This window comes from Mesorhizobium sp. GbtcB19 (assembly GCF_019091085.1).
Classification (GTDB): domain Bacteria; phylum Pseudomonadota; class Alphaproteobacteria; order Rhizobiales; family Rhizobiaceae; genus Mesorhizobium.
Genome location: NZ_JAGXJY010000024.1, coordinates 1 through 57,671 on the forward strand (window position 1 = coordinate 1; position 57,671 = coordinate 57,671).

50 protein-coding genes and 2 pseudogenes (1 of these 52 running past the window's edge) are annotated in these 57,671 nt (G+C 64.9%); 24 read left to right on the plus strand and 28 right to left on the minus strand.

Translation table 11 applies throughout. The features are described 5' to 3' along the window. From KVT37_RS27795 to KVT37_RS27805, 3 genes and pseudogenes are all read left to right on the plus strand, one after another. Positions 1–744: pseudogene (locus tag KVT37_RS27795) on the plus strand (MmgE/PrpD family protein); the annotation flags it as partial. Between the two features lie 53 nt (positions 745–797). After that, positions 798–1,418, plus strand: coding sequence for an alpha-ketoglutarate-dependent dioxygenase AlkB (locus KVT37_RS27800; protein ID WP_217578269.1), 621 nt, complete (start codon positions 798–800; stop codon positions 1,416–1,418). A gap of 79 nt (positions 1,419–1,497) precedes the next feature. After that, positions 1,498–1,908 (plus strand): hypothetical protein, encoded by a 411-nt coding sequence (locus KVT37_RS27805; protein WP_217578221.1) that lies wholly within the window; start codon positions 1,498–1,500, stop codon positions 1,906–1,908. Between the two features lie 241 nt (positions 1,909–2,149). Here the strand turns inward: KVT37_RS27805 and KVT37_RS27810 are convergent, their stop codons facing one another. The 8 genes from KVT37_RS27810 to KVT37_RS27845 all read right to left on the minus strand — a co-directional run bounded on the left by KVT37_RS27810 (position 2,150) and on the right by KVT37_RS27845 (position 9,424). Beyond that, on the minus strand, positions 2,150–2,584 hold the full coding sequence (locus KVT37_RS27810) for a hypothetical protein (RefSeq protein WP_217578222.1): 435 nt from the start codon (positions 2,582–2,584) through the stop codon (positions 2,150–2,152). A gap of 571 nt (positions 2,585–3,155) precedes the next feature. Continuing rightward, complete coding sequence (locus tag KVT37_RS27815; protein ID WP_217578223.1) at positions 3,156–3,947, minus strand: sugar isomerase domain-containing protein; 792 nt, start codon at positions 3,945–3,947, stop codon at positions 3,156–3,158. A 22-nt stretch (positions 3,948–3,969) separates the two neighbouring features. Further along, positions 3,970–4,734: a GntR family transcriptional regulator gene (locus KVT37_RS27820; protein WP_217578224.1), complete on the minus strand. Its 765-nt coding sequence runs from the start codon at positions 4,732–4,734 to the stop codon at positions 3,970–3,972. Further along, positions 4,731–5,603, minus strand: a complete 873-nt coding sequence (locus KVT37_RS27825) for an ROK family protein (RefSeq protein WP_217578225.1) — start codon at positions 5,601–5,603, stop codon at positions 4,731–4,733. Before KVT37_RS27825 ends, KVT37_RS27820 begins: the two co-directional genes overlap by 4 nt. After that, positions 5,600–6,343, minus strand: coding sequence for a PIG-L deacetylase family protein (locus KVT37_RS27830; protein WP_217578226.1), 744 nt, complete (start codon positions 6,341–6,343; stop codon positions 5,600–5,602). The genes KVT37_RS27825 and KVT37_RS27830 overlap by 4 nt, the downstream gene beginning before the upstream one ends. Then, on the minus strand, positions 6,340–7,179 hold the full coding sequence (locus KVT37_RS27835) for a carbohydrate ABC transporter permease (protein WP_217578227.1): 840 nt from the start codon (positions 7,177–7,179) through the stop codon (positions 6,340–6,342). Before KVT37_RS27835 ends, KVT37_RS27830 begins: the two co-directional genes overlap by 4 nt. Continuing rightward, on the minus strand, positions 7,176–8,108 hold the full coding sequence (locus tag KVT37_RS27840; protein WP_217578228.1) for a carbohydrate ABC transporter permease: 933 nt from the start codon (positions 8,106–8,108) through the stop codon (positions 7,176–7,178). Before KVT37_RS27840 ends, KVT37_RS27835 begins: the two co-directional genes overlap by 4 nt. A gap of 44 nt (positions 8,109–8,152) precedes the next feature. Beyond that, on the minus strand, positions 8,153–9,424 hold the full coding sequence (locus tag KVT37_RS27845; protein ID WP_217578229.1) for an extracellular solute-binding protein: 1,272 nt from the start codon (positions 9,422–9,424) through the stop codon (positions 8,153–8,155). 322 nt (positions 9,425–9,746) lie between these two features. On the opposite strand from KVT37_RS27845, the gene KVT37_RS27850 reads away from it, so the two are divergent. From KVT37_RS27850 to KVT37_RS27870, 5 genes are all read left to right on the plus strand, one after another. Next, entirely contained in the window at positions 9,747–11,039 is a 1,293-nt protein-coding gene (locus KVT37_RS27850) for an ABC transporter substrate-binding protein (protein WP_217578230.1), read from the plus strand. Between the two features lie 38 nt (positions 11,040–11,077). Next, entirely contained in the window at positions 11,078–11,968 is an 891-nt protein-coding gene (locus tag KVT37_RS27855) for a carbohydrate ABC transporter permease (RefSeq protein WP_217578231.1), read from the plus strand. Further along, positions 11,965–12,822, plus strand: coding sequence for a carbohydrate ABC transporter permease (locus KVT37_RS27860; protein WP_217578232.1), 858 nt, complete (start codon positions 11,965–11,967; stop codon positions 12,820–12,822). The genes KVT37_RS27855 and KVT37_RS27860 overlap by 4 nt, the downstream gene beginning before the upstream one ends. 119 nt (positions 12,823–12,941) lie before the next feature. After that, positions 12,942–13,802, plus strand: coding sequence for a bifunctional 2-polyprenyl-6-hydroxyphenol methylase/3-demethylubiquinol 3-O-methyltransferase UbiG (locus KVT37_RS27865; protein WP_217578233.1), 861 nt, complete (start codon positions 12,942–12,944; stop codon positions 13,800–13,802). Positions 13,803–13,993: 191 nt separating this feature from the next. Then, entirely contained in the window at positions 13,994–16,618 is a 2,625-nt protein-coding gene (locus KVT37_RS27870) for an EAL domain-containing protein (RefSeq protein ID WP_217578270.1), read from the plus strand. 48 nt (positions 16,619–16,666) lie between these two features. On the opposite strand, the gene KVT37_RS27875 is transcribed toward KVT37_RS27870, so the two are convergent. Further along, a complete protein-coding gene (locus KVT37_RS27875) occupies positions 16,667–17,851 on the minus strand; it encodes a Gfo/Idh/MocA family protein (protein WP_217578234.1) in 1,185 nt (394 codons plus the stop codon). Positions 17,852–18,035: 184 nt separating this feature from the next. On the opposite strand from KVT37_RS27875, the gene KVT37_RS27880 reads away from it, so the two are divergent. The 8 genes from KVT37_RS27880 (at position 18,036) to KVT37_RS27915 (ending at position 27,224) form a co-directional block, all read left to right on the plus strand. Next, on the plus strand, positions 18,036–18,935 hold the full coding sequence (locus KVT37_RS27880) for a MurR/RpiR family transcriptional regulator (protein WP_217578235.1): 900 nt from the start codon (positions 18,036–18,038) through the stop codon (positions 18,933–18,935). A gap of 173 nt (positions 18,936–19,108) precedes the next feature. Next, on the plus strand, positions 19,109–19,891 hold the full coding sequence (locus KVT37_RS27885; RefSeq protein ID WP_217578236.1) for an SDR family oxidoreductase: 783 nt from the start codon (positions 19,109–19,111) through the stop codon (positions 19,889–19,891). Further along, positions 19,888–21,417, plus strand: coding sequence for a mannitol dehydrogenase family protein (locus tag KVT37_RS27890; RefSeq protein ID WP_308642786.1), 1,530 nt, complete (start codon positions 19,888–19,890; stop codon positions 21,415–21,417). Before KVT37_RS27885 ends, KVT37_RS27890 begins: the two co-directional genes overlap by 4 nt. A gap of 19 nt (positions 21,418–21,436) precedes the next feature. Continuing rightward, the gene (locus KVT37_RS27895) at positions 21,437–22,348 is read left to right on the plus strand and encodes a sugar phosphate isomerase/epimerase (RefSeq protein ID WP_217578237.1); all 912 of its coding nucleotides are present in this window, start codon (positions 21,437–21,439) and stop codon (positions 22,346–22,348) included. A 91-nt stretch (positions 22,349–22,439) separates the two neighbouring features. After that, positions 22,440–23,474 carry an ABC transporter substrate-binding protein gene (locus KVT37_RS27900; protein WP_112126413.1) on the plus strand — a complete coding sequence of 345 codons (1,035 nt, stop codon included), beginning with the start codon at positions 22,440–22,442 and terminating at the stop codon, positions 23,472–23,474. Positions 23,475–23,713: 239 nt separating this feature from the next. Next, on the plus strand, positions 23,714–25,258 hold the full coding sequence (locus tag KVT37_RS27905) for a sugar ABC transporter ATP-binding protein (RefSeq protein ID WP_217578272.1): 1,545 nt from the start codon (positions 23,714–23,716) through the stop codon (positions 25,256–25,258). Next, a complete protein-coding gene (locus KVT37_RS27910; RefSeq protein ID WP_217578238.1) occupies positions 25,255–26,241 on the plus strand; it encodes an ABC transporter permease in 987 nt (328 codons plus the stop codon). Before KVT37_RS27905 ends, KVT37_RS27910 begins: the two co-directional genes overlap by 4 nt. Continuing rightward, positions 26,238–27,224 (plus strand): ABC transporter permease, encoded by a 987-nt coding sequence (locus KVT37_RS27915; RefSeq protein WP_217578239.1) that lies wholly within the window; start codon positions 26,238–26,240, stop codon positions 27,222–27,224. Before KVT37_RS27910 ends, KVT37_RS27915 begins: the two co-directional genes overlap by 4 nt. Before the next feature lie 12 nt (positions 27,225–27,236). On the opposite strand, the gene KVT37_RS27920 is transcribed toward KVT37_RS27915, so the two are convergent. The 11 genes from KVT37_RS27920 to KVT37_RS27970 all read right to left on the minus strand — a co-directional run bounded on the left by KVT37_RS27920 (position 27,237) and on the right by KVT37_RS27970 (position 41,260). Next, positions 27,237–29,906, minus strand: coding sequence for a nitrate reductase (locus tag KVT37_RS27920; protein WP_217578240.1), 2,670 nt, complete (start codon positions 29,904–29,906; stop codon positions 27,237–27,239). Between the two features lie 3 nt (positions 29,907–29,909). Continuing rightward, positions 29,910–30,239, minus strand: a complete 330-nt coding sequence (nirD, locus tag KVT37_RS27925) for a nitrite reductase small subunit NirD (RefSeq protein WP_217578241.1) — start codon at positions 30,237–30,239, stop codon at positions 29,910–29,912. Positions 30,240–30,259: 20 nt separating this feature from the next. After that, entirely contained in the window at positions 30,260–32,710 is a 2,451-nt protein-coding gene (nirB, locus tag KVT37_RS27930; protein WP_217578242.1) for a nitrite reductase large subunit NirB, read from the minus strand. 13 nt (positions 32,711–32,723) lie between these two features. Further along, on the minus strand, positions 32,724–34,025 hold the full coding sequence (locus KVT37_RS27935; RefSeq protein WP_217578243.1) for a nitrate/nitrite transporter: 1,302 nt from the start codon (positions 34,023–34,025) through the stop codon (positions 32,724–32,726). 52 nt (positions 34,026–34,077) lie between these two features. Continuing rightward, positions 34,078–34,245, minus strand: coding sequence for a twin-arginine translocation signal domain-containing protein (locus KVT37_RS27940; protein ID WP_217578244.1), 168 nt, complete (start codon positions 34,243–34,245; stop codon positions 34,078–34,080). A 321-nt stretch (positions 34,246–34,566) separates the two neighbouring features. Further along, positions 34,567–35,793 (minus strand): CmpA/NrtA family ABC transporter substrate-binding protein, encoded by a 1,227-nt coding sequence (locus KVT37_RS27945; RefSeq protein ID WP_217578245.1) that lies wholly within the window; start codon positions 35,791–35,793, stop codon positions 34,567–34,569. After that, a complete protein-coding gene (locus tag KVT37_RS27950) occupies positions 35,790–36,386 on the minus strand; it encodes an ANTAR domain-containing response regulator (RefSeq protein ID WP_217578246.1) in 597 nt (198 codons plus the stop codon). The genes KVT37_RS27945 and KVT37_RS27950 overlap by 4 nt, the downstream gene beginning before the upstream one ends. 102 nt (positions 36,387–36,488) lie before the next feature. After that, on the minus strand, positions 36,489–37,307 hold the full coding sequence (locus KVT37_RS27955) for a sulfotransferase domain-containing protein (protein ID WP_217578247.1): 819 nt from the start codon (positions 37,305–37,307) through the stop codon (positions 36,489–36,491). A gap of 5 nt (positions 37,308–37,312) precedes the next feature. Beyond that, a complete protein-coding gene (locus KVT37_RS27960; protein ID WP_217578248.1) occupies positions 37,313–38,989 on the minus strand; it encodes a glycosyltransferase in 1,677 nt (558 codons plus the stop codon). A 343-nt stretch (positions 38,990–39,332) separates the two neighbouring features. Beyond that, positions 39,333–40,388 (minus strand): hypothetical protein, encoded by a 1,056-nt coding sequence (locus KVT37_RS27965; protein ID WP_217578249.1) that lies wholly within the window; start codon positions 40,386–40,388, stop codon positions 39,333–39,335. A gap of 11 nt (positions 40,389–40,399) precedes the next feature. After that, positions 40,400–41,260, minus strand: coding sequence for a DUF6502 family protein (locus KVT37_RS27970; RefSeq protein WP_217578250.1), 861 nt, complete (start codon positions 41,258–41,260; stop codon positions 40,400–40,402). 411 nt (positions 41,261–41,671) lie between these two features. On the opposite strand from KVT37_RS27970, the gene KVT37_RS27975 reads away from it, so the two are divergent. Both KVT37_RS27975 and KVT37_RS27980 read left to right on the plus strand, forming a co-directional pair. Beyond that, positions 41,672–42,082: a MucR family transcriptional regulator gene (locus KVT37_RS27975; protein WP_308642788.1), complete on the plus strand. Its 411-nt coding sequence runs from the start codon at positions 41,672–41,674 to the stop codon at positions 42,080–42,082. A 70-nt stretch (positions 42,083–42,152) separates the two neighbouring features. After that, positions 42,153–42,875, plus strand: a complete 723-nt coding sequence (locus KVT37_RS27980) for a Crp/Fnr family transcriptional regulator (RefSeq protein WP_308642787.1) — start codon at positions 42,153–42,155, stop codon at positions 42,873–42,875. A 12-nt stretch (positions 42,876–42,887) separates the two neighbouring features. On the opposite strand, the gene KVT37_RS27985 is transcribed toward KVT37_RS27980, so the two are convergent. From KVT37_RS27985 to KVT37_RS28000, 4 genes are read right to left on the minus strand one after another with little or no spacing between them, the layout of a single operon-like run. Continuing rightward, a complete protein-coding gene (locus KVT37_RS27985) occupies positions 42,888–43,331 on the minus strand; it encodes a hemerythrin domain-containing protein (protein WP_254634310.1) in 444 nt (147 codons plus the stop codon). A gap of 25 nt (positions 43,332–43,356) precedes the next feature. Continuing rightward, on the minus strand, positions 43,357–43,488 hold the full coding sequence (gene cydX / locus KVT37_RS27990) for a cytochrome bd-I oxidase subunit CydX (RefSeq protein WP_112096546.1): 132 nt from the start codon (positions 43,486–43,488) through the stop codon (positions 43,357–43,359). Between the two features lie 20 nt (positions 43,489–43,508). Next, positions 43,509–44,663: a cytochrome d ubiquinol oxidase subunit II gene (gene cydB, locus KVT37_RS27995; RefSeq protein ID WP_217578252.1), complete on the minus strand. Its 1,155-nt coding sequence runs from the start codon at positions 44,661–44,663 to the stop codon at positions 43,509–43,511. Between the two features lie 12 nt (positions 44,664–44,675). Beyond that, the gene (locus KVT37_RS28000; protein WP_217578253.1) at positions 44,676–46,247 is read right to left on the minus strand and encodes a cytochrome ubiquinol oxidase subunit I; all 1,572 of its coding nucleotides are present in this window, start codon (positions 46,245–46,247) and stop codon (positions 44,676–44,678) included. Between the two features lie 100 nt (positions 46,248–46,347). Here KVT37_RS28000 and KVT37_RS28005 point away from each other — a divergent pair, with 100 nt between their 5' ends. The 3 genes and pseudogenes from KVT37_RS28005 to hemN all read left to right on the plus strand — a co-directional run bounded on the left by KVT37_RS28005 (position 46,348) and on the right by hemN (position 50,904). Beyond that, positions 46,348–47,964, plus strand: coding sequence for an ATP-binding cassette domain-containing protein (locus KVT37_RS28005; RefSeq protein WP_217578254.1), 1,617 nt, complete (start codon positions 46,348–46,350; stop codon positions 47,962–47,964). Beyond that, the gene (locus KVT37_RS28010) at positions 47,961–49,562 is read left to right on the plus strand and encodes an ATP-binding cassette domain-containing protein (RefSeq protein ID WP_217578255.1); all 1,602 of its coding nucleotides are present in this window, start codon (positions 47,961–47,963) and stop codon (positions 49,560–49,562) included. The genes KVT37_RS28005 and KVT37_RS28010 overlap by 4 nt, the downstream gene beginning before the upstream one ends. Then, a pseudogene (gene hemN, locus KVT37_RS28015) lies at positions 49,559–50,904 on the plus strand (oxygen-independent coproporphyrinogen III oxidase). Before KVT37_RS28010 ends, hemN begins: the two are co-directional and overlap by 4 nt. A gap of 33 nt (positions 50,905–50,937) precedes the next feature. On the opposite strand, the gene KVT37_RS28020 reads toward hemN, so the two are convergent. Continuing rightward, the gene (locus KVT37_RS28020) at positions 50,938–52,431 is read right to left on the minus strand and encodes an ATP-binding protein (RefSeq protein ID WP_217578256.1); all 1,494 of its coding nucleotides are present in this window, start codon (positions 52,429–52,431) and stop codon (positions 50,938–50,940) included. Between the two features lie 217 nt (positions 52,432–52,648). Between KVT37_RS28020 and KVT37_RS28025 the strand changes: the two genes are divergently transcribed. After that, complete coding sequence (locus tag KVT37_RS28025) at positions 52,649–52,921, plus strand: hypothetical protein (protein WP_217578257.1); 273 nt, start codon at positions 52,649–52,651, stop codon at positions 52,919–52,921. 66 nt (positions 52,922–52,987) lie between these two features. On the opposite strand, the gene KVT37_RS28030 is transcribed toward KVT37_RS28025, so the two are convergent. Next, a complete protein-coding gene (locus KVT37_RS28030) occupies positions 52,988–53,470 on the minus strand; it encodes a hypothetical protein (protein WP_217578258.1) in 483 nt (160 codons plus the stop codon). Positions 53,471–53,668: 198 nt separating this feature from the next. Here KVT37_RS28030 and KVT37_RS28035 point away from each other — a divergent pair, with 198 nt between their 5' ends. Next, on the plus strand, positions 53,669–54,034 hold the full coding sequence (locus tag KVT37_RS28035) for a RidA family protein (RefSeq protein ID WP_112096553.1): 366 nt from the start codon (positions 53,669–53,671) through the stop codon (positions 54,032–54,034). An 83-nt stretch (positions 54,035–54,117) separates the two neighbouring features. After that, positions 54,118–55,341: an amidohydrolase/deacetylase family metallohydrolase gene (locus KVT37_RS28040; protein WP_217578259.1), complete on the plus strand. Its 1,224-nt coding sequence runs from the start codon at positions 54,118–54,120 to the stop codon at positions 55,339–55,341. Positions 55,342–55,631: 290 nt separating this feature from the next. Here the strand turns inward: KVT37_RS28040 and KVT37_RS28045 are convergent, their stop codons facing one another. Beyond that, a complete protein-coding gene (locus tag KVT37_RS28045) occupies positions 55,632–57,422 on the minus strand; it encodes an NAD(P)/FAD-dependent oxidoreductase (RefSeq protein ID WP_217578260.1) in 1,791 nt (596 codons plus the stop codon). Between the two features lie 203 nt (positions 57,423–57,625). Next, positions 57,626–57,671, minus strand: the final stretch of a protein-coding gene (locus KVT37_RS28050) for a MurR/RpiR family transcriptional regulator (protein ID WP_217578261.1). It continues 902 nt past the right edge of the window; the window shows 46 of its 948 coding nt (coding positions 903–948); its start codon lies off the right edge, out of view; the stop codon is at positions 57,626–57,628.

The window sequence follows — 57,671 nt, forward strand, 5'->3', positions numbered from 1 at the left end:
TCGGCCCACAATGCCCTGACCGCGGCCTGTCTGGCCAGCAACGGCTCCAGGGGCGCAGAACGGATACTCGAGGGAAGGAAGGGCATGGCCGCCGGCATGTCCAGCGATGCTGATCCCGCCCGCCTGACTGACGGCCTCGGCAGCCGCTGGGCAACGGAAGAGACATCGTTCAAATGGCATGCCTCCTGTCGGCACACGCACCCCGCCGCCGATGCCCTCCAGCTTCTCATGCGCCGTGAAGGGCTTGGGCCTGACGACATCGCGGAAGTCGTCGCCAACGTCCACCAGGGAGCCATCGACGTGCTGGGCGCGGTCGACGTTCCGCAAACGGTCCATCAGGCCAAGTTTTCGATGGGCACGGTTCTGGGGCTGATCGTCGTCCACGGCGTCGCCGACCTCGACGCCTTCGAACACCAGGCGCTTGCCGATGCGCGGATCGCGGCTTTCCGCTCGAAGGTGCGTATGGAATTCGACATCGAGGTCGACACGCTCTATCCGAAACAATGGATCGGAAAAGTGGCCGTCGCGACCGTCGATGGCCGCAAGCTCTTCGCCCGCGTCGACGAACCCAAGGGCGACCCCGGCAACACGCTTGCCAGGCAGGAACTGGAAGCCAAGGCCATGCGCCTCGCTGAATTCCGAGGAGGCGCCACCGCGGATGAGATGCGCGCCTGTATCGCCCGGATCTGGGATCTCGATCGGCCAGGCAGTTTTGCGGACATACTCCGCATCGCGCCGGCCTAAGCGCTTTATTGACGACCGCTTGCGCAATTGCTCCGATTGCCTATTTGAGCCGCATGCCGTCAGTCAAAAACCGAACCGCCAAGGGCGCCTTCCAGGGCGATCTCTTCGGCGCGCCCGCAAGCCTGCCGCCCGCAAGTCTGCCGGAAGGCTTCTCCTACCGGCCGGACTTGATCGCCCATGACGAGGAGCAGAATCTGGTCCAACACATCCAGAGCCTGCCCTTCAAACCGTTCGATTTTCACGGTCATCTAGCCAACAGGCAGGTCGTGGGCTTCGGTCTGCGCTACGACTACGAGCGCCGCCAGGTCGTCGAGGCGCCGGCGATACCCGAATTCCTGCTGCCGCTTCGCGCCAAGGTCGCCGATTTCGCGGGCGTCCAAGCCGCCGCGTTCGCGCAGGTGCTGATCAACGAGTATCGCCCGGGCGCCGGCATAGGCTGGCACCGGGACAAGCCGCATTTCGAACTTGTTGCCGGCGTCTCCCTGCTGGCGCCGTGCGGCTTCCGGCTGCGCCGCAGGAACGGCGCCGCATGGGACCGTGCAACGATCGAGGTCGAGCCCAGGTCCGCCTATCTCATGGCGGGTCCGTCGCGAAACGAGTGGGAACACTCCATCCCGCCTGTCGACCGACACCGTTATTCAGTGACCTTCCGGACAATACGCGACTCTGGCTAGCCGCACCGGCGACTGTCCGGGAACCATCGTCCCGCCCAGGGGGTTGTGTCGTCAGATTTCGAGATCGAAAGGAAAGACGATGCGCATGTTGACGATGGTCCTGACGCTGTCGGCCATGACGCTGGCGCAGCCCGCTTCTGCTCAACGCGCCGATCCGCAGCCGCCACAAGCACCGCCTCCGGCCCAGGAGCCCATCCCCGGCCAGCCTGTCCCCGACCAGGCTCAGCCTGATCAAGGCGACGCCGCCCAGAACGTCACCAACATCGTCGTGGTGGCGATCGAGGACCTGCCTTCGGAAGTGAAGACGCAGGCCGAAGCCATAGTCACCAGGACGACGGCCAAGGAACTGGCAAAGCTGCAGAACTCCGTCGACGCCTCGCCCGAGGCGACGTCGGTCCTGCGCGCCAATGGCCTCAACTCTTCACAGGTCGTTGCCGCCAACATCGATGGCGACGGCACGCTGACGCTGATCATCCAGACGACGGCATGACCGGTCGGACCCGACGGGTGGCCGCGCAAGCTGAAGAGGGAGCGCGGAGCAACGCGCCCAAGTCTTCATCGCTCTCCCGCCGAGGTTTCTGGACCGGCGCGATTGCCGGCGTCGAGGCCATCGCCGGAGCAATTCCGGGAAACGTGCGCAGCGGTTTCTGTCCGGAATTGCGTCAAACAAACCGGAATTGCATCAAGCAAAAAGGTAGAGCGGGTGCCGTCTCGATGCACGGCGAACCGTTCTAATGCATGAACACCGCTCTCAGCCAGGCGAGAATGCCTGCGCCCGGCGAGACCGCCGCGCGCACGCGCGACGCAGCCCAGCGTGCCGGCATGTTTGCGCCGACATGGCAATGGCATACGACCTCATGCAGCTGCCAGTCGCTCATTTCGAAGAAGCGCCTGGCTTCGCCGTAGCTGTCGTCCCGCAGGCCTTGCGCGCGAAAGATCGGATCCGCGAAGGCGACTGCGATCGCCGATCCGTCGGTGCGCATTCTTTCGCGCACGTCGGGCGAGGCATATTCGGTGCCCGACAGCGCCGTCAGGCGAAGGTCGGGATTTTGTTCGAGTAGCTGCGCCCAGCGTTCGAGGCGCTGGCCGCGATTGGCGATGAGAGCCGGTGCTTCGGCTTGAACGTCGGCAACGGCGTTGATTTGGTCAAGGGTTTGGTGCTTCACGGCCGTCTCCTGTATCGACAGATGATCACCCGCCCGCAATGGGAATTAAGGCGCCGCCCGACGCCGGCAAGAGCCGCACAGGCGCGATAGAATCATTTGATCATTACCCGCCGCCGGCGCGCGGCGATATCATGTTGGAACCATCCGCGAGCGCGACCGTTCTGCCAGCTTGCGCCGCCGATCGCTGCCCGACAAAGCGCCGGGGCTGCGGCGATCACTTCCACCATTTCAGGTCGCATCCCGCTTGTTGGGATCGCAACAGAGCTTGCCTAGAGCAGTTCCAGGAAAAGTGTAATCGGTTTTCCGTCAGGAACTGCGTAAAGACAAAGGCACCGAGCGGAAGGAAAACGATGGCTATTCTCCCCAATCCGGACCCGACGCCCACGCCGGTGCCCACGCCGCCTATCCCGGAACCCAAGCCGATGCGCGAGCCGGATCCGGACCGGCTTCCCGATGAGGAGCCGATCCCCAATCCCGATGAGAATGACGCGCCGCCCAGGCATTCGGAAGCGGGTGCGGCGCTGGCTTTTGAGGGAGGGAGGCGCCGGACACGCCTCCCGTCGCCCGCTGCTCACTCCCCGCGCATCGTCGCCTGGAAGGTCGGCAGGTGCTTCTTCTGCGCCTCGATCATGCGCTCGCGGTAGACGCCGTAAATGACGTCGGTGTCGTGCAGCGTCACGCCGGCAATGGTCGGCGAGGCGAAGACCGGCAGCTCGATGCCGCGCTTCGACAATTGCTCGGCCGTGCGCGCCAAAAGCTCATGCGCCATGACCATCGCCAGCACCGTCGAGGAGCCCGACACCGGCCGGCTCCAGCCTTCGATCGGCACCACCGCGTCTTCGATCGGTGAGCAGGTGTCGATGACGACGTCCGCCGCGTCCGCCAGCCGCTTGCCGGAAGAGTGCGTGGCCGGCTTGTCGAGATTGTTCTTGCTGGTGACGGCGACGACGAAGATGCCGCGCTTCCTGGCATAGAGCGCGGTGTCGATGCCCGACGAGTTGCGGCCGCTATGGCCGAAGATGATGATGGAATCGCCCTTGTTCAGCGGCTGATGATCCAGGAACTTTTCGGCGTATTTCTCCGTCCGCTCCAGCCAGAGCAGCTCGCGCACGCCGCCGGCGCCGAGCACGTTGTGCCACATCACGCGCGGGTCGGTCAGCGGGTTGAAACCGACGAAGCTGCCATAGCGCGGGAACATCTCCTGCGCCGGCAGCACCGAATGGCCCGAACCATAGAGATGGACCAGCCCGCCATTTTCGAGCGTGTCGGCGAAACGGCTCGCCGCCTGACTGAAGGCTTCTTCATTGGCCTTCGATGCCTGTTCGAGCAGAGCGGTGAGGCGTGGGATATAGAGATCGGACACTTCGGTACTCCTGTTAATCGTGTCAGCTTCTGGTGTTCGGGCGGCCGGCGCGCAGCGTCGAGCGGATTTCGTAGCGGTCGCCGCGCATGACCGAGACGGTGAATTCGAACGGCCCGCGCTCGTCGATGGTGATGCGCTCGACGACGAAGGCGGGACTGCCCTCCGGCAGCTCCAGCAGTTCGGCGTCCGCCGCGCTGACGGCGCCGACGCGGTAGTTCTCGCGCGCCTCGACGGGCACGATGCCGTATTGCCGCTCCAGCGCTTCGTAGAGCGAGCCCTTCAGCAGACCGGCATCGAGGAAGCCCGGCACGCGCGCTGCCGAAAGCTGCGCGGTCTGGATGCCGATCGGTTCGTTGTTGCCGAGCCGCAATCGGCGGATGCGCACGATCGGGTCGCCCTCCTCGATCTCCAGCGCGCCGGCGGCCGCGGTATTTGCGGTGGTCAGGCTGCAGTCGAGCAGGCGTGAACCGGCGACCACGCCGATATTGCCCATCTCCTGCGTGAACGAGGTAAGCTCGCGCGTGCCGGCGACCAGCGTGGTGGAGCGCACAAAGGTGCCCCTGCCGTGCTCGCGCCTGAGCAACCCGCTTTCCTCCAGATTGCGCAACGCGTGGCGCAAGGTGATGCGGCTGACGCCGAACAGCGCGCAGAGCCGGTCCTCGGCCGGGATCTGGTCGCCGGTCGCCCATTCGCCGCTCTTGACGATGGCGCGGATCGCCTCCTCGACCTGGTACCAGAGCGGCTCCGGCCGCCTGCGGTCCGGCTGCTGAAAACTTGCTTCGCTCATCGGATCTGCCTCCACCCGTTTCCAGCCTGGCCGGCAAGCGCGGCGCCCACCAGGCCGGCGCGGGAGCCGAATTCTCCAGGCTTGAGTTCGATGCCGCGCAGATGCGGCGGCAATTGGCGCCGAAGCGCCACGAGCAACGGCGGCGCGATCACTTCGAGCGCATCGGCAAGACCACCGGACACCAGGATGACGCCTGGATCGAGCAGCCCGACGGCGCCGGCAAGCGCGGTGCCGAGCTGGCGCGCCGGCACCTCGAGCAAGGTCTGCGCCGCAAGGTCGCCTGCCTTGGCGGCCGCGATCAGCTGGCGGCTGTCGGCGAGCCCGATCTGGCCGGCAAGGGCGTCGAGCGCCCGGCCGGAGGCAACGCGCTCCAGCCAGCCGCTGCGCTCCTCGCCATGGTCCTTGATGTCGGCGCAGGCCCAGCCGAACGAGCAGGCGCCGCCATGCGCGCCGGCGACGATGCGGCCATTGGCCAGCACCGCCGAGCCGATGCCTGTGCCGATCGCGAGCAGGATCGCGTCGGAGACATCCTTGGCCGCGCCCTCGGCTGCTTCAGCAAGCAGCGCGATCTGCGCATCGTTGCCGACCGCGACGCTCATGTCGGGAAACAGCGCCGCGATGTCGACGCCGTCGAGCCAGGGCAGGTTCGGGATCCAGCGGCAGACGGACCCTTCGACCAGACCCGGCACGGCAAGCCCGAGCGCTTTGGCGTTGCCCATGGCCGCAAGCGCGCCGACACGCGCGACGAAAGCGGGGAGATTGTCCGGCGCTAGCTCGCGAACCTGCTGTGCGAGTGCAGCGACATTGCCTATATGGATAGCGGCGCGCAAATTGGTGCCGCCGAGATCGATGGCTAGAACCCGCGTCATGTCTCGCGGCTCCGATCCGCGGCCGGCGGCGCAAACAGTCCGCTGCCGGCATTCCAGGAATGCGAGGCGGCAGCGAAAGCTTGCGCATGGCGTGTGCCGCGCAGGCAGCCGCGCAGCCGGTAGAGCGCGCTGTAATAATCGACATAGGGAAAGCTGCTTAAGCCCCGCGCCAGCTCGTATTCCATCACCGCTTCCTGCCAGGCATCGAAGCCGGCGCTGACATCGACAAGATGCTCGGGCCGAAAACCTTCGTCGTCCTCCCAGTTCTCCCCGAACAGCAACAGCTGCGGCGTATGCGCCGGATGGGCGCGCTTCAGCGTCGGCAGCGCCGAAAAGAAGATACCGTTCTGGGTGAGATGCGCCGCCGTGCGATGGTCCTTGTGCCAGCTGCCGTGCCAGTGGGTGATGACGACCTCCGGCCGCACCTCGCGGATCACGTCGCAAACCTGCAGGGCGGTGGCGTTGTCGTTGGGCAGGAAGGCGTCGCGCAGCTTCATGGTGCGCATTTCCACACCGAGCCGCGCGGCGGCCTTCGCCGCCTCGTCCTCCTTCTGCGCCGAATAATGGTCCGGGATCAGGCAGGGATGGCCCTGCTCGCCCATCGTCAGATGCAGGAAGGTGACCTGGGCTCCATTCCTGGCGGCGGCCGCCGCCAGCGGTCCGGCGATGACCTCGGCGTCGAAGGCATGCGCCCCGACGACCAGGATCGAGCGCGCGGCATAGACCTTGTCCTCGATCATTTCATGCCTCCCCCGGCGCCGACGCCCTCGCGAATCTGGCGCGCCAGCAAACAATACATGATCAGGATCGGCGCCATGGAGATCGCCAGCGAAGCGAACACCAGGCCCCAATCGGTGCGGAACTGGCCGACGAACACGCTGATCGCCAGCGGCACGGTCTTATAGCGATCGTCGAAGATGAAGATCAGCGGGAAGAAGAAGTCGTTCCACACCGCGATCGCCGTGAAGATGGCGACGATCGACACCGCCGGCTTCACCATCGGCAGCACGATCTGGAACAGGATGCGCGCCTCGCCGGCGCCGTCCATGCGCGCCGCCTCGTCGAGTTCGGACGGCAGCACGCGCATGAAATTGGCGAAGATGAAGACGGCGAAGGGGATGCGGATCGCCGAATAGACCAGGATCAGCCCGGTGAGAGAATCGAGCAGGCCGAGATTGCGCATCAGCGTGAACAGCTCCACCGAGGCAAGTCGGATCGGCAGCATGATGCCGGACAGGAATAGGCCGAGCATGATGCCGTTCCAGCCGAGCCTGTAGCGGCTGAGCGGATAGGCGGCCATCGCCGAGACGACGATGGTGAGGATCACCGCGCCGCCGGTGACGATCAGGCTGTTGATGAAATTGTGGCCGAGATCGGCCCGCGTCCAGGCGCGTACGAAATTGTCGAAGGCAAAGCTTTGCGGCAGGCCGAGCCGGTTGTCGTAGATCTCGGCCGTCGTCTTGAAACAGGAGACGACGAGGATGTAGAGCGGCAGCAGCACCGCCGCGGTCCACACAGCCAAGATGATCCAGCCAGGCAGCCGCGCCAATCTCTGCGGGAAAATGACGGCGCTCATAGCTCGACCGTCCGCTTGTCGAAGAAGCGCAACATCAGCAGCGTGCCGATGCTGAGGACCAGGAACAGCATGGTGCCGAGCGCCAGCGCCAGCCCGATATCGGTGATGCCGACGGCGCCCTCGGCGCCGAAGGCGAGCCGGTAGAAATAGGTCACCAGCGTATCGGTCGAATAGCTCGGATTGCCCTGCACGCCCTGCATCACATAGACGATGTCGAACTGGTTGAAGGTGTTGATGAAGGAGAGCGTCGTCAGCGTGCCGAGCGCCGGCATCAGCAGCGGCAGAGCGACGGAATAGAGCATGCGCGCATTGCCGGCGCCGTCGAGCTTCGCCGCCTCGAACACCTGCGGCGAGATCTGCCTGAGACCCGCCGTGTAGATCAGCACCGGCAGGCCCATCCAGTTCCAGGCGTCGACGGCAATCAGCATGCCGAGCGCGGTATGGCTGTTGCCGAGCACGGTCAGGCTGCCCTGGTGCAGGCCGAGCCCGTTCAGCGCCCATTCGACGATGCCGCCCGGCGCGAGCAGCAGCCGCCACAGCGCGCCGACGATGACCGGGCTTAACACCGCCGGAAAGAAGAACACCGACTGGAAGAAGGCGGAGCCCCTGTTGCGCAGGAAGAGCAGCCAGGCGAACAAAAGGCCGAGGCCGTTCTGCAGCAGCATGATGCCGAAGAACCACGCGACATTGTGCCAGAGCGCGCCGTAGAGCCGCGCGCCGCTCGGAAAGACGAACAGGCGCGAGAAGTTCGCGAGGCCCGCGAACTCCTGCGTGCGCATCCCCTTCCAGGCGAAGAAGCTGCCCCACAGCGACATGAGCAGCGGATAGAGCACGAACAGCCCGTAGACGGCCAAGGCCGGCAGGATGAACAGCACCGCCATGCGCTGCTGCGTGCGCTGGAGGCTGGTCATGCGGCGGAGCTTGGTCATGCGCTGCTCTGTAGGCTGAGATACCGGCAGATGGCCGGCACTCTTCACTGCTTGGGCTTGAACCAGGTGGCGACGGCGGCCTGCATGTCGGCCGCCAGCTTCTCCGGCGCGACATTGCCTTCGACCATATCGATGATCTCGGACTGCAGCACCGACGACGCGGTCGGCGCCTGCCAGCGAAAGCCGACCAGCGTCAGGTAAGGCGTCGAGTTCTTCGCCATCTCCATCATCTTGGCAAGCACCGGATCCTTGACGGTGACGTCAGTGCGGGCCGGCGGCCAGCCGAGCTCGTCGGCGAAGGCCTGCGCGAATTCGGCCGAGGCCATGTAGTTCAGCACCTTGGTCGCCGCTTCCTTGTTCTGGCTTTCCGACACGAGGCCATAAGAGCCGTCCGAGAAGGCGGAGGTGTAGAGCTTGGTCGAGGCGTCGTCGGCCGGGAACGGGAAGAGCGAGAATTTCAGCTTCGGGTTCTGCGATTTGAAGCTGCCGTTCTCGAACGAGCCGCCGAAGAACATCGCCGCCTTGCCGCCGATGAACTGCTGCGTGGCGGTGGTGTAATCGATGCCGGCGAAACCGTCGGAATAATAGGGCTTGAGCTCGGCGAAGCGCTTCAGCGCCGCGACATAGCGCGGATCCTCGAACGTCGCCTTGCCGCTCATCATCTCGTCATAGAAGCCGGGACCGTAAAGGGTCGGCCCGATGACGCCGACGCCGATCTCCAGCTCCCAGGCCGAGCCGTTGGCGCCGCCATTGGCGATCGGCGTGACGCCCGCTGCCTTGAGCTTCTCGCAGGCGGCGACGAAATCCTTGTAGCTTTTCGGGATCTCGATGCCTTGCACGGCAAAAATGTCCTCATTGTAGAAGACGCCCATCATCGGCACCGAATAGGGCACGCCGTAGAGCTTGCCGTCGGCGCGGCCGCGCGCGCCGCCAAGGGCTGCGTCCGGCATGTTCTTCAGTTCCGCCACGCTGTCGTCGAGCGCGTCGAGATAGCCGCCTTCGATGAAGGGCTGCAATTCGCCATAGGCCTTGAGCTGCGCGATGTCGGGTCCGCGGCCACCGCGCAACGCGGTGCTCAGGCGGTTCTGATAGTCGGCGTCGGGCGTGAACTGGATGTCGACCTTGATGCCGGGATTCTTCTTCTCGAACGCCTCGAAGATGCGGTTCATGGCGGCCTGGTCCTCGGTGCGCCAGCTCCACAGCGTCACCGTCGAGTCGGCGCGCGCCGGCAGCGTCGAAAGCGAGCCGGCGCAAGCGGCGGCGAGGCCGCCGATCAGGCCGAGCGCGGCGCGCCGGTGGATTGAAAGCATGCTCATTGCCGGTTCTCCCATTTTTTCGGTTTGAGGCACTCAGGCGGCGGTGACTCCGCAAGAGAGTCATACGCTTTTCGGCAAAGTCATTATAACGACATGACGGCATCCGCAAGAGACCTTAACGCCATGGACTGTTTCGCGGAGGCCGCCAACCTTATTGGGTGATAAAATGCAATAGATTGATTTATATGGATAATTTTAAAGCCGTCGCGAACGATTTTTGGCTTATAAAACGTAACCGAACATCCGCACGTAAGGGCTTGCGCGCGAGATCAAACTTGTCATAACGTCATCGCTCTTATCACGACTTGTGTGGAGGATGCCGATGTCGCTTGCCTGGCTCTCGAAGCTGACTGTCGCCGCGGGGCTCGTCGCCCTTCCCGCGACCGGCTGGGCGCAATCGGTCAACATCTCCTATCTGACGCATTGGTCGCCGGAGACGGTGGCGCTGCTCGAGGCGGCGGCCAAGGATTTTTCCAAGCAGAATCCCGATGTCGCCATCACAGTCCGCGCGGTCCCCTTCGGCGATCTCCTGACCACGCTGCGCTCGCAGGGCGGCTCGTCCGACGGTCCGACGATCGGCGGCATCTACGATCTGTGGCTGCCGGAACTGGCCAAGGACAAGCTTGTCGCCCCTGCCCCGGAAGCGGTTGCCGGTGAGGTGAAGAGCGCCTGGCCGGCGGGCGTCGTCAGCGCCGCCTCGGTCGGCGGCACGCTCTACGGCATCCCGAACGAGATCGACGTCTATGCGCTGAACTACAACAAGGAACTGTTCAAGGCGGCAGGCATCTCCGCCCCGCCCAGGACCTGGGCCGAATTCAAGGATGCCGCCGCCAAGCTGACCGACAAGGACAAGGGCCAGCAGGGCTTCGGCATGATCAACTCATGGGCGGCGGGCGTGGTCCATCCCTTCGCCTCGCTGCTCGTCTCCAATGGTGGCAACCTGGTCAAGGACGGCAAGCCGGCGCTGGACAGTTCCCAGGCCGGCGAGACCTTCGCGCTCTATGAAGACTTGATAAAGTCCGGCGCGAGCAATCCGGCGATGGCGACGGCCGACGCCAACACCACCGGTCCGTTCCTCGACAATTTCGTCTCCGGCAAGACCGGCATGATCATCATGGCGAACTGGTGGGAAAGCGCGCTCAAGACCGGCATGGGCGACAAGTTCGCCAACGTCGCCACGGCGCCCATCCCCGTCGGCCCGAGCGGCGACAAGCCGCATTCGATCTCCTACTCCTGGATGACCGTCGTCAACGCCAAGGCCGGCGCGGCCGAGCAGAAGGCAGCCTGGCAGTTTCTCGCCTGGCTGAACAGCCCGAAATCCGGCAGGAACGGCGCCTCGGCCATGTCCGACATATTGATGTCGATGGGCATCCTGCCGTCGCGGACTTCCGACATCGAGGCGCACAAGGACAAGCTCGGCTCGGAGTTCCTCTCCGGCTACGTCTCCGTGCTTGCCGATGCACGGCCCTTCCCGGTCGTGCTCGGCGGTCAGGAATTCTCCGAATCCCTGCAGCAGACGCTCGAGGCGTTGCAGTACGGCCAGGTCTCGGCCAAGGATGCGCAGGCGAACGCCGAGGCCGACGCCACGTCGATCCTGGAGCGCGCGGCGAAATAGGCTCGAGTCTTCGACCCGTAGCCATCGGAAGCAGGTGAATGGCCAAAGCTTTTCGTGCCTCGGCGGGCATCATGCTTGCGCCCGCCGTGACATTGATCGGCGTCTTCGTGCTCGTACCGATGCTGCTGACTGTCTGGCTGTCCTTCCAGGACTGGTCCACGCAGACGCCGTTTTCCGAGGCGAACTTCGTCGGCCTCGGCAATTTCCAGGAGATCTTCGGCGCGACCTCGGTCGGGCGCGATTTCAAGGCAGCACTTTTCAACACCGCGATCTACACCGCGTTGTCCGTCATCCTCATCCTGCCGCTGTCGGTCGTCCTCGGCCTGATGGTCTATCAGCGCGACGTCGCCGGCGGCACGGCGCTGCGCACCGTGCTGTTTTCGACCTACATGGTGCCGATGATCGCGGTGGCGCTGGTCTGGTCGAAACTCTATTCACCGAGCGAAGGCCCGTTCAACCAGTTGCTTGGCCTGATCGGCATCAGCCCGCAGCCCTGGCTCTCCTCGCCGCGCTCGGCCCTGGTCTCGATCGTGCTGCTCAATGTCTGGCAGCAGGTCGGCTATTTCACGGTGCTGGCGATTGCCGGGCTGACGCAGATCCCCGGCAGCCTCTATGAGGCGGCGACGCTCGACGGCGCCAACCGGCGTGAGCAATTCCGCTTCATCACGTTGCCGCTGCTGCGCCGCACGCTGCTGTTCAGCGCCGTCATCGCCATCATCAACGCCGTGCAGGTGTTCGAGCCGGTGGCGCTGATCACGCAAGGCGGGCCGGTCGGCTCGACCAATGTGCTCACCTATCATATCCGCCGCGTCGGCATCGAACGCGCGCAGGGCGGGCTGGGCTCGGCCATGGCCGTGATGCTGATGCTGTCGCTGATCGTCTGCGTTTCGGCGCTGTTTGCCTTCGTCAACCGCAAGGACAGCGAATGAGCACGGCAAGATCGCTTTCCCGCAAGCGCCCTTCGGGCCGCAAGGCGCTGCTTGCGACCGCCATGTTGCTGGTCGCCGTCGCCTCCGCCTTCCCGTTGGCCTGGATGGTGCTTTCCAGCCTGAAGACGCCGGCCGAGACCATGCAGGTGCCGCCGGTCTGGATCCCGCATACGCCGAGCTTCGAGGCCTACGAAAAAGTTGCCGGCGTCATCAATGTCGGCCGGTCAATGTGGAACTCGCTTGTCATCGCCTCGGTCACCACCGCAGGCATCCTGGTCACCAGCATGATGGCCGGCTATGCCTTCGCCAAATATTCCTTCCCTGGCCGTTCGCTGCTCTTTTCTGTGCTGATCGCCACCATGTTCCTGCCGCCGATCGTGACGCTCATTCCGCTCTACCGCATGGTCGGTTCGATGGGCTTGAGCGCCAGCCTGGCCGGCATCATCGTGCCCAACCTCGCCAACGCCTTCGGCATCTTCCTGATGCGCCAGTTCATCGCCGGCGTGCCGGACGAACTGATCGACGCCGCGCGCATGGATGGCGCCTCCGAACTGCTCATCCTTTACAAGATCGTGGCGCCGAGCGTCGCGCCGGCGATCGCCGCACTGGCGCTCTTCGCCTTCGTCTATCACTGGAACAGCTATCTGTGGCCGCTCACCGTGCTGCAGGGCAATGCCGACGCGTATCCGATCGTCATCAGCCTCAGCCGGCTGCTGAGCTACAACCGCGGCGCCGTCAACACCGGCCTGGTGATGGCCGGCGCGACGCTCGCCGTGCTGCCGCCACTGATCCTGTTCGTCTTCCTGCAGCGCTTCTTCGTCGATTCGATCGTGGGGTCGGCGATCAAGGGGTAGTTTTGTCGAGCCACCTCGCGCCGCGTCCCCTGCCATGCAGCGGATTGACGCGCCTGGCCTCTCACGGCATTGTTTATTAACCAGCTGTTAACCTTGCGGCTGAGATCGAGGGGGGCGACTTGGAACCGTTTTTGGACGCGAACCTCCTGAATTGGGATGATCGGGCCGAACTGCACGCGACCGACAAAACGGGCAGTTACCGCATCGAGAACGTGCTGGCTGGTGGGTCCAATCTCTATGAGCTGGAAACGCGCGAGGTCGGGGACATTTTCGGCAAGGACATCGTCCATCTGCAATGCCACATCGGTCTTGACACGATCAGCCTGAAGAACCTCGGCGCGGGCAGCGTGACCGGGCTGGACTTTTCACCAAGGGCGATCGCCGCAGCGCGGGATTTCGCATCCAAGGCAGGCAGCGACGTTCGCTTCGTCGAAGCGCCGCTTTATGAGGCGGTCGAAGCGCTCGACCGGACCTTTGATATCGTCTACGTCACCTGGGGATCGGTGAACTGGCTTGACGATGTCTTCCGTTGGGCGCGGGTGGTCGCCGATCTTCTGCGGCCTGGCGGCCGGCTCTACATGGCCGAGGGCCATCCCTTGATGTTCCAGTGCAATCGCAAGGCTGCCGCCCTCGAATTGAAGGACGACTGGCGAACCCCGGTGACGCGACCGCTCGTCTGGAACGAGCAGCGGACCTATACCGGCGATGAGCGGACCTTGAAGCATCCTCGGTATTATGAATGGATTCATCCAATCAGCGACGTGGTGAACGCGCTGATCGCCGCGGGGCTGACGCTCGATTTTCTCAATGAGCACGACACGGTTTCCTGGAAGCATTTTTCATTCGCGGTGAGGGCCGGCAAGGACATGTATGGCCTGCCCGAAAACGCTCCCAAGATTCCGATGGCCTATTCGATTGGCGCGACCAAGCGCGGCGTTGGGACGTATCGGATCGTCCAGAAGAAGATCGATAGTCACTAGCTCCGCTACGTGCCGGTTCTGGTGCCATTGTCCTATGCGCCCGTGTCCGAAGGCGCAAAAATTTTAAAGACTGTGAAGGCCAAAATTAAGTTATTGCGAACTAATATTCCCTTGATGAGGCTCATCTGGAGAGCCTGACATGCACAGGGAACATCGCTTTATTGGCTCTTGTCGCCAGCATGTTCGGCCGCATGAAACGGGCCGTCTTTTCACCGGCTAGGATTCCGGCGGCGATCGCGATTGTGGTTATTGCCGTATGCGCGATATTTGCGGATCATCAGAACAAGATCGTCTCGGATCAGGCTGTCCGCGCGGATGTCCTGGCCAAGGTCAATGTCATTCGCGCCAAGCTCGAAGGCAAGGTCAACGGCAACCTCCAGCTGGCGCGAGGACTGGTCGCTGCGGTCACGACCGAACCCTATATGGGACAGCAGCGATTTGCTGAGCTTGCCAGCAGGCTGTTCAACGAAGAGTCCCAGCTTCGCAACATTGCCGGCGCGCCTGACCTGGTCATTTCCCTGATGTACCCGATGGCCGGCAATGAGAAGGCCATCGGCCTCGACTACCGCAAGAACGACCAGCAACGCGCGGCCGCGCTGCGCGCGCGCGACGAGCGCAGGACCATTCTCGCTGGCCCGGTCGATCTGGCGCAGGGTGGACAGGCCTTCGTCGGCCGATTTCCGGTATTCGTCAAAAGCGCGGGCAATACCGACCGGTTCTGGGGCATCGTCTCCGCCGTCGTTGACGTCCAGCGCCTTTACCAAGCGAGCGGCCTCCTCGACAAGGATCTCGGGATTGACGTCGCACTCATCGGCTATGACGCCCTTGGCGCGAACGGCGCTCAGTTCTTCGGCGACGAACGCGTTGTCAAAAGCAATCCTGTGACTGCAGATGTTCTTTTTCCGTCGGGCTCCTGGCGGATCGCCGCCATTCCCAAGAACGGTTGGCCCGCCACTCCCGCCAACGCGTGGTTGCTGAGGGCGATCATGGCGGCGGCGGCCGCTCTGATCTTGATCCCTTTCCTGGCGGCGGGCCGCCTGATCAACGAGAGGCACCGAAACTATTGGGAACTGCATCGGCTGTCGCGACGGCTGGAACTTGCTCTGGAGGCGTCGGCCATCGGAGTATGGGAGCACGACCTCGAAACCAACGATCTCACCTGGGATGACCGCGTCAACGAAATATACGGCCGGGAGGCCGACGGCGGGCCGCGCGGATATTCGGATTGGGCCGGTGCCATTCATCCTGCCGATCTGCCTGGCGCGCTTGCGGACTTCGACAAAGCCGCGGCCGATCGCAGCACATATTCATCCGAATACCGGGTCGTTCGTCCGGACGGCGAAATTCGCCACGTCCGCTCCAGGGCGATCTTCTACCAGACCGCCAACAACTCGCCTCGAATGGTCGGCGCGGAGTGGGACGTGACGGCGGATGTTTTGCTGAACACCGATCTGGTTCGAGCAAAGCAACTGACCGAGTCGAAAAATACCGAACTTGAATCGGCCAAGGCGCGCATAGAACACGTCGCGCTGCACGATGCGCTGACGGATCTGCCCAATCGCCGCTATCTGGATCAGGTGCTGGAAGACTACGCGGGAAGGGCCAGGCTAAATGGTGGCCACGCGGCGCTGCTTCACATCGATCTGGACCGCTTCAAGCACATCAACGATACGCTCGGCCATGCGGCAGGCGACGCTATGCTGGTGCATGCTTCGTCCGTTCTCAAGTCCAACGTCGGCGACAGCGGTTTTGTCGCCCGGATTGGAGGAGACGAATTCATCGTGCTTTGCACAGTGCATGGCGACGTTGGCCAGGCCGCGACGCTGGCGGACAACATTATCGAGCAGATGCGCAGACCTGTTTATTACCACGGCCATCAATGTCGGTTTGGCGTCAGCGTTGGAATTGCGATCGACAATGACAGAGATACCGATGCCAGGCAGTTGCTGGTGAACGCCGATATTGCCCTCTACCGGGCAAAGCGACGGGGCCGCAACCGCCATGAATTCTTCACTGGAGAGCTGCAAAGCGAAATCGTCAACACGAAGAGAATTGCCGACGAGATTCTGGCAGGTCTCGAGCGAGACGAATTCATCGTGTTCTACCAGCCCCAGTTTGATGCAAAGACGCTGGAGATCGTCGGCGTTGAGGCGCTGGCGCGATGGAGGCATCCAGAGAAAGGGATTCTGGCACCTGAAGTTTTCCTGAAGACCGCCGAAGAACTGAATGTCGTGTCGGTAATAGACCGGAAAATCCTCCAGCAATCGCTTCTGGATTTTGAAGCGTGGTCCGCCGACAAGATCGGCATCCCGCGCGTATCAGTCAACGTTTCGGCCCGGCGCCTCCGGGATGAGGAACTCCTGAAAAGTTTGCGCGACCTCAATATCAGGAAGGGGACATTTTCCTTTGAACTCGTCGAGTCGATCTTCCTCGACAACAACGATGATCTGGTCACGTGGAACGTCGAGCAGATCAAGCAACTCGGCATCGACATCGAAATCGACGATTTCGGCACCGGCTATGCCTCCATTGTCAGCCTGCTCAAATTGCAGCCTCGCCGCCTGAAGATAGATCGCCAGCTGGTGGACCCCATCGTGAACTCACCCCAGCAAAGGCAGGTCGTTTCGTCGATCATCGAAATCGGCAAATCCCTGGGCATCGAAATCATTGCCGAAGGCGTCGAGACGATGAAGCACGCACGTGTGCTCAAAGGGCTTGGCTGTGACATATTGCAAGGCTATGCATTCGGGCGCGCAATGGATTCCGACGCGCTGAGGAGCTTCGTTCGAGCTCGTCGACTGCGCGCTGCAAGCTGATCCTGTTCGAAACCTCCGGTATCTCGTGGCGGCAAGATTTTGCGTGCCTCAGCGAAACCGCGCCGCCGTCCAGGCCCCACCCGTCGCGTTCGACTCCACCGCCGCCGCCACGAACTTCACGCCGCGCGCGCCGTCGACGACATCGGGTACCTGCGCCGCCCGCGCGGCATCGACCGTTCCGCCCGACCGATGCGCGCGAATGATGTCGGCAGCGTCGCGGTAGAAATTGGCGAAGGCCTCGATATAGCCCTCGGGATGCGCCGCAGGCATGCGCGACACGCGCCGGGCTTCCGCCGTCGAGCCATGGCCGCCGCGCAGCAGTGTGCGGGTTTCCTCGCCATAGGGCGAGAAGCGCAGTTCCTCCGGCCGCGAACCCGACCATTCGAGCCCGGCCTTCTCGCCATAGATGCGCACCAAAAGATCGTTGTAATGGCCGGGTGAGGTCTGGCTGGCAAGGATAGTGCCGCGCGCGCCGCCCGTCCAGCGTAAGAGCACATGCGCGTTGTCGTCGAGCCGCCGTCCGGGCACGGCGGTGAACAGGTCGGCGGAAACCGCTTCGGCCTCGAAACCGGAGATGAAGCTCGCCAGATTGAAGGCGTGCACGCCGATATCGGCGAGCACCGCGGATTGCCCTGCCCGCGCCGGATCGGTGCGCCATTCCGCCTGCTTCTGGCCGTCGGCGTCGATCGGCTTGGTCAGCCAGTCCTGGATATAGGCGCCATGCACCGACACGATGCGGCCGAGCTCGCCCGCCGCCACCATTTCGCGCGCCTGGCGCACCATGGCGTAGCCGGTGTTGTTGAGCGTGACGACGAAGCGGCGCTTCCTCGCCTTGGTCAGCGCCACCAGCGCTTCGGCCTCGCCAAGCGTCGTCGAAAGTGGTTTGTCGCAGATCACGTCGATGCCGGCCTCGAGGAAGGCCGTCGCGATCGGCGCATGCAAATGGTTGGGCGTGACGATGACCACCGCCTCGATGCCGTCCGGCCGCGCCGCCTCGGCCTTCGCCATGGCATGATAGTCGGCATAGCTGCGCTCGGGCGCGATGCCGATCTCGGCGGCTGAGGCGGCGGCGTTTTTCGGATCGGAGGACAGCGCGCCGGCGACCAGCGCGATCTGGTCGTCGAGCCGCATGGCAAGGCGATGCACGGCGCCGATGAAGGCATTGCGGCCGCCTCCGACCATGCCGACCCGCAGGCGTTGGCGCGAGATTCCGTCAGCGGTTGCATAGACCATGATTGCGATTATCCTCCCTGATTGGCGACCCGTTGCCGATGCCGCCTGCCATAATTTTTCGAATGATATTTCTATTTTTAATTTTGTAAAACTCTTGTGCCGCGATAGCGTTCTCGTGGTCCGGCCGATGGGCCGCATCCGGAGGGAGGTTCGGGGTGTTTCAAACCGTCTTTGGGTACGACGCATGAGCGGCCGGCGTGAAGTGGCCGACGAAGCGTCTGCACGCAGCCTGGAGACGGCGGCAAGAAAGCGGAGCCGATCGCTGGCGGCGCTTGGCTATACCAAGCCACAAACCTACGAAGAACTGCGCGCCGTGCTTTCCTCCGGCACCGTGCATTTCCCGAAGCGGCTTCGCCAGGTCGCGATCTTCCTCTGGCAGCATCCGAGCGAAGTGGCGCTGGGCACGATCGCGCAGGTGGCGGACCAGGCCGGTGTGCAACCCTCGACCCTGGTGCGTTTCGCGCAGATCTTCGGCTATTCCGGCTTTTCCGATTTCCAGGCCCTGTTCAAGGATCGCATGAAAGGCTCCTGGCCCGAAACCCAGGGAAGTCCGGAAAAAGCGGTGGAGCCCAACGCGCACCTGCATTTCCTCAACGGCCTGGTCGGCGCCTCGCAGGCCTCGCTCGGCCGCATCGGCAATACATTCGACATCGGCAGCTTCGAGACGATGATCGATCATCTGGCGGCGGCGGAGCTGATCTATGTCATCGGCAGCAAGCGCGCCTTCCCGGTCACCACCTATCTGTCGCTGACGCTGTCACAGCAGGGCGTGCGCAACGTGCTGGTCGACAATGTCGGCTCGACCGCGCTCGACCAGGTCGGCTGCATCACGCCGCGCGACGCCGTGCTCGCCGTCTCCTTCAGCCCCTATAATTCGATCACGCCGGACCTCGTCGCCGTCGCGCATGAGCGCAAGGCACGCATCCTCACCATCACCGACAGCACCTTTTCGCCGCTGGTGAAACTCTCCGACACCTGGCTGGAAGTGGTCGAGCAGGACTTTGGCGGTTTCCGCTCGCTTGCCGCCTCGCTGGCCGTCGGCATGGCCTTGGTCCACGGCGTCGTTGCACAGCGGACAGGCTGACAAGAGCAATTCCAGGAAAAGTGTGGAGCGGTTTTTCGTCCGGAATTGCGCAAGACAAGGAGATAGAGCGGTTCACCGGTTCCATGAAAACGGTGAACCGCTCTAGCGAGGTTGACTATCGGGAACTCTCGTTCCATATTTGAAAAAATGGAAACTTTGTTCCGGGAGGAGGAATGGAGGTTCGTCTCGACGGCAAGGTGGTGCTGGTTACCGGCGCGACGCAAGGCATCGGCCGGGCGATTGCCGAGATGCTTGCGCGCTCGGGTGCTGCCGGACTGCTGATCACCGGCCGGGACCAGAAGCGCGGCGATGCGGTTGCCGCCGAGCTGTCGGCCATGGGCACCGCCACAATCTTCGCTGCCGCCGATCTCGGCGATCCCAAAGCCCCGGCGCGACTGGCTGGGGCCTGTATCGAACGCTTCGGCCGCATCGACGGCCTGGTCAACGCCGCCGGCCTGACCGACCGTGCCTCCTTCGTCGACGCCACGCTCGACGATTGGGCATCGCTGTTTGCCGTCAACGCCCGCGCGCCGTTCTTCCTGATGCAGGCGGCGATTGCCGATATGAAGAAGCGCGGCCAGGGCGGCGCCATCGTCAATATCCTGTCGATCAACGCGCATTGCGGCGCGCCGGAGCTTGCCGTCTATTCCGCCACCAAGGGCGCGCTGGCGACGCTGACCAAGAACGCCGCCAATGCCCACCGCTTCGACCGCATCCGCGTGAACGGCATCAATGTCGGCTGGACCGACACCCCGGCCGAACGCGTCATGCAGGCCGAGACGCTGGGTCACGGTCCGGGCTGGCTCGACGCCGCCAACGCTGCCCAGCCTTTTGGCCGGTTGCTTTCAGTCAACGACATCGCCAACCTTGCCGTCTTCCTGCTTTCCGATGCTGCCGGCCCGATGACCGGTGCCGTGATCGACCAGGAACAGGCTGTGATCGGAGCCAACCGGTGAGGCGGTCCGAAAGCCTCGCACCTGCCCTGCTCGGCCGCCTTCCGTCGGCAGTTCGAAAGCCGGCTTACGATCGCGCGGCGCTCAAGCCCGGCATCGCGCATATCGGCGTCGGCGCCTTCCATCGCTGCCATCAGGCCGAATACACCGACGACCTGCTGGAGAACAGTTTCGACCGCTGGGGGCTGATCGGTATCAACATCCGCCCGCCTTTGCTTGCGGGGACGCTCGGCCGGCAGAACGGGCTCTACACGCGGCTCATCCGCGAGAACGACGAGGTCGAAGCGCGCATCATCGGCAGTATCGTGCGCGTTGTCGACAGCCAGGACGGCGCGGCGCCCGCGCTGGACGTGCTCGCCTCGCCCGAGATCGAAATGGTCACCATGACGGTGACCGAAAAAGGCTATTGCCACATCCCCTCGAGCGGCGCGCTCGACCTCGACAACCCCGATATCGCGCACGATCTCGCCAGTCCCGAGGCGCCGCGCAGCGTGCCGGGCATTCTGGCACGGGCGCTGGAACTGCGCATGGCCTCGCATGGCCGGCCGGTGACGCTGCTGTCCTGCGACAACATCCCGACCAACGGCGTCATCCTCGGCAATGTGGTGCGCGCCTTCGCCGAACGGCGCGGCGGGAAGCTGGCCGACTGGATCGAAGCCAATGTCGCCTTCCCCTCGGCCATGGTCGACCGCATCGCGCCGGCGACGAGCGCGGCCGATATCGGCACGGTCGAGCAGCGCTATGGCTATCATGACAGCGCCGTCGTCGTCGGCGAGCGTTTCCGCCAATGGGTGATCGAGAACCGCTTCGCCGGCCGCGTGCCGCGCTGGGATCGCGTTGGCGCGACCTTCATCGACGACGTCACCCCCTTCGAGCATCTCAAGATGCGGGTGCTGAACGGCGCCCAGACGACGCTCAGCTATCTCGGCGTTCTAGGTGGCTTCGAGCACACATCGGATGCTATCGCAAACTCGCTGCTGGCGAATTTCGTGCGCCGCATGCTGACCGAGGAAACGCTGCCGACGCTGATGGCCGTGCCCGGCATCGTGCCAGCGGCCTATGTCGAGCAGAGCCTTTCTCGCCTCGCCAACACCGCGATCCGCCACCGCAACCACCAGATCGCCACCGACGGCTCGCAGAAGATCGTGCAGCGCCTGCTGAACCCGATCCGCGACCGCCTGGCCAAGGGCGCCAGCATCGAACTCCTGTCGGTCCCCGTGGCCGGCTGGATGGCCTATCTGGTCAAGGCTTCGACGCGGTTCGGCCGCGCCTGGCAAGTGTCCGACCCGTTCGCAGAAAGAATTGCGGCGATTGCCGACCGCATCGGTTCTGACGGCAACGCACTCGCCGACGCAATCCTCGCCATCGACGCCATCTTCGATCCGCAACTGGCCGCGAACGCCAAATTCCGCGCGCATGTTGTCGCCGGCCTCGACGGCCTGCTCTCGAATGATCCGATGGGCTTGGTCAGACAAGTCTGTTCTGGGCCAACAGATGCGCGGTTGAAGCAGTCGGCTCGATCTGCATAGTTTGCCCCTGGGAGGCATCATGAAACTTGGACTGCTCACAGCACCATTTCCGGATACTCCGCTGAACGAGGTCGTCGACTGGGCGCGCTCGGTCGGCTTCGAAGCGCTGGAAATCGCCTGCTGGCCGAAGACTTCGAGCGCTGGCAGGCGCTATGCCGGCACCAGCCATATCGACGTGGACATCCCGGCCTCCGCGGCGAAGGACCTCGCCGCCGAGCTTACCGGCAGGGGCATAACCATCTCCGGTCTCGGCTTCTACCCCAACCCCCTGCATCCGGACCAGGCGCATCGCGAGGCTGTGATCGATCACCTGAAAAAGGTAGTCGTGCTGGCGAGCCGCATGGGGGTGACGCTGGTCAACACCTTCTGCGGCGGCGACGCCTCGAAGACCGTCGACGCCAATTGGGAGGACGCGCAAAAAGTCTGGCCGTCGATCATCGCCCATGCGCGCGAGCATGGCGTGAAACTCGCCTTCGAGAACTGCCCCATGATCTTCAGCTATGACGAATGGCCGGGCGGGCACAACATCGCCTACTCGCCTTACGTCTGGCGCCGCATCCTCGAAGCCTGGGGCGGCGATGTCGGCATGAATTTCGACCCTTCGCATCTCGTCTGGCAGATGATCGACAAGGAGCGCTTCATCCGCGAGTTCGGCGCAAACATGCTGCATGTGCATGCCAAGGACCTGATGATTGATCATGATGGTTTGTACGAGCGCGGAATCCTTTCCGCCGGCATAGGCTGGCAGGTGCCGCGCATGCCGGGGCTTGGCGACATCGACTGGAGCAGGATTTTTTCGGGCCTCTACCGGGCCGGATATGACGGGCCGGTCATCATCGAGCATGAGGACCGGCGCTTCGAGGGGACGGATGAAAAGGTGAAGCGCGGCTTCCTGCTGGCCCGCGACGTGCTGCGCCCCTTCATCAAATGACGAAGAGCTTGGCCCCGATAGCTTCGGCGCCCTGGAACTGAACTGAAAAATCGAACTGAACTGAAAAAAATCAATGTGGAGGAGTACTGACATGAAGAAACATCTGACCGTGGCCTCGCTGCTTGCCGGCGCCGCCTTGCTTGCCTCGGTGGGCGCCTCGGCCGCCGCCGGCAAGTACACGATCGGCATTTCCAACACCGTGCAGGGCAATGGCTGGCGCGAGGAGATGATCTGCGCCATGAAGGCACAGGCGCTCGCTTCCGGCGAAGTGGCGAAGCTCAACATCGCCCACCGCAACACCGACGCGGCCGGCCAGCTCGAGGACATTCGCAACCTGATCAGCGCCAAGGTCGACGCCATCGTCGTCAACCCGGCTGATCCGGCCGGCATCAAGGCGGGTCTGGAAGAAGCCACCAAGGCCGGCATCGTCGTCGTCGCCGTCGACCAGGCGGTGACCGAACCCTCCGCCTACATCATCTCCAACAACCAGGAACAATACGCCTATCTCGGCGCCAAGTGGCTGTTCCAGCAGATGGGCGGCAAGGGCGAGGTGTTCTATATGCGCGGCGCCGCCGGCGCTTCGGCCGACAGCGACCGCGACAAAGGTTTTAAGAAGGCGCTGGCCGAATTCCCCGACGTAAAGGTCGCACAGGAGGTCTTCACCGGCTGGCAGCAGGACCAGGCCAAGCAGCAGATCCTCTCCTTCCTCGCCACCGGCACGCCGATCAACGGCATCTGGACCTCCGGCATCGACAACGTCATCGTCGACGCGCTGGTCGAGCAGCAGGCGCCGATGGTGCCGGTCGTCGGCGCCGACAATGCCGGCTTCGTCGGCCAGCTGAACACGGTCAAGGGTCTGGTCGGCGCTGCCGTCACCAACCCCGGCTCGATCGGCGGCGCCGGCGTCACGCTCGCCTTGCAGATCCTCGACGGCAAGAAGCCAGCGCAGCAGACCGTGCTGGTCAATCCGGAACTCTGGGAAAACGCCACCGACGCAGGCAAGGCCAAGCTGAAGTCCGCCGCCGACCCGTCGCTCAGCCCCGAATGGCCGGTCTCGATCTCGATCCCGGACTGGACCACCTACACCAAGGACCAGATCGTCGCCTGCAAAGGCCCGGGCGAGTAAGCGTCGAGACGCCCTTCTGCCTTCTCCCCTTGTGGGAGAAGGTGGATCGGCGCGCTAGCGCCGAGACGGATGAGGGGTGTTCCAGGGAACGCCAACGTCTCATTCCGCTGGAACACCCCTCATCCGTCGCCTCCGGCGACACCTTCTCCCACAAGGGGAGAAGGTAGAAGCCACCTGGCTTCATCCGGCGCCTGCATTAGTTTCTGGAACGAGAACCACACGATTTGACAACAAACCCATTGCCGCAAAATCCTCTCCTCGACGCCACCGGTGTCGCGAAAAACTACGGTGCGGTTGCAGCGCTGCGCAACGCTTCGCTGTCCGTGTTGCCGGGCGAGGTCCATGCGCTGATGGGCGCCAACGGCGCCGGCAAGTCGACGCTGGTGAAGATCCTGACCGGAGCGATCAACGCCGATGCCGGCCGCATCCTGATCCGAGGCCAGCAGCTTGATGTCCGCTCGCCTGCCGCAGCCCGCCGCGCCGGCCTGCTGCCGGTCTACCAGGAACCTTCGCTGATCCCTGATCTCGATGTCTTGTCCAACCTCAGGCTGACCAGGACGCCGGTCGAGCCGTTCCGCGCCTGGGTGCGCGAGCTCGGCATTCCGAACCTCGACATCCGCGACACCGCGCGCGACATCCCTTTGGCCATCCTGCGCGTGCTCGACCTGGCGCGCGCGCTCGCCGTCGAACCCGACGTGCTCCTGCTCGACGAGATGACTGCCGCACTTCCCGCGAACCTTGCCGAAAAGGTGCTTGAAGTGGTGCGCCGCCAAGGTGACGCCGGCCGCTCCGTCATCTTCATCTCGCACCGTTTCGTCGAGATCTCAGCGCTCTGCGACCGCGCCACCGTTCTGCGCGACGGCTCGACGGTCGGCGTCGTCGACATCGAACCGGGCGTCGAGGAAAGAATCGTCGAGATGATGCTCGGCACGCGCATCGAGAAGACACGCGTTGGGGCGCGCACGGCAAATGATGTCGCTGCTGCCAGCGGCGGCCGCCCGCGCCTGTCGGTCCGCAACTTGCAGCTCGGCACCAAGCTCAACGATGTCTCCTTCGATCTCGCCAATGGTGAAGTCGTTGGTGTGTTTGCGCTCGAGGGCCAGGGCCAGGACGAGCTCTTCGCCGCCCTTGCCGGCTCGATCCGTCCGACCGGCGGCACCATCGATGTCGATGGCGCACCGGTGAAATTCTCGCATCCGAGCGATGCCATTCAGGCCGGCATCGCCTACGTACCTGGCGACCGCACCGAGGCCTTGGCCATGCAGCGCTCGGTGCGCGAGAACATCGCGCTGCCTTTCAGCGCGGGGCTGCGCAAATGGGGACCGATCCGCATGCGGCGCGAGCAGGTGGTCGTCTCCGGCGCGATCGGCAGATTGCAGATCGACACCCGCGCCCAGGGCGAGGTGCAGCGCCTCTCCGGCGGCAACCAGCAGAAAGTGACCATTGCCCGCTGGATTGCGGCCAACGCCCGCACCATCCTTTGCTTCGACCCGACGCGCGGCATCGATGTCGGCACCAAGCAAGAGATCTACAAATTGCTGCGCGAGCTCGCCGGCCAGGGCAAGTCGGTGCTGTTCTACACATCCGAAATGGAAGAGGTGCAGCGTGTCTGCGACCGCGTCATCGTCATTTTCGGCGGCCGCGTCGTCGACACTTTTTCGGTCGAAGAGGCCGACGAGCCGGCGCTGATGCGGGCCGCCTACGGCCTGCCGCGCGGCGCCAGGGCGGATGTCGGCATCCTTGCCGACGTCAGGCCCGCCTCCGATGCGGAGGCCGCGTCATGAGCCGGTTCTTGCGCAACCAGGGTTGGGTCGCCGGCCTGTTCGCCCTGCTGATCTTTCTCTTCGTCGTCACCAAGCTGATCCAGCCGGCCTATGGCAGCGGCGACTTCGGCTCGCTGGCGCGGGCGGTTCTGCCTTACGCTTTCGCCGTCGCCGCCCAGACCGTCGTCGTCATCGCCGGCGGCATCGATCTCTCCGTCGCCGCCATGATGGCGCTGACCAGCGTGACCGCGGCCTCGATGATGAACGGCGCCAGCGAGGAGTATGCGCTCTTCGTCGTGCCCTTCGTGCTCGCCATGGGGTTCGTGCTCGGCGCGCTGAACGGCGTCCTCATCGTCGTCACCCGCGTGCCGGACATCGTGGTCACGCTCGCGACGCTGTTCGTGCTGCAGGGCGCGGCACTGCTCGTGCTCGGCGCTCCCGGCGGCGCCGCCGCCGAATGGCTGAAGGCAAGCGTCATCGGCACGGTGCCGATCCCCGGCCTGCCGGATTGGGCCGACGCCTGGGTTCCAAAAGCGCTGGCGCTGCTCGTCGTCTGCCTCTGCATCATCTGGATTCCGCTCAGGCGCTCACGCCTCGGCCTCTCGATCTACGCGATCGGCAGCAATGAGCTCGCCGCCTTTCGCAGCGGCGTGCCGGTGGCGCGCACCAGGATCATCGCCTATGCGCTGTCCGGCCTGTTCGCCGCGATGGGCGGACTGTCGCTCACCATCAGCACCGGCATCGGCGCGCCCATCCCCGGGCCCTATCTGCTCGCCAGCGTCGCCGCCGTGGTGCTTGGCGGCGTCGCGCTCGGCGGCGGCAAGGGCGGCCTGCTCGGGCCGATCATCGCCGTCTTCGTGCTGCGGCTGGTACGCACCGACCTGACGCTTCTGGCCATCGATCCGAACGTCACCGCCATCATTGAGGGCCTGATCATGGTTGCGGTGGTGATGTTCGGCGCCTTCATCACCATCCGCGGCCGCCCGGTGGGAGCAACGCCATGACCGACATCGCGACCATGCCCCAGCCGGTCTCGTTCGGCCGCCGCGTCAAGCGCTTCATGGCGGACCGGCCGCTCATCCCGCTGATCATCCTTTTGATCATTCTTGTGGTGATCCTGCAGATCCTGCGCCCCGGCATCGTCAACGAGCGCTGGCTCGCCAACACGGCGAAATTCGCCATCCCGCTGGCGATCCTCGCCGGCTGCCAGACCATGACCATGCTCACCGGTGGCATCGATCTTTCCGTCGGCACAGTGGCGACGATGAGCGCCTTCATCATGGCGACGCAGATCGTCAACCAGGATCCCACGGTGGCCTTCCTGCTCGCCATGCTGCCCGCCGTGCTGATCGGCCTCGTCAACGGCATCGGCGTCGGCGTGTTCCGGGTGCATCCGCTGATCATGACGCTCGGCACCAGCCTGATCGGCACCGGCTTCCTGCAGGTCTATCAGCGCACGGTCATCGCGTCGGGCGCCAAGATCCCGGATTTCCTCAACTGGCTGGGCACCGGCGTCACTTACGGCTTTCCCAACGCGCTTCTGCTGTTCGTGCCGGTGGCGGTGCTGATCGTCTTCACGCTCAACCGCACCGGCTTCGGCCGCCTGCTCTACGCCGTCGGCGACAATGAACGCGCGGCGCGCCTGTCCGGCGTGCGCTACTGGCAGGTGATCACCGCGCTCTACGTGCTTTCCAGCCTGCTCGCCGGCATCACCGGCCTGCTCTATATCGGCCTGATCAAGGCCCCGTCGCTGTCGCTGGCCGAACCGCTGGTGCTGCCTTCGGTGGCCGCAGCCGTCATCGGCGGCACCTCGATCTTCGGCGGCCGCGGCGGTTACACCGGCACCATCATCGGCGCGCTGATCCTGACCGTGCTGACGACGCTGCTCACCATCCTGCAGATGCCCGAAGGCGGCCGCCGCATCCTGTTCGGCTTCATCGTGCTGTTCGTGACGGCGGCGTATTTGCGGATTGTCGAAGACCGGTAGAACCGGCGTGACTCACTCCGCCGCCTGCACGTGACGGGCGTCGATGATCGCCCGGATCTCGGAGCGGCAGGAGCCGCAATTGGTGCCCGCGCGCAGTGTCGAGCCGATCGCTTCGAGGCTGTCGCATCCCGAAGCGACCGCTGACGCGAGCTGGTTGGCGCCGATGTGGAAGCATGCGCACACGACGCGGCCGATGGCCGGCATCGGCACGGGCGAGCGCCCGGACAGAAGCGCGTGGCGATCGGCCGTCGACAGCTTCTGGCGTGTGGCAAGCAGCGACACCAGCCAGTCCCGCACCGGCAGCTGATCCGGGGCGGCAACCAGCAGCGCCTCAGCCATGGCGCCGGCGTCGTCGATGGCTGCGGCACGATAGGCAAGCCCGCGGCGATCGGTGTATTCGAGCAACTGGTCCCGCCGCTGGACGGCGAGCAGCTTGCGCGCCAGGAGAATGCCCTGGTCCGGCGGCTCGGTTCCGGTCAGATCGTAAACCCAGCCGCCCTCGACCGCATGCCGGCTCCAGTGGACGAAACCCGTCGGCCTGAGATCGCGGCGGGTGACGAGCACGCCTGCCCAGCCCGTGTTTTCGCGCACGATCCTGACCGGAACATGCTTGAGCTCCGGCTGACCGGAATACGGATCGGTGACCGGCGATGACAACAGGCCGGCGGAAGCCTTGGCCGCGAACTGGCCACTCCAATGCATGGGCAGGAAAGCCTGGCCGCGCCGCTGCGCCTCGGCCACGCGCACCCTGGCGCGGACGAAACCGAAGCGGGTCGAAAGATGGGCGAGGTCCCCCTCCTTGAGGTGGTGCGCTGCCGCATCGGCCGGATGGAGATCGACCGTCGGCTCCGGCGCGTTCGCCATCAGGCGCGGCACGTTGCCGGTGCGCGTCATGGTGTGCCACTGGTCGCGCAGCCGGCCAGTGTTCAAGGCGAGCGGATAGTCGGCGTCGACGGCGAAGGCCGTAGCCTCCTGCCGCACCGGCACGAAACGCGCGCGGCCGTCGGACGTGGGGAAGCGGCCGTCGGCGAACAATCTTGTCGGCTGCTCGCGGCGGCCCGAAGCGGGCCAACGGCGTGGCGCGAAGGCACCGTAGTCCGTGTCGCTGAGGTCTGCCAGTCCGCCAAGGTCGAACAGCCGCTCGCCATTGTTCTCGAAGGCGGAAAGCGCGGCATGCTCGCGGAAGATCTCGGCCGGTGACTGGTAGGCGAAGGCACCGCGGTAACCCATGCGCGCGGCGACCTCGCAGATGATGCGCCAGTCGGCTCTCGCTCCGCCCGGCGAGGGCAGGAATGACCGCTGGCGCGAGAGGCGCCGCTCAGAATTGGTGACCGTGCCGTCCTTCTCGCCCCAGCCGGCGGCCGGCAGCAGCACGTCGGCATAGCGCGTAGTGTCGGTGCGGGTCACATCCGAGACGACGACGAACTCGCATTTGGACAAAGCAGCCCGCACCCGCGCTGCATCCGGCATGCTGACGGCGGGATTGGTGCCCATCACCCACAGCGCCTTGATGCGGTCGTCGGCGACCGCCTGGAACATATCCACGGCCTTCAGGCCGGCACGCCGCGCGATGTTGGGCGCGCTCCAGAAGCGGGACACGCGATCGATGGCGGACGGATCCGCGAAGTCCATATGCGCGGCAAGCTGGTTGGCCAGCCCTCCCACCTCGCGCCCGCCCATGGCGTTCGGCTGGCCGGTCACCGAGAACGGCCCCATGCCGGGCTTGCCGATGCGGCCGGTGGCGAGGTGGCAGTTGATGATGGCGTTGACCTTGTCGGTACCATGCGCGGACTGGTTGACGCCCTGGCTGTAGACGGTGACCGTACGCTCGATCTCGGCGAAGAGATCGTAGAATGCCTGAACATCGGCGGCCGCCAATCCGCAGCCTTTCGCGACGCGCGCGATCGACGGTGCATCGGCGCCAGCGAGCGAGGCTGCGGCCTCGAAGTCCGAGGTGCTGTCCCGGATGAAGGCTGCATCGACCTTCCCCGCTTGCGCGAGATGCGCGAGCAGCCCGTTGAACAACAGCACATCCGTGCCCGGATCGAGCGCCAGATGCAGGTCGCATTCGTCGGCCGTGGCGGTACGGCGCGGATCGATGACGACGATTTTCGTCCCACGCTCCCGGCGTGCCGCGAGCATGCGCTGGTAGAGCACGGGATGGCACCATGCGGTGTTGGAGCCGGTGAGCACGATGAGATCGGCGTGCTCGAAATCCTCATAGACGCCCGGGACGATGTCCTCGCCGAAGGCGCGGCGATGGCCGGCGACGGACGACGCCATGCAGAGCCGCGAATTGGTGTCGATATTGGCCGAGCCGACAAAACCCTTCATCAGCTTGTTGGCGACGTAGTAATCCTCGGTGAGCAATTGGCCCGAAACGTAGAAAGCGACCGAGTCGGGCCCGTGCTCGGCAATCGCGCGCGAGAATTTTTCGGCCACGAGATCGAGCGCGTCGTCCCAATCGGCTTGCTTGCCAAGAACCTCCGGCTGGAGCAGCCGACCTTCAAGGCCAAGCGTCTCGCCAAGCGCAGCGCCTTTCGAACACAGCCGGCCGAAATTGGCCGGATGATCGGGATCGCCGCGGACGGTTGTCGTGCCGTCCGCGGCGACCTTGGCCAGCACGCCGCAGCCCACCCCGCAATAGGGGCAGGTGGTCCTCACCTCGCGCGCTTCCTCCATGCCTCAGGCCGCTTTCGAAGCCAGCGCTTCGAGCGCGATGAACAGCCGTTCGCCGTCGACCCTGACCGGGATCGTCCTGACCGCGCCTTCATCCGCGCCGAGCGCCTTCCCCGTCTCCAGCGAGATCACCCAATTGTGCAGCGGGCAGGTCACCGCCACGCCATGCACGATGCCTTGGCTGAGCGGTCCGCCCTTGTGCGGGCAGTGATCCTCGATGGCAAAGACCTGGTCGTCCGCCGTTCGGAAGACCGCGATCTTGCCTTGCGGGGTTTCAACGCAGCGCGCGCCACGGCGTGGGATGTCGGCGATGGCGCCGATGGCGATCCAGTTCATGCCGTCTCTTTCCTGTCGATTCACTCCGCCGCCTCCGCGAACCCGACCGATGCCATCGGCCGGAACTCATGCTTGTCCTTGCCGGAGACGCGCTCCGACCACGGATCGACCTGGGCGAATTTCTGGCTGAAGACGAAGCGCTCGTAATAGGCTTTGCGCTTGCTCGTATCGTCCAGGATCTGCCGTTTGATCTCGGCGGTGCCGATGCGCTTGGCCCATTTATAGATGCGCTCGAGGTAGCGGGCCTGCTCGCGATACATCTGCACGAGCGCCACGATCACCTCGAGCGCCTCGTCCTCGGTCTTCACCAGGCCGAGCACTTCCGTGCCCTTGATGTCGAGGCCGGCCGCACCCGCGAAATGGATCTCGTAGCCAGAGTCGACGCACACCACGCCGACATCCTTGCAGGTCGCTTCCGCGCAATTGCGCGGGCATCCCGACACCGCCATCTTCACCTTGGCCGGCGTCCAGGAACCCCACATGAACTTCTCGATGCGGATGCCGAGCCCGGTCGAATCCTGCGTGCCGAAGCGGCACCAGTCGGTGCCGACGCAGGTCTTCACTGTGCGCAGGCCCTTGGCATAGGCATGGCCGGAGACGAAGCCGGCCTTGCCGAGATCGGCCCACACCGCCGGCAGATCTTCCTTGCGGATGCCCAGCATGTCGATGCGCTGGCCGCCGGTGACTTTGACCATCGGGATTTCGAACTTGTCGACCACATCGGCGATGGCGCGCAATTCGCCGGCGCTGGTCACCCCGCCCCACATGCGCGGCACCACCGAATAGGTGCCGTCCTTCTGGATGTTGGCGTGCACGCGCTCGTTGATGAAACGCGACTGATAGTCGTCGGCATATTGATCCGGCCAGTCGCAGACGAGGTAGTAATTGAGCGCCGGCCGGCACTTGGCGCAGCCGCAGGAAGTCTTCCATTCGAGCTCCTGCATGATGGCGGGGATCGTCTTCAGGCCCTTCGCCTTGATCAGGCGCCGCACATCGTCATGGCCGAGGCTCGTACAACCGCACATCGGCTGCACCGCCGCCGGATTGTAGGCTTCGCCTAGCTTGAGCTTCAGCAGCTGTTCGACGAGGCCGGTGCACGAGCCGCACGAGGCCGAGGCCTTGGTGTGGGCGCGCACGTCGTCCAGGCCGGTCAGCCCCTTGCCGGTGATCGCGCCTGTGATCTTGCCCTTGCAGACGCCGTTGCAGCCGCAGATTTCCGCATCATCCGCCAGTGCCGCAACGGCCGCCAAAGGGTCCGAGGAAACGCCTCCCTGAAACGCCTGGCCGAAGATCAGCGTGTCGCGCATCTCCGAGATGTCGGTCGCCTTCTTCTTGAGGTCGTTGAACCAGGCGCCGTCGGCCGTCTCGCCGAACAGCACCGTGCCGATGATGCGGTTGTCCTGCAGCACGACGCGCTTGTAGATGCCGGCGGACGCGTCGCGCAGGATGATCTCCTCGCGATCCTCGCCGTCGGCGAAGTCTCCCAGCGAATAGAGGTCGATGCCGGTGACCTTGAGCTTGGTCGGCGTGTCGGAGTGAACGAAGCGCCTGTCCTCGCCGTCCGCCAGCCTGGCCGCCGCGATGCGCGCCATCTCGTAGAGCGGGGCGACCAGTCCGTAGACATGGCCGCCGACCTCAGCGCATTCGCCAAGCGCCATGATCGCCGGATCGGACGTTCGCATACGATCGTCGACGACGATGCCGCGATTGACTTCGAGCCCGGCCTCCTTGGCCAATGTTATGCTGGGGCGGATGCCGACCGCCATCACTACCAGCGTCGCCGGGATGATCGTGCCGTCCATGAGCTCAACCCCCTCGACCTTGCCATTGCCGAAAATGGCCTTGGTGTTGGCCTTGGTCATGATCTTGATGCCGCGCGCCTCGACCGCCTTCTGCAGCAGATAGCCGGCGGCCGGATCGAGCTGGCGCTCCATCAGCGTCGGCATGACGTGCAGCACCGTGACGTCCATGCCGCGCTCCTTCAACCCGGCTGCGGCTTCGAGCCCGAGCAGGCCGCCGCCGATGACCACCGCCTTGGCGCGCGACTGCGCCGCAAGCAGCATGGCGTTGACGTCGTCGAGATCGCGATAGGTCAGCACGCCCGGCAGGTCCTTGCCGGGCACCGGAATGATGAAGGGCACAGAGCCGGTGGCGATGACGAGACTGTCATAGCTCTCGGTCACGCCGTGGTCCGAAGTGACGGTCTTGGCCTCTCTGTCGATGGCGACGATCCGGTGCCCCTTGTAGAGGGTGATGCCGTGCTTGATGTACCAGCCGTCGCCATGGATGACGATCTCCTCGAACGCCTTCTCGCCCGACAGCACCGGCGACAGCATGATGCGGTCGTAGTTCACGCGCGGCTCGGCGTTGAAGATGATCACGGCGTAGCGGTCGGGCGCTGCCTCCAGCAGGTGCTCCAGCATCCTGCCCGGCGCCATGCCATTGCCGATGATGACGAGTTTTTCGGTCATGTCGGTCTCCGGTCTATTCGGCGGCGTAGGAAAGCGGCGCGGTCTTGACCTCGGCCGCGCGCTCCATCCGGCGGATGGTGATATGCATCCAGACCAGGCACGAGACGACGATCACGAAGAGCAGCATGAAGCAGCTCGACCAGACGCCGGTAAGGTCGTTCAGCGCGCCGAAGGCGATCGGCAGGATGAAGCCGCCGAGGCCGCCGATCATGCCGACGACACCGCCGACCGCGCCGACGCTCTGCGGGTAATAGGCCGGGATGTGCTTGTAGACGGCAGCCTTGCCGAGGCTCATGAAGAAGCCGAGCACGGAGGCGACGGCGATGAAGGCGAGCGGGCCGATCTCGAAATGGAAGGGGATCGGCCCGCTGATGCCGCGCACGACATAATCTGCCGAGGGGAGAGACAGAACGAGCGTGGCGACGGCAGAGACACTGAAGGTCCAGTAGAGCACGGTTCGGGCGCCGATGCGGTCGGAAAGCACGCCGCCATAGGCGCGGAATATGCTGGCGGGGATCGAATAGGCGGCGCCGATCATGCCGGCGGTGGCGATGCCGAAACCGTAGACGCCGATCAGATAGCGCGGCAGCCACAGCGACAGCGCCACGAACGCGCCGAAGGCGAAGAAATAGTAGAAGGCGAAGCGCCAGACCTGCAGGTTCTTCAGCGGCGCGAATTCCTGCCAGAAGCTTCTCGCCGGCGTCGCCTTGCCGGCGCGGCGCTCGCGGATGACCGGATCGTCGCCGGTGGTGAACCAGAAAATGGCAGCCATGACGGCCAAGGCCGCCGCCCAGATCAGCGCCACCGACTGCCAGCCCCAGGCAAGCAGCACGAGCGGCGCCAGGAACTTGGTGACCGCAGCGCCGACATTGCCGACGCCGAAGATGCCGAGCGCCGTGCCCTGTTTGTCGGCCGGGAAGAACCGCGAGACATAGGCGACGCCGACGGCGAAGGAGCCGCCGGCGAGCCCGACGCCGAGTGCTGCGACCAGCATCTGTCCATAGGTGTGCGCGAAGGCGAGCAGGAAGGTCGCGACCGCCGCCGCGAGCATCGTCATCGTATAGACCAGCCGGCCGCCATAGCGGTCGGTCCAGACACCGAGCACCATGCGCACGAGCGAACCGGTCAGGATCGGCGTGCCGACCAGCAGGCCGAACTCGGTCTCGTTCAGGCCGAGCTCCTGCTTGATGCGCACGCCGATGATGGAAAAGATCGTCCACACCGCGAAGCAGACGGTGAAGGCGATGGTGGACATGACGAGCGCCTGCCGGGGAGCACTGTCCTGGCTGGGCGCGGCTGCGAGATTTGCGGTCATGGCTGGCTCCGGTTTGCGGCGTGGGAGGCGCCGCGTGTGGTGTTGATCTTGGTCAGCGCGGCGGCACCTGGGCGGTCACTTGCGGACCCGTGCTTTCGGCTTCGTGGCTGGCGGGAAACAGTAGAAGTGCCGCGGCGAACAGCACCGCCGTCAGAAGGCTGCTCGCCAGGAAATCGCGGCGGGTGAAATCCTTAAGCGAAGGTCCGATCCGTTTGGTCATCGTCGTCTCCGGTCCAAAACGAAAAAAGCTGCCGTCCAGGCCCTCTCGCGTCCGTACATCCGGGATCGCGTGGTGACCTGAGCGGCAGCTTTGCCTGTGGCGCCCGCCATTGGACGCCTGTTCTGTTGCCCGCGAACGGGCTCGATTATTTCAAAGCACGAAGCGTGCCAGTTTTGCGAGAAATCTGAATTTCAATCAAAATCAATACGATAGGAGAATTGACCCGCAACCGAGCCAAGCGGCAACGCGGTCAAACATTGGTCAACAGCACAGGTACGGCGCATAAATTTTGTGCAATGCACAAGAATGGCGCGCAAATGATCAGGCATTCTTCTGGCCGGCAATATAGGCGTCGATCCGGTCGGGATCGAAAATCTGGCCGTCGAAGAATCCGTCAGGGCCAAGCACGAGGCTCGCCCCGGCGGAACCAACCGGCGTCGCGACCTTCAGCGCCCCCTCGACCTTGGCATTGGCGCCCGGCAGCGCCACGCCGAGCGGCTTCAGCGCCGAGCGATAAAGGTCGGGCCGATAGCAGTCGCGGGCGATGGCGAGGTTTTGCGGCGTATGCGGCAACTGCCCCCAGCGCACCATCTGCGTGTAGAACCACAGCGCATGGCTCTTCCAGGGAAAGTTGGCCGCCTTGTCGAAGGGCAAGAAGAAATCCTCGACGCTCCGCTCCACGCCGCCGCCCAGTTGAAGGCGTCCGGTGAGCGCCGGCATTTGGATCGCCTCCGGCTGACCGAGAAAACCGGGCCTTGCCATCAGCGCGGCCAGCTCGCCGCGGTTCGCCGGATCCTGGCACCAGCGTGCGGAATGATAGAGCGCCCTCAGCAGCGCCGCCAGCGCATCCGGGTGCTCCTCCGCCCAGGCCTTGCGGACACCGAGCACCTTTTCCGGGCTGTTGCGCCACAGCAGCGCCTTGACGGTGACGATGCGACCGGTGCCCGCCGCGACCGAGGCGCTGTTCCACGGCTCGCCGACGCAATAGCCGTCGATGCGGCCGGCGGAGAGCGCATCGGCCATGAAGGGCGGCGGCACGATGACGATCTCGATGTCGCGATCCGGGTCGATGCCGCAGGCGGCGAGCCAGTAGCGCAGCTCGTAATTGTGCCCCGAATGCGGATGGACGACGGCGAAGCGCAGCGGCTCGCGGCCGCTGGCCGCCCGCTCGCGCACAAGCGCGCCGAGAGCGGTCCCGGCACGCGCCGGATCGAGGTCGGCCACGGCGCCATGCGCCGCCATGCCGTCCCAGACGGCGTTGGAGACAGTGATGCAATTGCCGCCGAGCCCGAGCGAAAACGGCACGATGGTGTCGGACGCAAGCGGCGTCAGCCCGAGGCTGCAGGCAAGCGGCATCGGCCCCAGCATATGCGCGACATCGAAATGACCGATGGCGATGCGGTCGCGGATGTTGGCCCAGGACGTCTCGCGCTGCAGCTTGAGCTCGATTCCCTCGCGTGCGGCAAAGCCCATCTCGCCGGCCGCGACCAGCACCGCGCTGTCGAAGAGCGGCATGAAGCCGGCCGTGATTTCGTGCGCCATGCTCATTCGCCCTCCCCCAGCAATCCCGCCGCCGTCACCAGGCTCTGGGCGATGTCGGCGATCTTGCGGTTCTGGTTCATGGCGGTCTTGCGCAGAAGCGTGTAAGCCGCCTCCTCGCTCAAGCCGCGCGACTTCATCAAGATGCCCTTGGCCCGGTCGATGACCTTGCGGTTCTCCAGCTCGCTGCGCGCCTCCTCCAGTTCGCGCGCCATGCGCGAGAAGGCATTGAAGCGGCTGATCGCCATGTCGAGGATCGGCTTGATGCGCTCCTTCTTCAGCCCGTCGACGACATAGGCGGACACGCCGGCATCGACCGCCGCCTCGATCGAAGCCTGGTCGGAACGGTCGACGAACATGGCGATCGGCCGCTTCACCGCGCGCGACAGCTGGAACATGTTCTCCAGCATGTCGCGATTGGGATTTTCCAGGTCGATGACGATGACGTCCGGCTCGATCTCGGCGATGCGCCGGGCAATGCCGGCCACGTCGTGGACCACCGTGACATGGCGATGACCGGCGTCCCGCAAGCCGGCCTCGATGATCGAGGCGCGGATGCGGTTCTCGTCGATAACAAGGATGGTCAACGAACCGGTGGACATGCGCCTATTGTGCAGGCGGACCGCAATTGTGCAATGCGGTAGTCGATCGGAAGCGAATTCGGCCCGACGTTTCCAAGTCGTCAAGGACCGCCGGCCTCGGCCTCACCAAAACCCGACAAGCGACCTCAGCATCGCTCTGGCGCCAATTGCGTCGCGGCAGGTTTTGCGAAAACCCGCTCGTCCCGTTGCCTCGAGCACGTCGTCATCGATACCGCGCAGAATGACGCTCGCATTGCGCCAGCCGATCCTGGCAAGCGCCGATGCCAGCTCCGCGCGGGCGGGATCGAACCGGCTCTGATCGATGGTCGGGCTCTCGCCGCGGTCGATGTCGTTGCTCGCACCGAGCTTGTGGTCCGGCATCGTCACGACGGTGCCGGCGTCGAAAGCTATCGAAGGATCGAGAAAACGGGAGATCGAATTCAGGCAGGAGGCCGGCTCCGCGACGAGCTGCTCGTAGCGCAGGAAATGCACCGGGATACCGGTGCGCCGAAGCGCATCCATGGCGAAGTAGAACTGGTTCCAGTAGTCCGCCGGCGTTCGGAACCTGTATTCCATCTTGCGTGGTTCGGTAAAATCCTGCCTGAGCTCGAACGGCCTGCTCAGGAAGGCCGCGAGACTTCTGCTCGGCTTGAAGAGCGTGTCGTTCCTCGCCTGTCGGTACCATGACAAAAGCTGCGTCACCGGGTCCTTGCTGACGACGACGATCGGCAGGTTGCCATATCGCATGTCGCGGCCGTCCATCAGCGCCGGGAAAATCCCGTGCTTCCAGAAGCCCTGATCGAAGACGACCGGCATATCGAGGTAGCGTTCGATCAGGTATTTCGCGAGATTTGTTCCGGATCTCGGCGTCCCCATGACCCGCACGCCGACGGTGTGGTGGCCGAGGCGCGTCGGGGAACCGATGGGCGTCGAAATAGTCATGATGGTCACGGTTCCGCCCGCCGAAAAGCCGGCTGCTCGGCCACCAGGTCGCCCGCTCGCGAAACCGTCCGCGTCGCCGGGCGCCGCGGCCGGCGGATCATGGGTCCAGGATCGCTGCAATCGAGCGCGGCGAGGCCGACTATGGTCGTGAAGAAATCCCGCTCGCGGATCGGCCGGTAGCGCGACGCGATCGTTGCACGCAATTCGGCGAGCCAGCCCGGATCTGTGCAGGCTTTGGCGACGGCGGCGCACCAGGCTTCGACATCGTGCGCGGGAAGCGTCGGCATCAGCCCTTGCGTCGCCTCGGCCAGCGACGGGGCGTCGGAGATCAGCACCGGCAGGCCGAAATCGAGGCACTCGGCGGCCCCCAGGCCCCAGCCTTCCACCGCCGACGGGTAGACGCTGAATTCGGCATCCCGGTAGAGTTCGGCGAGCTGCCGATCGGCGAGATTGGAGCGGAACTGAACACGGTCGCGAAGCTGCGGATTGGCCTCCATGAAGGCCACCAGCTCGTCATACATCCACCCCCAGCGGCCGCAGAAAACCAACGTGGGCAACCGATCGCCCAGCACAGGCAGAAGCCGGTGCCAGACCTTGAGCAGCAGGATGTGGTTCTTCCTGATCTCGATCGTCGAGCAGTAGAGAACAAACTTCCGGCTCGGGTTCTGTCTCTCCGGGCGCGTCAGCCGATCCGCCAGGCCTTCCTTGAGAAAGGCGCCGGGTGACGCGACCGCCACTTCCGGAACCCGATCGGGATTGGAGGCCCTTGCGTGGCATCTAACCCTGCCGGCCGTGTATTTCGACACGCAGACGAGCAGATCGGAATTCTCCAATTGCCACGCCGTGTTGCGGACGAAGCCGCGCGCATGATGAGGCCCGACGAAGTGCGGAAAATCGATCGGGATAAGGTCGTGCATGATGGTGAAGATGCGGCAGCCGATATTTCCCGCGAGCTTCTTCGCGGCAATCTCGTGCACGCTTGCGCTCGACAGGAAGCAGATGGCGCTGTCGTCCTTCAGCGGATCCTTTGTCTCGGTCCGCCTCGCGCGCAGGCATGATTTCGCGGCCTTGAAGACGCGAATGGCCGTCTTGGACAGTTGGAACTTGATCCCGCGCCTTTTCTCCGAGCCGGAGACGAAGATCGCCGCCACGCGGTCGAACTCGCGGCCGAAGTCGAATGGTGCGTCCCGCAGGATCGATAGCACCTTCCAGAGGCGAGCCAGATACGGCCTCTCCGCCTCGCCGACGACTTGCGGCAACTCACCCTCGACCAGCCGCTTCAGATAGCGAAGCTCCGCTTCGCCCAGCATCCGGCCCAGCCCATGCGCGTCGACGATGAAGAAGCCGACCGGCGAGGCGCGCCATCGGAGCGCCTGGCGGACAAGCGCCGTCTCGACTCGCGGAATGCCTACGGGCGGATGAGGCCCCCACCGAAAAGGCAAGCTCGCGTCGATGTACAGTTTCTTCAATGGATTACCTTCAATTCTATGTCGATTTCGTCGGCAAAACCGTAGGGCAAAGGCCGGCCGCAGCTCGGCATTGCGAACTTGCACCGGGCGAGACCCGCGCCTGATCTTTGGATCGGTCAGACAATCAATTTCTGATGGCGAGTTTCTACGTGGGAAAATTGCCCACGTCAAGAGATCGATATGAAAACACTGCTTGGCCGCGCCCGCGTCCAACGAGTCGCTTGACTTGTGGGTAATTTTCCCACAAATGTTCGATCGTCGATTTCAAGCCGCTTCGACCGGGCTTGCCGCGCGCAGGTCCGGACGGAATTTCGGCGGATCACCTGCCCCCCGCATGATCCGCGGAAAAGCAGCCGTACCGAAAAAGCTCGAACCACCCACCCCGGTAAAAGAGCCAGTGCGACTGCGCCGGCCGGTTCTGTCCCTCGCAAAAGACAGACCGGCCGGATCCCCTCGCCACCGCGAGGCAGCGATGATTTCGCAAGGCGGCAATCAAAGCTGGAAAACGCTGCCGGCGGCGAAGCCCCCGGCGACCATTGCGCTTTATCCGAAATCCTTAAGGCGCACCTGGACCGCCCGGCCCACCGGGGCCGCCAGGCCCGCCCGGTCCGCCATTGGGTGCGCCACCGGGCACCCCGGGAACTCCGGGAGCACCGTTCGGTGGAGAACCTGGCGGCTGGCCGGGCATGCCGGGTCGGCCCGGCGAGCGCGGACCGGCATCGGCCTGGCGCGAGGCCGATACGATATTGCCCGACCGGTCGAATCCGACCGCAAGAAACGCGCGCACGGCAGTTGTCGATTGCGAATCGTCGCCTTGGTCGTCAACGGAGACCCCCAGACCCGATTCCAGCCGATGTCCCCGACGCCGCAGGAAGGTTTCGTAGAGCACGCTCGTGACATCGGCCTGTGGAACCGGTGCCTCCGCCTTGATGCTCACCACTTTGTAGCCGCCGGTGGCCTTGACCAAGGTCAGTTCCACGCGGCGGTTCGCAAGCTGCGATGATCTCGGCCCGACATTCAGCCGCCCCACCTGCAGCGAGCCTGACTTCACCACCGCGAGGCCGCGAACCAGGTAACGTGTCGTGGAAGGCCTGGCCTCTACCAGGCTCGCGACGATTTTCCCGTCCGGCCGGCGAATGCCTTGGACGGCCACGATATCGCCCTTCCTGATCGGCGGCATCGCCGGAACGCCGCCGGTGTCCACGCTCTGTCCCAGAACCAGGATCGAGCCCGGGCTTGCGCGCTCGACAGGCCCGACGACCTCGCTGGTGACATGGATTTGCCGTGTGACGATGCGATCCGCGTCCCGCGTCACCACCACGCGCACGACCTGTCCTATCTTGATGCTGCTTGCGGTGGCGGCGACGCCGTCTATCCAGACCGGCACATCCGGACCGTAGGCGACCCGCACGTCGTTGACGAAGATGCTGCCGAAGCGCTGTATTGTTCCCACGATGCCGGTGCCGCCGATGCCGTGATCGTCCCCCGTTCCGGCCGTCCAGCCGGTGCCGCCGATACCCCGGTCGCCCGAATTGTCCGTCGCCCTTGCGAAGGCACTGAGCAGCACTGCGGGGAAGGCGGCGCTGAGCGTCAGGAAACTCCGCCTCGTCAACCTCCAGCCCATCAAGCGTCTCCGCCGGCAGGCGTGGAAGATTCTTCGCCGGCAAACGATGCGCCGTCGGCGGTGAGGATGTAGACACCGCAATTCCACCGGCTTGTCCCGCCGGGATCGCTTTTCACCGCCTGGTTCGCATGCTTGTTGAGATGGAGCAGCGTCTCAACCACGACCTTGCGGCTGTAGGCTTCGAGCGACCTGGCAAGCTCTTCCGAGAGTCCGTCATAGTGGACGGCCCGCTCGATGAAAGGCGGTTTGTCCGCCAGGATGTTCGCGACGGCGGCGGCAGCATGGTCCTGGAGATTGCGGGCAAAGTAATAGAGCCGGACCTCGCCGTCGTCGCGCGGCGCCATCGCCGCTTCCATCAGGACGATGCGATCCTGTTCATCGGTCTCCACCAGCTTGCGATCGAGCCAATCGTCGAGAACCGCCCTCGGCCGCAAATCGCGCGTCACCGACTCCACCAGGCCGGCGAACGACGCCTCTCCGGTCTCGGCCATTCGCGGCAAGGGCAATGGCGCGCCCTTGGCGTCGGTGAACATCGGATCGGCAAGCCAGCGCGCGACGATCGCGCTCGTCCTTGAAACGGAGTCGGGTATGATCCGGACCGGAGCGCCGGCGCCGCGCAGACGGCTGACCTCCTTGCGATGGACGCCTGTCAACAGGCTTACCCTGCTGTCCGTCTGCGGCTTTTCGGCCAGCGCGAATTCATGCTCCGCCACGTTGACGTAGATCTGCCGCAACAGGTCGACGAAGGTGGGAAACGTCACCCCGCACTTGATCGCCAGCCGCACCAACGGGCGAAGCACCCGGTTCAACGCGCTCTGGACGCCCGCGGCATCCAGATATTGTTCCGCCGATTTGCTCATCACCGTCCTTCACCCGTCAATCAATTCACCTATGCCCCGAAAATTCCTGCCGAAAATAGCCCGTGGGAAATGCTTCCACAATAGATGGGTCGGTAACGCCGGCTGTCCACCCCGCCATGCTGAATGGCCATGTGCGGGTTCACGTTCATTCGTCGACTCCCGGTTTCGGCGAGTCCATTGGTCACCTCCGGTTGACACGTGTGAAATTTTCCCACAGTATTTTACGACGAAGCAGAATCTCGTGTCCATCGCCGCCAGAGCATGACCGGCAAGAGGAGAAGACTTTTGAAGAGGCCTTATGTGAAGCCGGCCATAAACAGGGCCTCGGATGGGTTCGACCGGCCGGCGGGCAATGGCGACCGCATCGACCTTGCGCATCGCAACGGGAAGAACCTTTCAGACCAGGGCGGCATCGTCTCGGGCAAGGAAGGCGTCGATTCAGCCGTCTCCCTGACTGCAAGCGTCGTATCCGCCTATGTCTCGAACAACCCGCTGCCCGCGGCCGAGCTGCCGGAATTCATCGGCAAGATATTTGCCTCGATCAAGCTGATCTCGATCGGATCGCTCGACGTTCAGCCCGACGAGATCAAGGGCGTGGCCCGCGCGAAAAAATCCGTCACGCCCGAATTCATCATCTGCCTGGAAGACGGTAAGCGCTTCAAATCGCTGAAGCGGCACATCAAGGCCCAATACGGCCTTACGCCGGACCAGTATCGGGCGAAATGGAACCTGCCGTCCAACTACCCGATGGTGGCGCCGAACTATTCGGCAACCCGCTCCAAACTGGCGAAATCCATGGGCCTCGGCCGAAGGATAAAATAGGCTTCTCGGCACGGGCTGCGACGCTACGAGCGTTGCTGGCGGGCGACAGGGACACTATAGCTGTTCCATCGTGCGCGAAGACATTCACACGGCAGGCGTCCCGGTGCTCTGCGCCTCATGCGAGGCGCGGCATCGCGGTATATGCGGCGCGCTCAACTCCGAGCAGCTTGCTGCCCTTGCCAGGTCGACGAAACGGCACAAGGCCGAGGCCGGCAAGGAGTTGATGGGCGATTCCAGGAGTGTCGAGCGCTTCTCGAACGTGCTTTCGGGCGTCGTGAAGTTGACCAAGACGCTTTCCGACGGCCGCCAGCAGATCGTCGGCCTGCAATTCGCTCCCGATTTCCTCGGCAGGCCTTTCCAGAGCGAGAGCACGCTCACCGCCGAGGCCGCAACCGACGTCGAATTGTGTTCGTTCCCGCGCCAGGCGCTGGAACGCATGATGAAGGAGCAGCCGAATCTGGAGCACCGCCTGCTCGAACAGAAGCTGCGCGAGCTCGACCAGGCGCGCGACTGGATGGTGGCGCTCGGTCGCAAGACCGCCTCCGAGAAGATCGCGAGCTTTCTTTTGATGATCGTGCATAACATCGATCCGGCCGCCGGACCCGAGCGGCGCCGCGCCGCTTTCGATCTGCCGCTGTCGCGCGCGGAGATCGCGGATTTCCTGGGCCTCACCGTCGAGACGGTAAGCCGGCAGATCACCCGCCTGCGGGGCGAGAACGTCATCCGTATCGAGAACAACCGACACGTCATCGTCGACGATATCGGGCGCCTGGCCGCGCGGGCCGGGGATTGATCGCCGCTCCCTTTATTGATCGCCGAGAACCTCGGGCAGCACATGGTCGTGCTCGAAGGCGATGTGACGGCGCACCGATTCGAAGAAGGCGCGCAGCATGTAACCGAACGCCTCCGGGTTCTCGATCGGCCGGCCGTGGCCATAGGCCAGCAGCGCATCGCTGAGGTCGGCCGCCGCGCTTTCGTCCTCCAGATGCTCGAGCTTCAGCCTCGCAACCGTGTCCTCCTCGCCGGTTCGTCGCGCAAAGGCTGGGAAGACGACCTCTTCCTCGAAGCGGTGGCACTCACGCAGCAACGGCAACAGGTCGGCCGCCACGGCGAGACATTGGAGCCGGTCGACGCGCGACGGCAGATCGTCGGCGATGCCTTCGAGCATGTGGCAGAGCGCGAGCTTCTCTACATGCGCCCGCCTCATATCCGCCGGGCTGTGCAACGGCTCCGATTTTGCGCCCGTCATGATCGCTCCTCCGTCGCGCCCGGCCTCAAGGCGTGGGCAAGGTGACGGTGTCCTCGACGGGTTCTTCGCGGACGGTGCGCAGCTCATACCAGAGCGCATTGAGGATACCGACGGAGGCGGCCAGTCCGAGGCCGAGAATCCAGGAAAAATACCACATGGTCAGAAACTCCGGTTGGATCAGTAGGCCGACGAGCCCGCTTTCTCGATGCTCTTCTCGCCGACCTTGCCCCACAGCACGCTGTAGACCCAGGCGGTATAGGCAAGGATCAGCGGCATGAAGATCACCGTGGCGATCAGCATGTTGCGCAGCGTGGCGCGGCTCGACGAGGCGTCGAAGACCGCCAGCGAATGGCCAGGGTTGCTGCTCGACGGCAACAGGATCGGAAACATGGCAAGCCCCACCGTTGCGATGATCGTCACCACGCCGACCTTCGAGGCAATGAAGGTCCACCCTTCGAGCCGCGCCTGGAAACCGGCTGCGGCGAGCAAAGGTGCCGCGATGCCGAGCGCGGGCACGATCCAGAGCAAGGGGTGAGCGTGGAAATTCGCCAGCCATGCGCCGCCGTCGGCCACCACCGTCTTGACCAGCGGATTGGAGGGCCCGTCCCAGACGATCGGCGACGTCACGCGGTAGCCGCCGAGCAGGCCGAGCCAGACCAGCACGCCGCCGCCGGCAAAGAGCGCCGACGTGACGATTGCCGAGCGGGCGCCGACGGCGCGGGCGCGGTCGGCGACCGTGCCTTCCGCCTTGAAGGTCAGCCAGGCCGCTCCGTGCGTCACCAGCATGGCGAGCGAAACCAGGCCGCAATAGAGTGCCAGCGGGTTGAGCAGCCCGAAGAGCGAGCCCTCATAGATCGGGCGCAGGTCCGGCGTGAAATGGAACGGCACGCCCTGCAACGTGTTGCCGACGGCGACGCCGAAGATGAGCGCCGGCACCGCGCCGCCCACGAACAGCGCCCAGTCCCAACGCGTGCGCCAGGCCGGATCCGGCCGCTTCGACCGGTACTTGAAGCCCACCGGACGCATGATCAGCGCCAACAGCACCAGGAACATGGCGAGGTAGAAGCCGGAAAAGCTCATCGCATAGAGCGCCGGCCATGCGGCGAAGATGGCGCCGCCGCCGAGGATGAACCAAACCTGGTTGCCTTCCCAGACCGGGCCGATGGTGTTGATCGCCACGCGCCGCTCGGCATCTGTCTTGGCGACGAAGGGCAGCAGCGCGCCGACGCCCATGTCGAACCCGTCGGTCGCGGCGAAGCCGATCAGCAGCACACCGAGCAGGATCCACCAGATCACGCGCAGCGTTTCATAGTCGAAGAGAAATTCGATCATCGTCGTGATCCTTCATTCTGCCGGTTGCATTGCGGGGTCGGCGCTCGGGCGCAGGTCATCGATGACCTTCGCCACCTCCGGCCCCTTGCGGATGGCGGCCAGCATCAGCCTGACCTCGATGACGGCGAGCACGCCATAGACGAGCGTGAAGCCGGCGATGGTGAGCAGAAGGTCGCTGACACCGAGCTCCGAGGTGGCGAGGAAGGTCGGCAGCACGCCGTCGATGATCCAGGGCTGGCGGCCGAACTCGGCTACGAACCAGCCGACTTCGATGGCGATCCAGGGCAGCGGCATGGCGATGAGCGCGGCGCGAAACAGCCAACGCGGCGCTTCGGTCTCCCGCGTCGTATGCCAAAGCGATACCGCGAACAGCGCCAGCAGCGTGAAGCCGCACGCCACCATCAGGCGAAAGCCGAAGAAGAGCAGCGGCACGTAAGGCACCGTCGACCAGGCGGCGTCCTTGATCTGCTGCTCGCTCGCCTGCCTCGGATCGGGCAGATACCGCTTGAGCAGCAGCGCGTAGCCGAGATCCTTCGAGCTGGCATCGAACACCGCGCGGGCGGCGGTGTCGCCGCGGTCCGCCTTGATCTTCTCCAGCGCGTCATAGGCGACGATGCCGTTGCGGATGCGGGCTTCGGCATGGGCGACAAGCTCGTCGATACCGGCGATCTGCCTGTCGAAAGAGCGCGTGCCGATAATGCCCATCACCCATGGAATGTGGATGGCGAAATGCGTCTGGCGATCGCTGTGGCTCGGGATGCCGAACGCCGTAAACGAGGCCGGCGCCGGCTCGGTTTCCCACATGGCTTCGATGGCTGCGAGCTTCATTTTCTGGTTGTCGGTCAGCGCGTAGCCGCTCTCGTCGCCGAGCACGATCACCGACAACGCCGATGCCACGCCGAAGGCCGAGGCGATCACGAACGAGCGCTTGGCAAGCTCGACATGACGTCCCCTGAGCAGATACCAGGCTGATACGCCGAGCACGAAGGTGGCGGCGCAGACATAGCCGGCCGAAACGGTGTGGACGAACTTCGCCTGCGCCACCGGGTTGAAGATCACCGCCATGAAGTCCGTGACTTCCATGCGCATCGTGTCCGGGTTGAAGGCCGAGCCGACCGGGTTCTGCATCCAGCCATTGGCGATCAGGATCCAGAGCGCGGAAAAATTGGTGCCGAGCGCCATCAGCCAGGTCACGATCATATGCGCGCGCGGCGACAGCCGATCCCAGCCGAAGAAGAACAGCCCGACGAAAGTGGCTTCCAGAAAGAAGGCCATCAGCCCCTCGATGGCCAGAGGCGCGCCGAACACGTCGCCGACATAGTGCGAGTAATAGGCCCAGTTCATTCCGAACTGGAATTCCATGGTGATGCCGGTGGCGACGCCGAGGGCGAAATTGATGCCGAACAGCACGCCCCAGAATTTCGTCATGTCGCGCCAGATGGTGCGGCGGGTCATGACATAGACGGTCTCCATCATGGCGATCAGGATGGAGAGGCCGAGGGTCAAAGGCACAAACAGGAAATGATAGAGGGCCGTCAGCGCGAACTGCAGCCGCGACAGATCGACGAGTAGAAAGTCGGACATGGGAGCATCCTTTCTGGATACCGTCTCATAGCGCCGGACGAACGCCGGCGACTTGATCTGGATCAATTCCTTTCCTCTCCGCGCATGCGAAAACCTGCGCATGAGACCGCCAGCCGCTTCCGCCTCAGCCCACGACCCGGCCGCCTCGGCGCCGGACGCTTTCCAGGCACTCGCCACCGCCCAGCGTCTGGCAAAACGCGGGTTGCGCCGCTTGCTCTGCCTGCAAGTCGCCCGCACGGCGCTGCGGCTGGGTTTTGCCGCGACGGCAGCCATGGCGGTGGGCCGGCTCGTCATGGGCGAGCCTGTCGCCTCCTGGCTTGTCCCGCTCATGATCGTTTTTCTCTTGGCTGCCTGCGTCGCCGGATTTGCCGCCGACGGGGCGCAAGCCTCCGCGGAGACTGCCGTGTCGATCGGTCTGCGCGAGCTGGCGGGCAAGCGGCTGGACGAGATGCCGGCTCGCCGGCTGCAGTCGCTCTCGGTCGGCAGCGTGATCGTATCGATGCAGCGCCACCCCGAAGCGGTCGCCGCCCTCGTCGTCGGCCACCGCGCGGCAAGCACCATGATGGCGGCCGGGCCGCTGCTGGCGGCGGCGGCACTTTTCCTCGTCTCCTGGCAGGCAGCCCTGCTGGTCATCTGCCTGACGCCGGTAATGATCCTGTTCTTCGCGCTGATCGGCGATGCCATCCGCCGGCGCGCCGATGCGCAGGAACGCGCCTTCGGCCGGCTGGCCGGCCAATTCGCCGACCGCATCCGCACCTTGCCGACGATCCTCGCCAACCATGCCACGAGCAGCGAAGAGGCAAAGCTGGCGCGGCGCCTCGAAGCCTACGCGGACAACACGATGGGCGTGCTGCGCATCGCCTTCGCCAATGCCGGCATCATCGACTTCTTCGCCTCGCTCTCGATCGCCATCCTTGCCGTCTTCCTCGGCCTCGGCCACCTCAAGCTCGCGATGATCCCCGGCTTCTCCAATCTCGAGCTCTGGCAGAGCCTGTTCATCCTGATGACCGCGCCGGAATATTTCGCGCCGTTCCGGCGCTTCTCGGAGCAGTATCACGCCAAGGCGGAAGGGTTGGCAGCGGCCGACGCGCTCGACCGGCTGCTCGACGCCGAGCCGCTCAGGGCAAAGGTCTTGCCGGTGCTCGACCGGCTGTCCGTCACGCTGCCTCCGCATGGTCTTGTCGCCATCATCGGGCCTAGCGGCTCAGGCAAATCGACTTTGCTGCGCCGTCTTGCCGGTCTCGAGCCGGGGAGAAAACCGGGACTGGGTCCCCATCGGTTAGCCGCTGAAGACATCGCCTGGGTTTCGACGGACGCTTACGTGCCCGAAGGAACGCTGGCCGAGGCCATTTCATGGAACGCTGGCGCGGTGGACCGGACCCGGCTGGAAGATGCCGCCAGCGCGATCGGGCTACTCGACGACGCGCTGCTGCCAGACGGCCTCGATGCCAGACTGGACAAGGGCGGCGCCAATCTTTCAGGCGGCCAGCGGCTCCGCATCGCTGTCGCCCGCGCGCAGCTTTCAGGAGGAACCGTGCTGGCCGACGAGCCGACGGCCAAGCTCGACCACGAGACGGCCGAGGCGGTGCGGCGCATGCTGCTTGAGATGTCAAGGACGCGGCTGGTCGTTGTGGCGACACATGACCGCAATCTGGCTGCCGCCGCCCACCTGACTGTCGATCTCACCAACAGCGATGCCGTCGAGGTGGCGGCATGAGCACGGCTGTTCAATCATCGAGCCGAAAATCATGGCGGCTGGCGACGGGCTTCGCCTTCGTCGCGCTGGGCTGCGCCATATTGCTGGGCGGCGTTTCCGCCTGGCTGCTCGGGTCGGTGGCGATCGCCGGCCTGTCCGCCGCCGCCTTCACCTTCAATTTCCACATCCCGGCGGCGCTGATCCGGCTGTTCGCGGTCGGCCGCACCGCCGCCCGCTATGGCGAGCGCCTGGCCGGCCACAAGGCGGCGCTCGCCGATCAGGTCGCGCGTCGCGCCGAACTCTTCGCCGCCATGGCGGCGGCGCCGGCGGTGCGCCAGGCGGGATGGCAGCTCGGCGACGATTCACGTCTCGCCGACTATCTCGACGACGTCGAGGACCTCGACTACGCCAGGCTGCGCGCCGGCCTGCCGGCGCTGACGCTCGGATGCGGCCTCGCGGTCCTGATCGCAGGCTCGGCGGTGCTGGCGCCTTTATCCCTTCTGCCGATCACCCTCTTGCTGCTTGCCATCCTGTTCGCGGGGAACCGGGTGGCCGAGGCTGGCGCCATGGCGTGGGGTGAGACCAGGTCGCTGCGTCGCGGGGGCGCGAGCCGGCTTGGCGCGGCCATGGCGTCAGCCGTGCCTTTGAAGGCGGAGGGCGCCTGGAACCGTGAATGCGCAGAAGCCCTTGCCGCGCTCTCCCGCGCCGATGGCGCGCAGCTTGCGCTTCGCCGGCTGCAGGCCATGCCGGACATGATCGGCGCGGCCTTCGGACCGATCGCCGGCGTCAGCGTGACGGCGGCTGCCTGGCATGCCGGCAGGCAAGGTACCGAGCTTCTCGCGCCCATGCTGCTCGCCTTCTCCTGGCTGGCACTGGGCGAAGCCATGAATGGCGCATCGCGCATGCTGGTTGCCGTGCTTCGCCGCAACGCGGCGCGGACCGAGATCGGCCAATGGACGCGCGTCGCCGTCGCGGCCGACAGGCGCGAACCCGCACCGGACGACATCGCTCCCGGCCTGCTGCGCCACGGCGCGCTGCAGCGCCGCGCGCCCGACGGCCGGGCAATCGGAACACCTACCGCCCTGCTCCTCGCGAAAGGCCATCCGACGGTGCTCGTCGGGGCGAGCGGCTTGGGCAAGACCAGCCTGCTCAAGCAGATCGCCGGCTGGATCGGCGACGACGCCTTTGCCGCCGGCGGCCGCATCCTGTCGGTCGGCGAACGGCGCGCGCTGGCGTCGCTCGTGCTGCACGATGCGGTCATCCTCGAAGACACCGTCCGCGCCAATCTCTTCGCCGGCGATGCCCCGGACGCGGCGCTCTGGCGCGCGCTGGAAGCCGTCGAGATGGGCGGTCGTATCCGCGAGGCCGGCGGGCTGGACGCCTGGATCAGGCAGGACCGGTTCTCGCTTGGCGAGGTGCAGCGCATCAACCTCGCCCGCGCGTGGCTGTCATCCCTGCCGCTTGTCCTGCTCGACGAGCCGACCGAGCATCTCGACGAAGAACAAGGCCAGCGCATCCTCGAACGTCTGATGGCGCATCTCGGCGACAGGATCGTCGTCATCTCCACCCACCGCGCGTCGTCGCTTCGCGGCGCCCGCACCATCGAGTTGCAGCCATGAATGCCGTGCCCAGTCACAGGCTGATCGAAGCCAACGTGCCGCGCTACACCAGCTACCCCACCGCGCCGCATTTCCATGCCGGCGTCGATGCCGCCACGGTCGCCGGCTGGCTCGACTCGGTTGGCGAAGACGAAGCCGTCTCGCTCTATATCCATGTCCCCTACTGCGACCGGCTGTGCTGGTTCTGCGCCTGCAACACCAGGCAGACGCTGCGATATGAACCAGTGGCGGCGTATCTCGTTGCGCTCTACCGGGAGATGGAGCTTGTCGGCGGCCGCATCGGCAAACGGGCAAGCATCGTGGCGATCCATCTCGGCGGCGGTTCGCCGACGATGCTTCGACCCGACGACCTGCGGATCTTGCGTGAACTGCTGGAGGCGAACTTCACACTGGCGCCGGATGTCGGCCTCAGCGTCGAGATCGATCCCAACGACATGGACGAGGCGCGGCTCGACGCGCTGGCGGCGATCGGGCTCACCCGCGCCAGCCTCGGCATCCAGGACTTCGATCCGCGCGTCCAGAAGGCGATCAACCGCGAGCAGAGTTTTGAGATGACCGCCCGGGTGCTGGAAGGGCTGCGGGCACGCGGCGTCGGGTCGGTCAATCTCGACCTGCTCTACGGCCTGCCTTTCCAGACGGCGGAGACGCTGGGCGCAACGATCGAGCAGGCGCTGTCGCTGCGCCCCGAACGCCTTGCGCTGTTCGGCTATGCGCATGTGCCGTGGTTCAAGAAGCACCAGACGATGATCGACGAGCAGGCATTGCCCGATCTTGCGGCGCGCCTCGAGCAGGCGGTGGCCGCCGCAGGCTTGATCCGCTCCGCCGGCTATCGGCCGGTCGGCATCGATCATTCGCCTTGCCGGACGACGGTCTCGCGATGGCCGCTAGGGACGGCCGCCTCAGGCGGAACTTCCAGGGCTACACCGACGACCCGTGCGAGACATTGATCGGTCTCGGCCCGTCCTCCATCAGCCGCTTTCGCCAGGGCTATGCGCAGAACACGCCCTCGACGGGCGGCTATCGCAGGATGGTCGAGGCATCCGGCCTCGCCACGATGCGTGGGCGCGCCCTCACCGAGCAAGACCGGGCACGCGGCTGGGTGATCGAGCGCCTGATGTGCGACTTTTCCTTCCCGGTGATGGAGATGCGCTCAAGGTTCGGCGCAACAGCCGATGCGGTCCTGCGGGAGGCGGCGCTGCTGACCCAGCGATCGCCGCATTTCAGCCGGATAGGCGATCGTTTCGTCATCGGCGAGGACGGGCATCTCCTGGCCAGGACGATCGCCTCGCATTTCGACGCTTACCTGGCTTCGGGCGGCGCTCGCCATTCAAGCGCGATCTGAAGCTCAATCGCTCAAAGTCGAGGCTCCTGCGCGTCACGCCGCCGAGCTGTCCTGCTCCGTGGCATTCGGGTCGCCAGGTGCCGTCGCCCAGGCGAGTTCGACCAGCGTCACTGTGCGCCGGCCGGTGCCGTCGACCTGGCAGACGATGAGGCCCTGCTCCTCGATATAGTCGAGCAGCCGCCGCGCGCGGCGCAGCGAATGCGAGCCGTAGGCGCGCGCGATCGCCGCGTCGCTTGGGCAGGGCCAGCCTTCCTTGGCCGCCCGGGCGATCATCATGAACACGCCCTGCATGTCCTCCGGCAGCAGCGAGGCACGCACGGACACGTCGCGCCAGGCGTCGTCCTCGGCCATGTCGGAGCCGACGCCGGCGCGGGCGCGCGTCAGCATGCGGCGGAATTCCGAGAGATCGGGCACGGTCGAAGCAAGCCCTTCGATGCGGCAGCGGACCACGAACTCCTGGTAGAGCACGCCGATGACGCGGAACCCGGCATCCGGCTCGGCCAGGATGGCGCGTAGGATGCGGTCCATGCGCTCGCGGCGCTCTGCCAGGTCCTCGGCGCTGGGCTGCGGCTCCGCCGGCTCAGGGCGGATGTCCAGCGGCGCGGCCTTGGCCGCCATCAGTTGATCGAGCAGATCCGGCGAAGGCCGGCGTTGCGGCCTGACCGTCTCCGGCGGCGGCGCCGCCAGGATGACCGCGCGGGCATCCTCGAGTGCCGCCCCAGGCATCGGCATTAGCCGCGGCGTACCGTTGCGCGGGCTGGTTTCGGTCTGGCCGATGCGCACGCCGAGCGGACGGCGCGACAAGGCAGGGCCGAGCGCCATGAAATGCCCGCGCTCCAGGTCGCGAAACGCCTCGGCCTGTCGCCGTTCCATGCCGAGCAGATCGGCCGCGCGCGCCATGTCGATGTCGAGGAAGGTGCGGCCCATCAGGAAATTGGAAGCCTCCGCCGCGACGTTCTTGGCGAGCTTCGCCAATCGCTGCGTGGCGATGATGCCGGCAAGCCCGCGCTTGCGGCCGCGGCACATCAGATTGGTCATCGCGCCCAGCGAAAGTTTTCGCGCTTCGTCCGACACTTCTCCAGCAGCTGCTGGCGCGAAAAGCTGCGCTTCGTCTACGATCACCAGCATCGGATACCAATGGTCGCGCGCGACCTCGAACAGCCCGCCCAGGAAAGCCGCGGCACGCCGCATCTGGTTCTCGGCGTCGAGCCCTTCGAGGTTGAGCACCGTCGAGACGCGGTGGATGCGCGCACGCTCGCCCGCGGCCTGCAGGCCGCGCTCGGTATGCTCCTCGGCATCGATCACCAGATGTCCGAAGCGTTCGCCGAGCGACACGAAGTCGCCTTCCGGGTCGATGATGGTCTGCTGCACCCACGGCGCGCTCTGTTCGAGCAGCCGGCGCAGCAGATGCGACTTGCCGGAGCCCGAATTGCCCTGCACCAGCAGGCGGGTCGCCAGCAATTCCTCAAGGTCGAGGGCCGCCGGCGCGCCTGCGCTCGTCTGCCCCATCTCGATTGCAACGGTCATGTCTCGACTCGGATCGTCTCCCTGCGCCGGATCGGGTTATCAATCCGTGCGCAAGGCGTCGAGCACGCCACGGCCATTTGCCGGGTGTTCCACAGCTACTCGCCCCTTTGGCGGGAGCCTGTCGCCAGTCCTTCTGGTCGGACCACCATTTCGCTGGCGCCGGTTGGCCATTGGCGTATCATCATCGCGGGACAGGGTTCATGGCAGGAGGAGGCCGATGGACGTCGCTGCCGAAGTGCCCGTTGCCGAGTTGACGGTGCAAGACCTTGTTGCGTCTGCCCTTTCCAAGTTTCGCGCCGGCGATACGGTCTCGACGCGCGCCATGCTCGATGCCATCCGCCGTTCCGGTCCAGCCTGCGACGACAGCGACGATCATCTCGTCGAACTGATCGTCATGGCGGCAATTGGTAAGACCATGGGCGTCGTCTTCGACCACCGCTCGCCGGACGAGCGGCTGCCGCTTTCCGAAGGTATTTCCCTGCGGGCCTAGAAGTCGCCAAGCCCTAAATCCGTTGAGATTCGGGTCAGGCCGGCCTCACCCGAATATCGGCACGCCTTAGCCGAGCGGATGCGGCATGTAACCTACAAAGCCGGCGATCTTCCAGCGGCCGCCGACTTTGCGGCAGAAATAGAGCGTCTGCCATTTGAGCCGGTCGACGCTGCCGTCGGCCTTGGCGATCGAGCCGTCGAACTTCTTGTGCAGCACCGCACGATCGCCATCGACGTCGATGTCGCGCATGTTGGTGACGCGGAAAATCGCCTCGCGCAGCGGCTCGGCGAATTCCGTCGCGGCTGTCTCCTTGGCCTGGCGCAGCCATTCGTCGCGATAGACGTCCAGCCTGGGAAACTGCAGCCGCCAGGCATCGGCATTGGACAGGAAATGCGCATGCATGCCGAAGAAGCTCTCGGCGATGAAATCGTCCTCGACCATCGACCAATCCTGTCCGAGGAAGGCATCGATGTCGCGCCGCACCAGCATTTCCCACAGCGCGTGGCGATCGGCATCGCCTTCCGGGAAGGGATTCTTGTCGAAGGTCATGTTCGTTCTCTCCTGGATCGATGCCGGCGATCGAGCGCGCGCACCATGCTGAGCTTCCTGTAACAAAGCAACATCAATTCTGAAATTCTGTTGCTTTCCAACAAGCCCTCTATGAGGATTGCGCCGAGAGGCGTAGAGGGGCACGACAAATCCGGACCGCGAAGCGGTGATCCTCAATTTCCGATCAGGAGGCCTTTCTTGCCCAAGCAGTGTTTTGGAACCTCGCATGTCCCGCTTTCGCCTGCCGTACGCGCCGGTGATTTCGTCTATGTCTCGGGCCAGGTGCCCGTGGGCAGCGACGGGCTCGTCGTAAAGGGCGGCATCGCCGATCAGGCCGAACAGGTGCTGCAGAACATCAAGGCGGCGCTGGCGCTTGCCGGCTGCACCATGGATGATGTGGTCAAGACCACCGTCTGGCTGGAGGACGCGCGCGATTTCGGCACCTTCAATGCCGTCTATGCGAAGCATTTCCCAAAAGATCCGCCGGCGCGCACCACGGTCGAGTCGCGCCTGATGATCGACATCAAGATCGAGATCGAAGCAGTCGCCTACCGGCCGGTCTGATCGCCTGGAGCAATTCCAGGAAAAGTGCGTAGCGGTTTTCCGTCCGGAATTGCGTGAAACAAACACACAACGGGGAGGCACCGATGCAGTTCGATCTTTTGATCAAGGGCGGGCGCGTCATCGACCCCGCGTCGGGCCTGGACGCGCAGCGTGATGTTGCCATTGCCGAAGGCCGTATCGCTGCGATCGACGCGGCGATCGATGCCGAGGCCGCGGGTGAAGTCGTCGATGCGCGGGACTGCATCGTCACGCCCGGCCTTATCGACCTGCACAGCCATGTCTATTGGGGCGGCACCTCGCTCGGCGTCGACGCCGACCGGCTCGCCGCCAAGAGCGGCACCACCACCTTCATCGACGCCGGCAGCGCCGGCGCCGGCAATTTTCTCGGCTTCCGTCGCCACGTCATCGAGCGCTCGACGGTCCGCATCCTCGCTTACGTCAACATCTCCTTTGCCGGCATTTTCGGCTTCGCGAACACGGTGTCGGTCGGCGAGTGCGGCGATCTCAGGCTCTGCGAGCCGCGCGAGACGGTGGCCGCGGTGCGCGAGCACGCCGATGTGGTGGTCGGCGTCAAGGTGCGCTCCGGCAAGCATGCCGGCGGCACCAGCGGCATCGCCCCGGTCGACCTCGCGCTCGAAGCCGCCGACAAGGCCGGCCTGCCGCTGATGGCGCATATCGACGAGCCGCCGCCGGGACGCTCGGAAGTGCTGCCGAGGCTCCGCCGCGGCGACATCCTCACCCATTGCTTCCGCCCGTTTCCCAACGCTCCGGTCTTCGCCTCCGGCGCGGTGCGGCCAGACATGCGCCTCGCCCGCGAGCGCGGCGTCATCTTCGACATCGGCCACGGCATGGGCTCTTTCGACTTCGAGGTGGCGAAGGCGGTGCTGGCCGAGGGCCTGGCGCCCGACGTCATTTCCAGCGACGTGCATCTCTACTGCGTCGACGGCCCCGCCTTCGATATATTGGTCTGCATGTCGAAGCTGATGGCGCTCGGCATGCCGCTGGTCGAGGTGCTGCGTGCCGCGACCGTGAACCCAGCGCGGGCGATTGCCCGGCCCGAGCTCGGCGCGCTGAAGGTCGGCGGCATCGGCGATGTCGCGGTGCTGAGGCAGCAACCTGGCCGCTTCACCTTCGTCGACGCTGTCGGGGCGTCCTTGGTTTCGGATCGACGGCTGGTCTCCAACGGCATCGTCATCGGCGGCAAATGGTGGCCGAACGACGCGCCCGACCACAACGAGACCGAGCGCTTCGAGCCGCATGCGGGTCATACGCATGTGGATGTGGTGGCCAGGCATCTTGGAAAGTGATTGGCCAATCTCCCCCCTCGTGGGGGAGATGCCCGGCAGGGCAGAGGGGGGCGCGAAGGAACGCAGCGCCTGCAGGATCAGGTTCCTCGCCCCACGAAGTGGGGAGAGGTGGCTCGGCGAAAGCCGAGACGGAGAGGGGAGCGCCCTACGAAGGCCCCCTCTCCGTCCGCTTCGCGGACACCTCTCCCCCGCCTCTGGCGGGGGCGAGGAACCTTAGTTGGAGACGTCGGCGGGACAGCGCCCCCTCTGGCCTGCCGGCCATCTCCCCCACAAGGGGGGAGATCGCAGCTTCAACGCCTTGCGTTGCTCGGCTCGCCATAAACCGGCGTCGCTATTCCCTCCATCCGCGCCTTGAGCTGCAGCGCCACATATTTCGAATAAAACCGCGACAGCGCCAGATTGCCGCCGTGGAACCACAGCGCTTCCTGCGCCGTCGGCTTCCACATGTTGCGCAACTCACCCTGCCACGGTCCGGGATCGCCCTTGACGCCGGAGCCGAGGCCCCAGCACGGGCCGACCTTGTCGGCGACCTCGCGCGAGACGATCCCCGCCACCGTCTCGTTCATCGACTGGTAGCCGGTGCAGCAGACGATCGCATCGACGGCTAGTTCGCTGCCGTCCTCGAACAGGATGCCGCTCGGCGTCAGCGACTTGATGCCGACGCCGCTCTTCACCTTGATCTCGCCGTTCAGGATCAACTCGCAGGCGCCGACATCGATGTAGTAGCCCGAGCCGGTGCGGTAGGCCTTCATCAACAGCCCTGTCTCGTCGTCGCCGAAGTCGATGGCGAAGCCACTGTCGCTGAGGCGCTTGTAGAAATCCGCATCGCGCGCCCTGATCACGTCGTAGACCGCTCGCTGGCCCTTCGGCACCAAGGCGAAGGGTGTCGAGGCGACGATCATGTCGGCCTTGTCGGTGGTGATGCCGCGCCCCAGCGCCTTCTCCGAAAAGATCTCGAAGCCGACCTCCATCAGCGTGTCGGACTTCACCACGGTCGTCGGTGAGCGCTGCACCATGGTCACATTGGCGCCTGCTTCCCACAGATCGACACTGACATCGTGGCCTGAGCTTGCAGCACCGATCACGGCGACGCGTTTGCCGCGGAATTTCTCGCCGGTGGCATACTGGCTGGAATGCAAAAGCTCGCCCTTGAAGCTGCCCGCGCCCGGCAACTCGATCTGCCGCGGCGGCCCGTAAGCGCCGGTGGCGAAGACGATATGCTTCGGCTTCAGCGTGATGCGCTGGCCGACGCGGTCGACCACCACGGTCCAGACTTTTTCGGCTTCGTCATAGGCGGCGCTGATGCATTTGGTGGCGACCCAATAGTTCAGCTCCATGACGCGCGTATACATTTCCAGCCAGTCGCCCATCTTGTCCTTGGGCGTGAAGACCGGCCAGTTTTCCGGGAACGGAACATAGGGCAGATGGTCGTACCAGACCGGATCGTGCAGCACGAGCGAGCGATAGCGGTTGCGCCAGGAATCGCCGGCGCGCGCATTCTTCTCGATGACGAGAGTCGGCACGCCGAGCTGCCGCAGCCGGGCGCCCAGCATGATGCCGCCTTGCCCGCCGCCGATCACCAGGCAATAGGGTTGCTCGTGCACGCCGAGATCGCGCGCCTCACGCGCCCGTGCTTCCGCCCAGGTCTCGCGCTTGGGGTCTGCCTTGTGGCGGATGCCGAGCGGACGGGCCAGGCCCTTCTGCTCCTCGAAGCCCTTGAGCTCGCTCATCGCCGTGAACAGCGTGCGGCAGCGGCCGTCCTTGAGCCGCAGGATGCCCTCGCCCCGCGCCACTGCCGTCTCGAAGCCGAACCAGGCTTCGACGATGCCGTCATCGACGCTTGGCTCCCCGGAGAGCCGCCAATGCGACGGCTGCGCCGAGGACAGCGTCGCCCGCAGCATCTCACGGATCGCGCCCTGTCCCTCCATGGTCTTGATGTTCCAGGTGAAGGTCAAAAGATCGCGCCAGTAGCAGTCCTCGACGAAAAGGCCGGTCGCCGCCTCGACGTCGCCGGCCTCGAGCGCCCGGCTGAATGAGCCGAGCCAGGTTGCCGCCTGTTGCGATGGTGCGATGTCGAGCATTCTTTGTCGTTCCCTTCAGTTCGAATTCTTTATCGAAGCCGGCGGCGGCGCCTTCCCCTTCTCCCCTTGTGGGAGAAGGTGTCGCCGAGACGGATGAGGGGTGCTCCAGGGAACGCCAACGTTTCACTCCGCTGGAACACCCCTCATCCGTCTCGGCGCTGTCGCGCCGATCTACCTTCTCCACAAGGGGAGAAGGGACTCTGCTAATCCCCGAGCGGCTCCATCTCCTTGCCTGTCCGGTGGATCTGC

Coding starts and splice junctions, on each gene's coding strand:
- KVT37_RS27800 (WP_217578269.1), top strand. CDS start 798: ATGCCGTCAGTCAAAAACCGAACCGCCAAGGGCGCCTTCCAGGGCGAT.
- KVT37_RS27805 (WP_217578221.1), top strand. CDS start 1,498: ATGCGCATGTTGACGATGGTCCTGACGCTGTCGGCCATGACGCTGGCG.
- KVT37_RS27820 (WP_217578224.1), bottom strand. CDS start 4,734: ATGAGCGAAGCAAGTTTTCAGCAGCCGGACCGCAGGCGGCCGGAGCCG.
- KVT37_RS27825 (WP_217578225.1), bottom strand. CDS start 5,603: ATGACGCGGGTTCTAGCCATCGATCTCGGCGGCACCAATTTGCGCGCC.
- KVT37_RS27830 (WP_217578226.1), bottom strand. CDS start 6,343: ATGATCGAGGACAAGGTCTATGCCGCGCGCTCGATCCTGGTCGTCGGG.
- KVT37_RS27835 (WP_217578227.1), bottom strand. CDS start 7,179: ATGAGCGCCGTCATTTTCCCGCAGAGATTGGCGCGGCTGCCTGGCTGG.
- KVT37_RS27840 (WP_217578228.1), bottom strand. CDS start 8,108: ATGACCAAGCTCCGCCGCATGACCAGCCTCCAGCGCACGCAGCAGCGC.
- KVT37_RS27845 (WP_217578229.1), bottom strand. CDS start 9,424: ATGAGCATGCTTTCAATCCACCGGCGCGCCGCGCTCGGCCTGATCGGC.
- KVT37_RS27850 (WP_217578230.1), top strand. CDS start 9,747: ATGTCGCTTGCCTGGCTCTCGAAGCTGACTGTCGCCGCGGGGCTCGTC.
- KVT37_RS27855 (WP_217578231.1), top strand. CDS start 11,078: ATGGCCAAAGCTTTTCGTGCCTCGGCGGGCATCATGCTTGCGCCCGCC.
- KVT37_RS27860 (WP_217578232.1), top strand. CDS start 11,965: ATGAGCACGGCAAGATCGCTTTCCCGCAAGCGCCCTTCGGGCCGCAAG.
- KVT37_RS27870 (WP_217578270.1), top strand. CDS start 13,994: ATGAAACGGGCCGTCTTTTCACCGGCTAGGATTCCGGCGGCGATCGCG.
- KVT37_RS27875 (WP_217578234.1), bottom strand. CDS start 17,851: ATGGTCTATGCAACCGCTGACGGAATCTCGCGCCAACGCCTGCGGGTC.
- KVT37_RS27880 (WP_217578235.1), top strand. CDS start 18,036: ATGAGCGGCCGGCGTGAAGTGGCCGACGAAGCGTCTGCACGCAGCCTG.
- KVT37_RS27885 (WP_217578236.1), top strand. CDS start 19,109: ATGGAGGTTCGTCTCGACGGCAAGGTGGTGCTGGTTACCGGCGCGACG.
- KVT37_RS27895 (WP_217578237.1), top strand. CDS start 21,437: ATGAAACTTGGACTGCTCACAGCACCATTTCCGGATACTCCGCTGAAC.
- KVT37_RS27900 (WP_112126413.1), top strand. CDS start 22,440: ATGAAGAAACATCTGACCGTGGCCTCGCTGCTTGCCGGCGCCGCCTTG.
- KVT37_RS27910 (WP_217578238.1), top strand. CDS start 25,255: ATGAGCCGGTTCTTGCGCAACCAGGGTTGGGTCGCCGGCCTGTTCGCC.
- KVT37_RS27915 (WP_217578239.1), top strand. CDS start 26,238: ATGACCGACATCGCGACCATGCCCCAGCCGGTCTCGTTCGGCCGCCGC.
- KVT37_RS27920 (WP_217578240.1), bottom strand. CDS start 29,906: ATGGAGGAAGCGCGCGAGGTGAGGACCACCTGCCCCTATTGCGGGGTG.
- nirD (WP_217578241.1), bottom strand. CDS start 30,239: ATGAACTGGATCGCCATCGGCGCCATCGCCGACATCCCACGCCGTGGC.
- nirB (WP_217578242.1), bottom strand. CDS start 32,710: ATGACCGAAAAACTCGTCATCATCGGCAATGGCATGGCGCCGGGCAGG.
- KVT37_RS27935 (WP_217578243.1), bottom strand. CDS start 34,025: ATGACCGCAAATCTCGCAGCCGCGCCCAGCCAGGACAGTGCTCCCCGG.
- KVT37_RS27940 (WP_217578244.1), bottom strand. CDS start 34,245: ATGACCAAACGGATCGGACCTTCGCTTAAGGATTTCACCCGCCGCGAT.
- KVT37_RS27945 (WP_217578245.1), bottom strand. CDS start 35,793: ATGAGCATGGCGCACGAAATCACGGCCGGCTTCATGCCGCTCTTCGAC.
- KVT37_RS27950 (WP_217578246.1), bottom strand. CDS start 36,386: ATGTCCACCGGTTCGTTGACCATCCTTGTTATCGACGAGAACCGCATC.
- KVT37_RS27955 (WP_217578247.1), bottom strand. CDS start 37,307: ATGACTATTTCGACGCCCATCGGTTCCCCGACGCGCCTCGGCCACCAC.
- KVT37_RS27970 (WP_217578250.1), bottom strand. CDS start 41,260: ATGAGCAAATCGGCGGAACAATATCTGGATGCCGCGGGCGTCCAGAGC.
- KVT37_RS27985 (WP_254634310.1), bottom strand. CDS start 43,331: ATGACGGGCGCAAAATCGGAGCCGTTGCACAGCCCGGCGGATATGAGG.
- cydX (WP_112096546.1), bottom strand. CDS start 43,488: ATGTGGTATTTTTCCTGGATTCTCGGCCTCGGACTGGCCGCCTCCGTC.
- cydB (WP_217578252.1), bottom strand. CDS start 44,663: ATGATCGAATTTCTCTTCGACTATGAAACGCTGCGCGTGATCTGGTGG.
- KVT37_RS28000 (WP_217578253.1), bottom strand. CDS start 46,247: ATGTCCGACTTTCTACTCGTCGATCTGTCGCGGCTGCAGTTCGCGCTG.
- KVT37_RS28005 (WP_217578254.1), top strand. CDS start 46,348: ATGAGACCGCCAGCCGCTTCCGCCTCAGCCCACGACCCGGCCGCCTCG.
- KVT37_RS28010 (WP_217578255.1), top strand. CDS start 47,961: ATGAGCACGGCTGTTCAATCATCGAGCCGAAAATCATGGCGGCTGGCG.
- KVT37_RS28020 (WP_217578256.1), bottom strand. CDS start 52,431: ATGACCGTTGCAATCGAGATGGGGCAGACGAGCGCAGGCGCGCCGGCG.
- KVT37_RS28025 (WP_217578257.1), top strand. CDS start 52,649: ATGGACGTCGCTGCCGAAGTGCCCGTTGCCGAGTTGACGGTGCAAGAC.
- KVT37_RS28030 (WP_217578258.1), bottom strand. CDS start 53,470: ATGACCTTCGACAAGAATCCCTTCCCGGAAGGCGATGCCGATCGCCAC.
- KVT37_RS28040 (WP_217578259.1), top strand. CDS start 54,118: ATGCAGTTCGATCTTTTGATCAAGGGCGGGCGCGTCATCGACCCCGCG.
- KVT37_RS28045 (WP_217578260.1), bottom strand. CDS start 57,422: ATGCTCGACATCGCACCATCGCAACAGGCGGCAACCTGGCTCGGCTCA.